Below are 53,488 nucleotides of genomic sequence, written 5' to 3' on the forward strand. Positions count from 1 at the left end.
ATGCGGTGCCGACCAACAGTCGGGCGCTCAGCGCCTTCCGCTTCTTCGTCATCGAACTCTGGAGACGCACGCTCCGGCGCCGCAGCCAGACCGATGGCATGAGGTGGGAGACGATCAGTCGCCTCGCCTGTGACTGCCTCCCCAGGCCCAACATCCGTCATCCTTGGCCGCGAGCACGCTTCGCCGTCACTCACCCGAGGTGGGAGCCGTATGCGGGAAAGCCGCACGTACGGATCTGTGCGGGGGGCGCTCAGCAATGAGCGTCCCTACCGCGACCGCTACGCTCGCAATGACGGAGGAGGGGCTGAGCGAACTTCTTTCCTCCTATCTTTGCGAGTGCAGCCACCGCGTTGACGCTGCACCTTCTCCACACGTGGAGAAGGACGAAGTCACCGCCGCTCCTTCTTCTCCTTCGGAGCGGTCGTCGGCCTTCGTGGTGTCGCAGGCCGTTGCGTGGCGGGCAGGCGCTGCTGCAATCCGCCCGGGCGCTGCATGCCTGGCTGTTGAGCTGCAGGCGGCTGGCCGGGTTGCATGCCGGTGCGCGGCAGTTGCGGCTGCGGATTGGTCCTGCCAGGCTGTGGCGGCACAGCGCCTGCGGGCTGCGTCGGAGTCTGTCCACCACGTTGCGGCTGGACTTGCGGCGTACCGTTGCGCTGCGCGCCGGTGCGCGGTGCACCTGCCGGGCGTCCCGCGCCTTGCCGTTGGTCCTGTTGGCCTCGCTGCTGCTGACCTTGACCTGCACGCGGCGCGCCCGGCTGCACCGCGCCGCCCTGGCGTTGCTGCGGCTGGGCACCTTGGCGACCCGGCGCGCTCGGCTGCTGACCTGGACGGTTGTTCTGTCCCGGCTGGCCGTTCGGCCGCTGCGGCTGTTGTCCGGGCACAGTCGTCGGCCGCAATTGTTGCTGTTGCGGTGGCTGGGCCGGCCGCGGAATGCGGCTGCTTGCGGTAGGATTGGCGCGGCGGAAGTCGCGCTGTTCGGTGACGATCTGGCGACCCGTGGTCTGGGCAAGATGCACCTGGCTGACGAAGCCGCGGTCACGCGCGATCTGCTGCGGCGGAATCGTGATTGGCACCGCGGCAAAGCGCATGCCGCCGGCGCCGCCCGCGCTCGCGCGAATCGCAAAGCCGCTCGCGCCTTGCGTCAGCGCGCCGAGACGCGTGCCGCTGCTGCGGTCGTCGACGTCGATGTGCCCGACCCGGCCGTCGGCGTCCGGATAGAGCTTGATGTTGACGTTGGCGGCGCTGCTGGCGGCCGCGCCCACGGGCACGTTGACGACGCCGGTAGTGCCGCGGATGCCGAGGGTCGCCGTCGGCGTGGTGATCTTCATGTCGCCGGTCTTCGCCACGGCTGCGGCGACGAAGGCGACCGTGCCCTTGCCGATGTCGACGATCGCCGAATTCTGCTTGCCGCCGTCCTCATAGACATAATTGTCGATGGTGATCTTGGCGCCGGCGGAGAGGTTGAACGTGGTCGCGTCGTTGAAGGTGATGCCGAGCGAGGAGTTCGACGAGGTTTGCACGATGTCGTTGAGATAGATGTCGTCGCGGACTCGCAGCGGATAGGAATTCCTGTCGCGGATCACGGTCGCGATGCCCGTCACGGCCGCGACGTTGCCGATCGGCTCGACGGTGGCGGGCTGCGCCTCCGCCGCCGGTGCCGGCGAGGCCGCCGGCGCCGGGGAGGGGGCAGGTACCGGCTGGGCTTGCGGCTGTGCCTGCGCAAGCTCGATTGCATCCGATGCAGATGCCACGCTGGCGCCGGCCAGCGGCAGCGCCAGCAGCGAAAGCGCGAACACGAAGCGGCGCCAGGCCACGATAAAAGCCACGAGGATGTCCCGGTGAGAAACGCGAGGCGAGAGTGCGCAGTTTCAACCGGGGCCGGCTGAACGGCGGATGAACATCTGTTGCTTGGGGGTGATGAACGTTCAAACGGCGCGTCTGAGCGACGACAAGACGATCTGGAACACTGGCATCTTGACATCATCATGGCCGGGCATAGCCGTCCGAAGGACGGCGTCGCTTCCGCTCGCCTATGTCCCAGCCATCCACGTCTTGATGCGCGGTGCGGAGAACGTGGATGCCCGGGACAAGCCCCGGGCATGACGAACCATCGTATGCGTCGCTATGTGACGCCCCTTGTGTCAGCTCACGCGCGTCCAGGTCTGGCCGCCGCAGAACATGCCGCCGAAGGCGCAGCCCTGCACGCGCATCACATTCGGGCCCTTCATCGCGATGGTGGAGTCGTAATTGCGGCCGGAGTCGGGATCGTGGATGCGGCCGCTCCACTTCGAGCCCTCGGGCTTCATGTTGATCAGGATGCGCGCGTTGGTCTTCTCGGCGTAGCCGCAGAGATTGGCGCCGCACTGTTCGACGCGGACATTGCCCTTGTTCTCTTCGGTTGCCCACACGCCGAGCGGCGTGGTCGCGGCCGGGCTAGGCGCGGCCGCAACGGGAGCAGGAGCGGGCACATAAGCAGGAGCTGGTGCAGTCGCGACCGGCGCGGGCGCGGCAACGGGCGCGGGCTGCGTCGTCGTATCAACGGACGGCGCGGCGGCAACCGTCGCCGCCGGGGCAACGGGAGCAACCGCAGGCGCGGCCGGCACGGTCGCCTGGACTGGCGCCTGCTGCACGGGCTGCTGCTGCACCGGAGCCGGCGCAGGTTGCGCGGTCGTCGCCAGAGCCGGCGTGCTGTCTACGTCATCGTCCTTGGAGCCGCCAAGGCCGCTGAGATTGATGCTGTTCAGCTTGATCGGCTTGTTCGACAGGCCCGGCGCGACGATGGTGACGCAGTCGAGCGAGGCGCAGTTGCGCGGCGTCTCAATGCGAATGTGCTGGCCTTCGATCTGGAACGAGATCGCGTTGCCGGCATGTGCGACGGCGGTCGAAGCGAGGAAGAGTGCGGTGGTGGCGATGTAGAGCTTGTTCATGACAATCTCCAAAATTGCGTGGTCCCGATGACCTGAGGTCGGTGAACGACTGAGCGTGGTTCGACCTTACGCTGGGTGGGGCTGGTGTTATGTGATGAACATCACAACGGGTCCGCCTTGCCGCGGCTGCTCTCTTCGCTCCGCTCAGGCAAGCACTGGACCTGCGTTGATCAATGGTGCGCGCAGCCGATCACGGCCTCGGCGAAGTGGAGCAAGGTCGTCGCATGCATCGTTCAGATCATGCCGAGCACGATGGCGCCGACGAAGGCCATGGCGAGATACGCGGCGATAACGCTCAGTCTTCCGACGAACGTCATGACGTTGCTCCCTGGGATCGCTCCCCGCTATCGCGCTGCTTTGCGGGCGACGACCATGGTTAACAGAAAGTCTCCTCCCAAAAAAGTCAGCCCCGCTGCCGTTCAGCGGCGACCCCCGGCATGGTTAAGGAAGGCTGAAATCAACACGTTGAAGAGTCTTTAAGTAAATTCACCGAACGTGCGCCCATGACGCGCGGAGTTCGTTTGTATCTCGTCGGCTCCATCGTCCTTGTTTCGCTTGCGGGTTGCGGACGCGGCTTCTTCCAGGCCGAACGTGAACCGTGGCGGGCCGAGGCGGAAGCCGCATGCCTGAAGTCGGGCGCGGTGAAGGAGAGCGCGGACATCGTCCGCATCGAGCCGATCTCCGGCCCCGGCATGTGCGGCGCCGAATTCCCGCTGAAGGTCGCCGCCATCGGCGAAGGCACCTCGAGCTACGGCTTCGCCGACGAGGATTTGCGTCCGCCCGGAAGCATCGGCAACCAGCCGCGCTGGCCGGTGACGCAGCCGCGATCCGGCTACCCGCAACGTCAAAACTATCCCGAGAGCGCCGTGCGCCAGCCGTCCGGCTATGGCGCATCATCCGGCCCGGTCTCGCTCAACGCTCCCGGCGTGGCGCCGCAGGAGGACGAGATCGACCTGCCACCCGAAGGCACCGATGCCGCGGGTGCGGCGCGCTACATGAATGCGCCGAGCTATCCGGCAAGACCGCCGGGGCCGGCGCCTTATTCGCAAGCCCCCGCGCAACAACCGCCGCCACGTCTCGGTCCTGCGCAGGGCAATGCGATCACCGCCGTCGGCCCGGTCGCGGTGAAACCGGTCGCGACGCTGGCGTGTCCGATCGTATCCGAGCTCGACCGCTGGTTCGCCGACACCGTGCAGCCGTCGGCGATGCGCTGGTTCGGCACCCGCGTCGTCGAGATCAAGCAGATCTCCGCCTATTCCTGCCGCGGCATGAACGGCAATTCGCATGCCCACATCTCAGAGCACGCCTTCGGAAACGCGCTCGATATCGCAGCCTTCGTGCTCGCCGACGGCCGCCGCGTCACCGTGAAGGACGGCTGGCGCGGCATGCCGGAAGAGCAGGGCTTTTTGCGCGACGTGCAGTCCGGGGCGTGCGCGCATTTCACCACCGTGCTGGCGCCGGGCTCCAACGTCTATCACTACGACCACATCCACGTGGATCTGATGCGCCGCGCCAGCCGCCGCCTGATCTGCCAGCCGGCCGCCGTCTCCGGCGATGAGGTCGCCGGGCGGGCGCAGCAGCGCAATCCTTACGCGAATACACGCGATCCCTATGTCACGGGATCACTCGGCCGCAAGAGCAGCAAGCGCGAGAAGATCAATGAGGAAGACGAGTTCGCGGACGATTAGGCGTCGCGCGCGACACGCTGCATCTTCGGCACAAGGTATTTCGGGCGCAAAAATTTGCGCGGCCGCGATTTCCGATCCAAGCCATTGACCTGTAATCATTAATCGCCCCGCGACCAGGTCCGTCGGCGGTTGGCACAGTCGCTGCAAGACAGCTGCTGCAACGAAGCGGCGCCAGCGGCGCTGGAAGCCAATGGACCCCGTCAATGCAGCTGTCTGTGATCCCGCCCTGCTCCGAACTCGAAGATCGCGTGCTATCGCGCATTACGGAGGAGCGCTGGCTTGAACTGGCGTCCGAGTTGATCCGCACCGGCCAGCCGCGCTCCGGCAATCCGCTCGATCCCGACCTGCCGCCCGCGGAGGAGGAGGCGATCTCCATGCTGGTCGCCGGCAAGCTCGAAGCCCTGGGCATGGAGGTCACCAAGCACAGCGCGCAACCGCACCGGCCGAACGTGCTCGGTGTGTTGAAGGGACGAGAGGGCGCGCCCTCGCTGATCCTCAACGATCATCTCGACACCTATCCCGTCGTCGAGCCCGAAAAGTGGCACATGACGGATTTCGATCCGTTCAAGGCCACCCGCCACGGTGACCTGCTCTACGCCCGCGGCACATCCGACACACGCGGCAATCTCGCGGCCTCGCTGCTCGCGGTGCAGGCGCTGGTCGAAGAAGGCGTGAAGATCGATGGCACCCTGATGTGCTGCTACACGGTCGACGAGGAGCGCAACGGCACCGAGGGCTCCATCTACATGCTGAACAAGGTCGGCCTCACCGCCGACTACGAGATCACCGCCGAGCCGACCGCGTGGGGCGACGCCTCGAAGGACTGGGGAATGAATCTCTCGGTGGCCAATTCGGGCCACTGCCTGATCGAAGTCACGGTCGAGGGCATCAAGTCGCATATCTGGCGCCCGGACATCAGCGTCAATGCCATCATGGAAGCAGCGAAGTTGTTGCCGAAGTTGAAAGAGTTGGCGTTTACGCACCTGCCGAGCAAGTTCATGGGACACACGCCGCCCTGCTGCTCGGTGGTGCGCATCCGCGGCGGCTTGCCGGGCGAGATGCAGTTCTCTCCCGACGCCTGCACCATCACGCTCGCGGTGGTCGGCATCGTGCCCGGCATGACGCTCGGAAGCGTGATCTCCGACATCGAACGCCTCGGGCGCGAGACATTCGCCGGCGTCAATGACGTCAAAGTCGGGATTCGCCAGGTGCCCGGCTCGCTGTTCGTCAACGCGACCGAACCGGTGCCGGTCGAGGAGGAGCCCTGCCGTTCCCTGCGCGCCGTCTACAAGCGCCTGATGGGCCGCGAGCCCGGCGTCAACCGCAAGAATGCCTTCAACGATACGATTCGCTTTCGCGAGGCCGGCATCAACGCGGTGACCTTCGGCCCCGGCGAGGACGGCTGGGCCGTCGACAACGAGAACATCTCGATCACAAAGTCAGTGATGGCGACAAGGATCTATGCGTTGACCATCATGCAGATCCTGGGAGTGCGCAGTTGAGCGTCGAGGCAAGTCCGATGGATGTTCCGATGCCCGCCGATCGCACGCAGCGAGGCCATCTGAAGCTGAGGCTTCCGAGGATTTCGCGCTCTTTCCTGCTGTCGTCGCTCACCGTCGCGCTTCTCCTGGCAACCTGGGCGGTGGTCACGGGCATGGGCTGGGCCAACGAGCTTTTCCTGCCCAAGCCACAGGCCGTGTGGGGCGCGTTCATCAAGACCATGACCAAGGGCTATCAGGGCGCGACACTGCTCCAGCATCTCGGCGCAAGCCTCTATCGCATCCTCACGGCTTTCACGCTGGCCTGCCTCGTCGGCATTCCGCTCGGCGTCCTCATGGGCGTGTCGCGCAACGCGCGCGCGTTGCTCAATCCGCTGATCGAGTTCTACCGGCCGCTGCCGCCGCTCGGTCTATATACGCTGCTCGTGATGTGGCTCGGCATCGGCGAGAGCTCGAAGTTGTCGCTGCTGTTCCTTGCCGGCCTGCCGGGCATCGTCATCTCGACGATCCAGGCCGTTACCAGCGTCGATCCCGTCTATGTGCGCGCTGCGCAGTCGCTCGGGGCGACCCGGCGCCATCTGCTGTTTCACATCTATCTGCCGGCGGCGGGACCGCTGATCCTCGCCGGCATGCGCATCTCGCTCGGCTTCACCTACACCGTTCTTGTCGCCGCCGAGATCGTCGCCGCATCCGCCGGAATCGGCTGGATGATCTGGGACGCCGCGAAGTTCCTGCTGTCCGACGTCGTGATCATGGGCCTCATCGTACTCGGCCTTACCGGGATCGTGCTCGACCTGATTATGCGCGGAATCGCCAAACTGTTGATGCCGTGGGCCTGAATCCAATCCTGATCGAGGGGAGATCGATATGATGAAGAGACTCGTTGCCACGCTCGCACTTGCCACGCTGGCGCTGACGGCCACTGCGCGTGCCGAGGACAAACCGACGAAAGTGACCGTCGGCTATTTGAACCTGGTGAACGCGCAGCTCGTCACAAAGCATCTTGGCCTGCTCGCGAAGGAGATGCCTGGCGTCGATATCAAATACGTCAAGGTCGGCGGCGGCGGTGACATGCTGCGTGCGATCGCAGGCAACGACGTCGACTTCGGCGGTCTCGGCAATCCACCGTCCGCGATCGGCGCGACACGTGCCCTGCCGATGAAGGGCATTCTGGTGATCAATTTGCTAGACTACGTCGAGGCAATGGTGGTCCGCTCCGACAAGAACATCACCTCCCTCAAGGACCTCAAGGGCAAGACGGTCGCGGCTCCGTTCGGCTCGACCACGCATTACCTGCTGCTCCAGGCGCTGAAAGACGAGGGCGTGGATCCCACCTCGCTGAAGATCCTGGACCTCGCACCATCGGACATCGCGGCGGCTTGGCTTCGTGGCGACATCGACGCCGCCTGGTTCTGGGAGCCGAACCTCGATAAAGCCGTGAAGAACGGTGGAAAGATCCTCATCACCTCGGGCGAGATGACCAAGCGCGGTTACCCGACCTGGGACATCGGAGTGGTGATGAATGCGTTTGCGGAGAAGTATCCGTCCTACGTCGAGAAGTTCGTCAAGGCCGAATGCGAGGGAATCGATTTCTGGCTGAAGAATCCGGAGAAGGCCGCTGAGATCATTGCTGAAGAGCTGTCGCTGCCGCTTGCGGATGCAACGCGGATGATGAACGGCACCGGCATGGTCGCGTGCAGCAGGCAGCTCACCGACGATTATCTCGGCACATTCGCCAAGAAGGGCAAGTTCGCGGACACGCTGCTGTCGACCGCCGATTTCCTGGTGAAGCAGGAGCGCCTGCCGAAGCTGTTGCCGCGCGCCGATTTCGAGGCCTTCATCCAGCCCGCCTATCTCGAAAAGGTGGTCGGCCGCTGACGTCCGGTGCCGGCGGGCTTGCCTCGCGTGTGCTTGCCTCGCGCGTTGCATTCCGACCGGAGACCTCCTAGCCTTCGAGCTGTCACTCGAAGGGAGACGACATTGGGGCGCAGTCATGCGCATGAGCTGGCCGATCCAACTGAGCCCTGCGCCGAGGCGCGAAAGGCCGGGACCGGACGTTTTGTGCTGAAGGCGCTGGACAAGCCCGATCTGGACCTGGTGATGCGGACGGGTCGCCTCGCGACTTATCAGAACCGCGAATACCTTCTCCGCGAAGGCGCGCCGGCGGACGGCATTCACATCATCCTGAGCGGAATCGTCGAGAGCACCCATGCCGGCACGCATGGGCGCGAACTGATGCTGTCGACCTGGGAAGCCGGTGACTTCGTCGGCGCACCTTACGTTCTCGGCGATCATCGCCATAGCTGGTCGGCCCGTGCGCTCGGCCGGGTCGAGGCGCTGCATCTCGATCAGGAAGCTGTCCGCCGGCTGATCTCACAGTCGCCTTCGTTCGCGATCGCACTGATCGAATGCCTCGGCTTCAAGGGCAAGACCTATTCGATGCTGGCGCAAACGCTCGCGGGTCAGAAGGCGGCCGAGCGGCTGGTGCTGCTCCTGGTCAAGCTTTGCGAGAACGCCGCCCAGGACAAGCACGGCCCGATCTCGCTCGGCCGCATCACGCAAGCCAATCTCGCGCGCATGATCGGCGCAACCCGTCAGTCGATCAGCCTGATTCTCAACCGGCTCCAGGACGACGGTATCATCTCGACCGGTCCCACCAAGATGATCGTCAACGATCTCGCTGCGTTGAGGAGGCAAACCGCGGAGTAGGCAGCAACGAGCTCACCCCGCCCGATAAGCCGCCAGAAACATCCGCGTCGCGCTGTCGATGACTTCGGCCATGCGTTCCTCCGACGGCGCCGGTGCGGCCTGGAAGACGAAGGGCAAGAACAGTGAGGCCTTGCACAGCTCCATAAACTGCGAGGCCGCAAGGTTGCAATCGTCGATCTTCAGATCGCCGGAGGCGATATGGGCTTTGAGATATTCGGAGAGCCGGTTGATGGTCTTGTCGAGCACGCGCAGATAATAGCGCCGGCCGACGTCGGGCATGCGCTCGGCGATCGCCATCACGGTGCGGATCGCCGATCCGCCGCCGGGCCGGCAGAGCAGGTGGATGTAGGCCTGGCCGAAATCCCTCAGCGTGGTCTCGACATCGCGCGCGGGATCGAAATTGAACGCGACCTGACCGTGCTGGAGCGCCTCCTGCTCGAGGATGGCTTCGAACAGCGCGGATTTGTCCGCGAAGTAGACGTAGAGTGTGCCCTTGGAGACCGCGGCCGCGCGGGCGATCTCGCCCATGCTGGCGCCGTCAAAGCCGAGATCCATGAACACCTTGCGGGCACCGTCCAGGATCTGGCGGCGCTTCGAGCTGTCCTCTTCGGAGACGACGTGCAGATGTTCGTGCTCGGCTGCAACCATTGGTTTAGGGTCTCGAAAGGTTTTGCCGCAGGGTTTGGATCCTGAAACCCAAATAGAGGATTCGGGCCGGTAAGGTTCTGCCGGACAGAATATGTATATTGACCGAACCGTTCGGTCAATGGTATTTGGGGATAGGCGACAGGAACGGGCCGCACGACGGCCCGCCCGGGGTCGCGCTTTTTTGTTGGGGAGGCCTTTATGGCCGCATCGAGAGACCAGGCTGCGCGCGTCCTTCGCGAGGAAGCGGTAGAGACGACCCCCGCGAACGCTGAAGCTGCGACCGAGACATCCGCAGCGATCGCCGGGCAGTTGCGCTCCCACGTGACCGAAGAGACCAAGCGCCGCACCAGCGAGGCCCTGGAGAAGCCGGTGACCGACGAGCCGGCTCCGAATGCAACCGCTGCGGCCGCGCCGAAATCCGGTAAACGCAAATTCGTCCTGATAGGCGTCGGCCTCATGCTGGCGCTCGCGGCCGCGAGCTATGCCGGCTACTACACGCTGGTCGGCCGCTTCTACGTCACCACCGATGACGCCTATGTTCGCGCCAACAACACCATGCTCGGCGCGCGCGTCGCCGGTCACATCTCCTCGATCCTCGCCGGCGACAACACGCTGGTGCGCGCCGGCGATATCGTCCTGCGCATCGACGACGGCGACTACAAGATCGCGGTCGATGCCGCCGCGACCCGGATCGCGACCCAGCAGGCCACCATCGATCGCATCGGACGCCAGGTTGCTGCTCTCGACAGCCAGGTCGCGCAAGCCAAGGCGCAGCTCGTCTCCGCGGAAGCGGGTCTCAAGCGCGCCGATCTTGACTACGAGCGGCAGCAGGCGCTGAACAGCAAGGGCTTTGCCTCGCGTGCCACCTTTGAAACCTCGGAAGCCGGGCGTGACCAGGGCGCCGCGGCGGTCAAGGCCGCGCAGGCCGCCTATGACGTCGCCGTCAGCAATGTCGACGTCGCCAAGGCGCAGCAGGCCGAAGCGCAGGCGCAGCTCGCCGAGCTCAAGACCACCCTCGCCAAGGCCGAGCGTGATCTCAGTTTCACCGCGGTGCGCGCGCCGGTCGACGGAACGTTCTCGAACCGCCTCGTCAGCGCCGGCGACTTCGTCGCGGTCGGCCAGCGTCTCGGCAACGTCGTGCCGCTCGACAGCGTCTATATCGACGCCAACTTCAAGGAAACCCAGCTCAAGCGCATCCGCCCCGGCCAGCCGGTGACGATCAAGGTCGATGCCTACGGCATGCGCAAGTTCGCCGGCGTCGTCGACAGCATCGCAGCGGGCGCGGGCTCAGTGTTCACGCTGCTGCCGCCGGACAACGCCACCGGCAACTTCACCAAGATCGTGCAGCGCGTGCCGGTCCGCATCCGCGTGCCGAAGGCTGTCGCCAAGCAGAACCTGCTCCGCGCCGGCATGTCGGTCTATGCGACCGTCGACACCAACAAGGGTGCGGCCGACGCCGACAGCGAGATCGATCTCGACGATCCCACCACGATTCACCCACAGTAGAATTGGCTGCGATGATGCGCAGCTGCGCCATAGCCCCGAGCGACGCTGCGCTCCCTCTCCCGCTTGCGGGAGAGGGCAGGGGAGAGGGTGTCTCCGCTAAGGAAACTCCCCTAGAGGATAGAGCCCTCACCCGCCGCGCTCTTCGAGCGCGTCGACCTCTCCCGCAAGCGGGAGAGGTAAGACGAACCTGCGGCTTGAGTGAGAGCTGACGCCATGGCGAACGCCACGACTGCTTCACCTGCCATGATGGCGGCCCCGGCTTCGGAGCGCATCGCGCCGAAGCGGCTGATCGCCTTCATCATCATGGTGTTCGGGATGTTCATGTCGATCCTGGACATCCAGATCGTCTCGGCGTCCTTGAGCGAAATCCAGGCCGGCCTGTCGGCCAGCTCCAGCGAAGTCTCCTGGGTCCAGACCGCCTATCTGATTGCCGAAGTCATCGCGATCCCGCTGTCGGGCTTCCTGTCGCGCGCTTTCGGCACGCGGTTGCTGTTCGCGATCTCGGCGGCCGGCTTCACCATTTCCAGTTTGCTCTGCGGCTTTGCCACCACGATCGAGGAGATGATCCTGTGGCGCGCGCTCCAGGGTTTTCTCGGCGCCGGCATGATCCCGACGGTGTTCGCCTCCGCCTATACCGTGTTCCCGCGCTCGAAATTCCACATCGTCGGTCCCATCATCGGCCTCGTCGCGACCTTGGCCCCGACCATCGGGCCGACGGTGGGCGGCTACATCACCGATCTGATGACGTGGAACTGGCTGTTCTTCATCAACGTCGTGCCCGGCATCGGCATCACGATTGGCGTGCTGGCGCTGGTCGATTTCGACGAGCCGCATTTCGAATTGCTCGACCGTTTCGACTGGTGGGGCCTGATCTTCATGGCCGGCTTCCTCGGGACGCTGGAATACGTGCTGGAGGAAGGCCCGCAATATGAATGGATGCAGGATCCTTCGGTCGCGATCTGCGCCTGGATCTGCGCCATCGCGGCGATCGCCTTCTTCTGGCGCGTCTTCACGGCGGCCGAGCCGATCGTCAACCTGCGCACTTTCTCCGACCGCAATTTCGCGATCGGCTGCCTGCTCCAGTTCTGCATCGGCATCGGCCTCTACGGACTGACCTACATCTATCCGCGCTATCTCGCCGAAGTGCGCGGTTACAGCGCGCTGATGATCGGCGAGACCATGTTCGTCTCCGGCATCACCATGTTCCTGGTCGCGCCGCTGGTCGGCCGGCTGATGGCGAAGTACGACATGCGCTACATGATTGCGTTCGGGCTGATCGTGTTCGCACTCGGCTCCTACCAGATGACCTGGATCACGCGCGACTACGACTTCTATGAGCTGCTCATGCCGCAGATCCTGCGCGGCATCGGCATGATGTTCGCGATGGTGCCGACCAACAACATTGCGCTCGGCACGCTGGCGCCGGACCGGGTCAAGAACGCTTCGGGCCTGTTCAACCTGATGCGCAATCTCGGCGGCGCGGTCGGGCTGGCCGTGATCAACACCGTGCTCAACGACCGCACCGACCTCCACATCACACGTCTCCAGGAGCGCGTGACCTGGGGCAATGCGACCGCGACTGAAACCCTGAACATGTTCATGCAGAAGTTTCAGGGGCTCGGCGACGCCACGCTGATGGCGATGAAGCAGCTCAGCCAGATCGTACACCGCCAGGCCGTGGTGATGAGCTTTGGTGATGCCTTCTTCATGCTGACACTGTTCTATCTCGCCCTCAGTCTCACCGTCATGCTGCTGAAAAAGCCGGCTTCGCCGTTCGGCGCCAGCGGCGACGCGCATTAAGCGCCACAGATTCGGTGTCATCGTCCGGCTTGACCGCACGATCCAGTATTCCAGAGATGACAGTGGTTTACGGAGGAGCCTCGGCGTACTGGATGCCCCGGTCAAGCCGGAGCATGACAGTGGAGCTTGAGGCGACGAAGCGAACGAAATTGCAACACTCGCGCGTGATCTCGCGCGAGCCGTGTTGCAAATCGCAAACGATACATCTATAAAGCGCACCTCATTGAATCGAACCGGGGAGGATTTGCATGATTTCGTCGCATTCGCAGATCGCACGCCCGCGCTCGATGATGTTCTGGCTCGGTATGTGCTCGGCCTTCTAGAGGTCATTTCCGCCAGCTTCGATTGGGCCAAAGTTTCGGCCAAGCGTCCCGATCGCTCCGCTTCCCAGATCCTGACTTCCAAAGTCTCAGTCAAATGTAAGTGACGCCGTCTCGGCCCTCGCGGCCGGCCTGCGTCCATCGATGGAGCCGGCCCGCGCGAGATGCGGCCGGGTGATGCCATGACCGTTCTGTCAAAAAAGCCCGCGGCAATACGCGTGGTGCTGCCCTTCGTATTCCGGCACTGGCTGAAGCAGCCGGGGCGCACGTTCATCGTGGCCGGCGGCCTACTGGGGGCGACCATCGCCGATCTGTTCATGCCGGTGTTCTCGGGGCATCTGGTCGACGCGCTGACGCGCGGCCCGTCCGATCCGGATGCGCGCCACGCGGCGCGGGTGGCGCTGGGCGGAATCGTGGCGCTGGGCGCAGCCTCCATGGTGCTGCGGCTGACCGGCCTCCAGGCGATCGTGCCGTTCACGCTGAAGATCATGTCCGAGGTCGCCGAAGGCGCTTTCATGCGCGTGCAGCGATTCTCGACCGACTGGCACGCCAATTCCTTCGCGGGATCGACGGTGCGCAAGGTCACCCGCGGCATGTGGGCGCTCGACCTGTTGAACGACACCATATTGATGGCGCTGGCGCCCTCGCTGCTGGTGCTGATCGGGTCGATGATCCTGCTCGGCGTGCACTGGGCCTCGCTTGGCGCGGTGATCGCGCTGGGCGCCTTGGTCTATGTCACGATGACGGTGCTGTTCTCCACGCGCTACATCGCGCCGGCCGCGCGGGTTTCCAACGCCTGGGACACCAAGGTCGGCGGCACGCTGGCTGACGCACTGACATGCAACGCGGTGGTGAAATCGTTCGGGGCCGAAGCGCGCGAGGATGCGCGGCTTGGCCGTGTCATCAGCCGCTGGCGTGTGCGCGTGCGGCGGACCTGGCTGCGCTACAACTACACCAATCTGGCGCAGCTCGCGGTGCTGCTGGCCTTACGCGCCTCCGTGATCGGCGGCTCGGTGCTGCTGTGGATGTTGGGGCACGCTTCGCCAGGCGACGTCACCTATGTGCTGACCAGCTACTACGTCATCCACGCCTACCTGCGTGATGTCGGCATGCACATCAACAATCTGCAGCGCTCGGTCAACGACACGGAGGAGCTGGTGGCGATCCATGACGAGCCGATCGGGATTGCCGATGCGCCCGGCGCACAGCCGATCGCGATCGACGGGGGCGAGATCGTGTTCGACGACGTCACGTTCCACTATAGCGGCCATCGCGCGCCGCTGTACGACGGCCTGTCGGTAACGATCCGCGCCGGCGAACGGGTCGGCCTCGTCGGCCGCTCCGGCTCGGGCAAGACCACCTTCGTCAAGCTGGTGCAGCGGCTCTACGACGTCTCGGGCGGTCGCATCCTGATCGACGGGCAGGACATCGCGAAGGCCGCGCAGCAATCGTTGCGCAGCCAGATCGCGATCGTGCAGCAGGATCCGATCCTGTTTCACCGCTCGCTCGCCGAGAACATCGCGTACGGCCGGCCCGGCGCCAGCTTGGAGGCGATCGAGCAGGCGGCGCGGCTCGCCAATGCGCACGACTTCATTCTGCGCCTGCCGAAGGGCTACGGCACCCTCGTCGGCGAGCGCGGCGTAAAACTGTCGGGCGGCGAGCGGCAGCGCGTGGCGCTGGCGCGCGCCTTCCTGGCCGATGCGCCGGTGTTGATCCTGGACGAGGCGACCTCGAGCCTGGATTCGGAATCGGAGGCGCTGATCCAGCAGGCGATGGAGCGGCTGATGAAGGGCCGCACCTCGATCGTGATCGCGCACCGGTTGTCCACGGTGCGCAGCCTCGATCGCATCCTGGTGTTCGACCGCGGCGAGATCGTCGAGCAAGGCACCCATGCCGCGCTCGCGGGCAAGCTAGGGGGCATCTACCGCGGCCTGTTCGAGCGCCAGGTGGTGGAGCTCGGGCACGTCGCAGCAGCGGAATGAGGAACGGCCGCGCTGCCGTGGAATGGGACTGGCATGAAGGACCTGACGAACGGCTCCATCGCGAAGCACATCCTGGCCATGGCGCCGCCGATCATGGTCGGCATGGTCACGATCATGATCTGCCAGCTGGTCGATCTGTACTTCGTTTCGGGATTGGGCGATGCCGCAGTCGCGGGCGTGGCGGCGGCCGGCAACGCCGGCTTTCTCGTCAACGCGCTCATGCAGGTGCTCGGCGTCGGCACGGTGGCGCTGATCGCGCATGCGGTGGGACGCAAGGATCGGCTGGATGCCAACCTGATCTTCAACCAGGCGATCGTGCTATCCGTGCTGTTCGGCCTTTTCACCCTGGTCGCGGGCGCCGCGCTGTCGCGCCTTTATATGCGTTCGATTGCCGCAGATCACGCCACGATCGAGGCGGGGACCATTTATCTGTTGTGGTTCATACCGGCGCTCGCGCTGCAATTCGCCACCCAGGTGATGGGATCCGCGCTGCGCGCCACCGGCATCGTGCGCCCCACCATGTTGGTGCAGGCGCTTGCCGTCGTCATCAACATCGCGCTGGCGCCGGTGCTGATCCTGGGCTGGGGCACGGGCTATGCGCTCGGCGTCGCCGGAGCGGGACTGGCAAGCTCGATCGCGGTGGTGATCGGCGCCGTGATGCTGCTGGCCTATTTCCGCAAGGTCGAGCGCTATGTCGCCTTCAACCCGACGCAGTGGCGTCCGCAAGCGCGCCATCTGAAGCGCATCCTCAATGTCGGTCTGCCTGCCGGCGGCGAGTTCGCGATGATGTTCATCTTCATGGCGGTGGTCTATTTCGTGCTGCGCGATTTCGGCGCGGCGGCGCAGGCGGGTTTCGGGATCGGACAGCGCGTTCTCGGACTGATACAGATGCCGGCGCTTGCGGTTGCGCTCGCCGCCGGGCCGATCGCCGGCCAGAACGTGGGCGCTGGAAACGGCGAACGCGTGCGGGAAACCTTCGTCAAGGCGGCGCTGATCACCAGCGTCGTGATGATCGGCTTCATGTGTCTTGCGCAGTTGAAGCCGGAGCTCTTGCTCGCGGGATTCTCGAACGACCGGGAGACCATGGCGATCGCCTTCCTGTTCCTGCGGATCATCTCGCTCAACATGGTCGCGCAGGGCCTGATCTTCACCTGCTCGAGCATGTTCCAGGGTCTCGGCAACACCAAGCCGGTGCTGTTGAGCTCGGCAACGCGCGTATTCACCTATTCGCTGCCGGCGATCTGGCTGTCGACACGGCCGGGCTTCCGGATGGAGCACATCTGGTACCTGTCGATCGCAGCGACCACGCTGCAGGCCGCCCTGAGCCTGTGGTTGCTACGCCGCGAATTTGGGAAGCGCCTGGTGGTGCTCCGGCAGGAGGCTCCGGAGCAGGCCGGGCCTGAGCCCGTCGCGCCTCCCGTGCGGGCGCCTGCGTAGCGACAGCTTGTCGTCTTAGTGCGCACCAAAACTGTTCCAGACGAGGCCGACGCCCGACAGGAACAACAGGCCGAGCACGACATCGCCAAAATGCTTGTCGCTCAGGGCGTGATAGACGCGCGCACCGGCCCAGGCGCCGATCAGCGTGCCTGGAAACGCGACCAGCGCAAGCCAGACCACCTTCAGCTCGACCAGGCCTGACGCGGTCTGCAACACCAGCGCGGTAGCAAGCACCGTGAAATTGAAGAGCTGGAAGATGCCGCGCCGCTCGTGCTTGTTCCAGCCGCGAATGTTGGCCCACAGGATCGGCAGCGGCCCCGACAATCCGGCAAGCCCTCCCAAAATGCCGCCGGCAAAGCCGATCGCGCCGTCGGCGACCCGGCCGCCGAATTTGAAAGCGAGCGGCTTCTTGTTCAGGTAGAGCGCGCTCGAAAACATCAGGAGCAGCACGCCGACGCTCAGCTTGAATACTCTTGGATCGGCGGAGGCGACCAGCATCGTTCCCAGCGGCACTCCGATCAGTCCCCCGATCAGGAACGGCCAGACCAACGAGAGATCAAAACTCTTCCACATCGACGGCAGCGTCGAGGTCTGCGCGATTACCGAGCAGATCAGCACCAAGGGCACCGCGAGCGAGGGCGGCAGCACGTAGAGCCAGATGCCGAGCGCCATCAGCGCCGTGCCGAACCCGGCGAGGCCCGAGACGAAGCCGCCGGCCAGCGCGCCGAACAGCAGCAGCGCGTAGTTGGACGCTTCCACCAATGATTCCCTGTCGCTTCCCGCGATCCCGAAGCGGTGATCTCCGCTTGGCGCATAGCACAGATGCGGCCGGAGCGGTCAATTTCAAAACCGTACGCAAGCGTGATGTCCCGAGGCGGGCGTTCGGATCATGCTCTAGACGATCTGCCTGGCGTCGGTGGGCTTGTGCAACGCGCCGACGAGTATGCGTAGCGCTTGCGCCAATTCCGCTCTGTTCCGCGCCGCGCCGAGCGAAACACGCGCCGCATGCGGCGGTGTGCCATTGACGGCAAAGTCATCGGCGGCCACGACTGCGAGCCCATTGCGCAACAGATGCCCGGCGACGTCGGGGCGACCTTCGGGCAGCCGCAGCCACAGATGATGCGCGGCCGGCTTGGCCAGGAACTGAAAGCCCTTCAGCGCGCGCTGCGCGAGTTGCTGGCGGCCGACGGCTTCGTTGCGGATGGCGGTGATGATGCGATCGGCGATGCCGCTCTCGAGCCAATGCGTCACCAGCGCGACCATCAGCGGTGCCGGCATCTGCACGGTGGCCTGCAGATAGCTCTGCATCTCCTGCTGCGCGCCGCTGTCGGGCGTCACAAGATAAGCGACGCGCAGCGCCGGCGCGATGCATTTTGACAGCGTCGTCGCCAGATACGTCCGCTCCGGAATGAGGTTGGCGATCGGCGACGCCGAGCGATCAAGCAGCCCGTAGGCATCGTCCTCGATCAGCGTGGTGCCGGCATCGTGGATGATCTGTGCGATCGCGCTACGCCGCTCAGGGAGAAGCGTGGCGGTGGTCGGATTGTGCAGCGTCGGGATGAGGTAGACGGCTTTTGGCTTAAGCGCGCGGCAAGCCTTTGCCAGCGCGTCGGGCAGGATACCGCCATCATCCATCGTGACCCCGGCAAGCTTGACGCCGAGCCGCGCCGCGGCCGCCTTGATGCCCGGGAAGGTGAGCGCCTCCGTCAGCACGACGTCGCCGGGCCGCGCGAGGCAGGCGAGCAGGTTGAACAGGATCGTCTGCGCGCCCGGATAGATCACGAGCCGGTCGGCATGCGCATGCGGAACGCGTGCACGCATCCACCTTGCCGCGACCTCGCGCTCATGCGCGCTGCCGCCGGGCGGCTGGTAGTTGAGGTGTGCGGTCAATCCCGATTGCGCGCGGATGGCCTCGAGCCCCGCTATGATGCGCTCGTCGAGCTGCGCTTCGAGAGGATGCGGCGGCACGTTCATCGAGAGGTCGATCGCGACGGGATGCGGCACGTCGACCGCGCGGCGCGCGCTGGTCTCCGACACGAACGAACCCTGCCCGACCCGGGCCTCCAGGATCCCGCGACGCCGCGCCTCGGTGTACGCGCGCGTCACCGTGGTCAGGTCGACGTCGAGCGCTTTTGCCAGCGCGCGCTGCGTCGGCAATTGCTGGCCGCGCACCAGCCGGCCGGCCGCGATATCGGCCTCCATGGCATCGACGATGCGCTGGTAGCGCGGCCCGCTTAGCTCCAAGATTGTAGGGATCCAGTCCATGCAAATATGGCCCATACCCTTTGAATGTATGGAAGCAAGATATTATTGTATGGATCGTTAGAAAGGAAAGGGGTGGGTCATGGCGACCAGTTCAGTCTCTCTTGCAAAGGCGATGTGGCGCGGTTTTCGCAGCAAGTGTCCGAACTGCGGGGAAGGGCACATGTTCAGCCGCTTCCTGAAGGTCGCCGATAGTTGCGACCACTGCGGCGAGGAGCTGTCTCACCAGCGCGCCGACGACTTTCCCGCCTATCTCGTGATGGTCGTGGTCGGCCATCTCGTGGTGCCCGCGATCCTCGCGGTCGAGACCGCCTATGCGCCGCCGGTCTGGCTGCAACTGGCGGTGTGGCTGCCGGTGACGCTGTTCGCCTCGCTCGCATTGCTGCAGCCGACCAAGGGCGCCATCGTCGGACTGCAATGGCAGCTCGGCATGCACGGGTTTGAGGCGGGCAAACTGCGGCGCGGGGCAGGGCAGCTCTCGCCGGTTCTGGTGGAAGCTGCGCGGCACTGATCGACGCCGTCATTCCGGGGCGTGCGTGCGCAGCACGAGCCCGGAATCCATTTTTCAACGAACTCTGCGGGCCAATGGATTCTCTGATGCGCAATTGCGCATCATAGTTCTCGCTTCGCGAGCCCCGGAATGATGAGCTCCCAAAGTGGTGAGGGGCCCGATGCGGTCAGCATCGAACCCCTCGTTGCAAGATATCAGCCGGCCTGTAAGCCGGGTTCTGTAGGGCACCGCCTGCTTGCGCCGGCGATACGTGACGGCCATTCCTCTGGGACCATGTTTGCACATGGCCTCGAGCAACCTACCCGGACGGCGGGCCTGACATCGCCCCGCGGCGTTATCGCTTGCGCGAACAGCCCGCTTAAGCCGTCCCTATTCGGTTTTGCTCCCGGTGGGGTTTACCATGCCGGCCCCGTTGCCGGAGCCGCGGTGCGCTCTTACCGCACCTTTTCACCCTTACCCGCCTATGCAGCTTGCGCTGCTTCGGCGTGGCGAGCCCGAGGGCTTGTCACGCCATAGCCCCGTTAGGGGCGACGGCGGGCGGTTCGTTCTCTGTGGCACTTTCCCTGAGGTTACCCTCGCCGGACGTTATCCGGCACCGCATGTCAAGGGAGCCCGGACTTTCCTCCCCGGCGGCCTTTCGGCACTTGCAAGGGCGGCCGTCCGGCCGACTGACGGGTTACGCATGGGCATTTGTGACGGTTCCGTCAAGCAGAGATCGCCGCGCACACGGCCTGCAAATAATTTATCCTGAAGATGTCGTTTGGCGTGTGCCCCGTTCGACTGGATGTCGGCAACCCAGCCGAACCACAGGAGTGAGCAATGCAGTACCTACTGCTGATCTACCGGAACGAAGCGAAATTGGTCAACATGTCCCCCGCGGACCGTCAGGCAGTGACGGCGGAATACGGTGCGTATACCCAGTCCATCGTCCAGAGCGGTCATTTCAAGGCTGGCGACGGACTTCAGCCGACCACGACGGCAACCACCGTGCGCGTGCGCGAGGGCAAGACCCTGACAACCGACGGCCCGTTCGCGGAAACGCGTGAGCAACTCGGCGGCTATTATCTGGTCGAGGCCAAGGATCTCGACACCGCCATTGCGCTAGCGGCGCGAATTCCCGAGGCCAGGGAAGGGTCGATCGAGGTCAGGCCGGTGATGATCTACAACAAGTGATCTCTCCTACCGACATCGAGACGATCTTTCGCGACGAGGCGGGGCGGGCGCTGGCCACCCTGATCCGCCTCGTCGGCGATTTCGATCTCGCCGAGGACGCGCTCCAGGATGCCTTTGCGGTCGCGGTGGAGCGTTGGTCTACGTGCGAGGTGCCCGACAATCCGCGCGCCTGGCTGGTCAATATCGGCCGCAACAAGGCGATCGACCGCATTCGCCGCCGGGCTATTTTTCGCGCCAAGCAGCAGGCGCTGGTGCAGGAGCTCGAGCTCAATGTGCACGCGCCCGACGAGCCGCCGGCAATGCTCGACGACGACATGCTGCGGCTGATCTTCACCTGCTGCCATCCCGCATTTGCGCCCGAGGTCCAGGTCGCGCTGACGTTGCGCACCATCTGCGGCCTCTCCACCGCGCAGGTCGCCCGCGCCTTTCTGGTCAGCGAAGAGGCGATGTCGCAGCGGCTCGTCCGCGCCAAGCAGAAGATCAGGCTCGCCGGCATACCCTACGAGGTGCCGGAGCGCGACGCGCTGGCGCCGCGGCTCGACGGCGTGCTCGCCGTGATCTATCTCGTCTTCACCGAAGGCTATGTGGCGACTTCGGGCACGGACCTGATGCGGCCCGACCTCGCGGTCGAAGCCATTCGGCTCGGCCGCTTGCTCGATCGGCTGATGCCCGATCGCGCCGGGATCAAAGGCCTGCTCGCTCTGATGCTGCTGCATGACGCGCGGCGCGCCGGGCGCGAGACCGCAGCCGGCGACATCGTGCTGCTGGAAGAACAGGACCGCACGCTGTGGGATCGCGCGCAGATCGAGGCGGGATTGCTGCTGGTGGACGACGCGCTTCGCGCGCCCGGCCGGCCGCACCCTTATGCGGTGCAGGCCGCGATTGCCGCGCTCCACGCCCGCGCGCCGAGCTACGCGCAAACCGACTGGCCGCAGATCGCCGGGCTTTATGAGGTGTTGCTGCGAATCAACCCATCTGCGGTGATCGAGCTCAATCATGCCGCGGCCGTGTCGATGGTTGACGGGCCGGGACGCGCGCTCGATCTCGTCGACGCTATCGCCGCGCGCGGCGGGCTTGACGGCTATGAGATGTTGCCCGCGGTGCGGGCGGATTTGTTGCGGAGGCTTGGACGGAAGGACGAGGCGCGCGCTGCGTATGTTGCGGCGACGGAGGCGACACAGCTGGAGCCGTTGCGGAGATTGTATGCGCGGCGGATGAACGAACTTGGCTAGCCGCCAAAACCTCCGTCATTGCGAGCGCAGCAATCCAGTCTGCCTCCGCTGAGACAGTCTGGATTGCTTCGTCGCAAGAGCTCTCGCAATGACGAGCATGTGGTTAGCATCGTCACTTCGCCGCCACCGCCGTCCCTTCCGCCGGAAGGCTCGCCAGCAGCGCTTGCAATGTCGACAGCGTCGAATGATCCGCGACGCCATCGAGGCGCGCCGGGCGGAAATGGCGCTGGAAGGCGGTGACGACCTCCATCGTCGCAGCGTCGTATTTGCCGGTCAGCGGCACGCCGTAGCCGTATCTGGCGAGCGCCTGCTGCAGGCTCAGCACCTCGTCGCTGATGGTGCCGAGCATCAGGCTTTCGCCGCGCACGACAGGTGCGGGCGTGACCCAGTGGCCGACGCCTGAGTTGGCCAGCGAATGCCACGGAAATTTTTCGCCGGGGTCCTTTTTGCGCGCCGGCGCGACGTCGGAATGGCCGAGCACCCGGTGTGCCGGCACCTTGCGGCGGAGCATGATGCCGCGACACAGCGCGATCACGGCTGCGATCTGGCGCAGCGGAAATTCCGGATAGCCCCAGTCATGGCCGCGATTGACGATCTCGATGCCGATCGAGCAGGAGTTGATGTCGTCCTCGCCGGCCCAGGACGACATGCCGGCGTGCCAGGCGCGCTTGGCCTCCTGCACGCATTGCACGATGCGACCGTCCTCGAGCACGACATAGTGCGCCGAGACCTCGGTGCCGGCGGAGCAGAGCCGCGCCAATGCGCCCTCGACGTCGGGCATGCCGGTATAGTGCAGCACGATCATATCGGGCTGCCGTCCCTTGTCGCGGTCGCCGTGGTTCGGCGAGGGGATGATGTCCGACACGATCGAGGAATCCGGGTCGAACGTCCGCATGATCGCCGCAGTCTTGGGAACCGGGAGAACGCGTTGACGCTTCGAGTCGGGTCCAGGTGGCGCGGGCGAACCGGGCGGCATAGGCAGCTCAAATCGAACGGGGGAACCATAGGCCGTTAAGGCCCTCACTTTACTATTCCTTTACCCTCCCGCCGGCGCAATCGCGCGGGGCGGTTAACGGATGCATTTTGCGCCTTGTGTGTGGATGAAGCATCACCGGCTCGCGACCTTTTCCACTTGTAAGGAAACGATCAACGCTTTCTTAACGCTAAGGGCCGTTACTGAGAGGTGAAGAGCCGACCCGCGTCCGGAGGCGGCCAAGGCGTTTTTGGCTCGAAATTCCATGGCTGCCCGACAAATTCCACTGGGAACACCGGGTTTGCTGCCCGGGGCGACCGGGTTCGGCAGCCATGTTGCACAGGGGTTGGGTCGTGGAACCGCCGCGACGCGGAACAATTCGAGGCGCAATGGGCTTGCTCGCCCCCAATTTGGTATGGATGTTCGTTCGAACGTCCCATTGGGCGCTCGGCAGGCGTGCCGCATGAGCTCGGTTCCGCATATCCCCGTCCTTGGCCGCGAGGCCATCGACCATCTCGCACCGCGCGAGGGCGGCATCTATGTCGATTCCACTTTTGGCGGCGGCGGCTACAGCCGCGCCATCCTCGACGTGCCGGGAACCCGTCTGATCGCGATCGATCGCGACCGCACCGCGATCGCTGATGGTGCCGAGCTGGTCGAGCGCTCCGCGGGCCGGCTGACGCTGGTCGAGGATCGCTTTTCGAACCTTGATGAGGTCTGCGCGGCGCAAGGTTTTGATGCCGTCGACGGCGTCGTGATGGACGTCGGCGTTTCCTCGATGCAGCTCGACCAGGCCGGTCGGGGCTTCTCGTTCCGCCTCGACGGTCCGCTCGACATGCGGATGGGGCAGTCGGGGCCGACCGCGGCCGACGTTGTCGCGCGCGCCTCGGAAGCCGATCTCGCCGACATCATTTATCTCTTCGGCGAGGAGCGGCATTCGCGCCGCGTCGCCCGCGCCATCGTGGCGGACCGACAAGAGACGCCGTTCACGACCACGCGCGCGCTCGCCGATCTCGTCGCCAGGGTGGTTCGTTCAAAGCCCGGGGACATCCACCCCGCGACGCGGACGTTCCAGGCCCTGCGCATCTTCGTCAACGAAGAGCTCGAGGAACTCCAGACTGCGCTGGCGGCAGCCGAACGCGTGCTGCGGCCCGGCGGCCGGCTCGTGGTGGTCTCGTTCCACTCGCTGGAAGACCGCATCGTCAAGAATTTCCTGTCCGAGCGATCCAGGACCGGCGGCGGCTCGCGTCATCTGCCGGAAATGGCGCAGACGGCACCGAGTTTCCAGCTTCTGACGCGGCGGCCCGTGATCGCAGGCGAAGAGGAAGTTGCGCGCAATCCGCGTGCCCGTTCCGCCAAGCTTCGTGCCGCCGAGCGTACGGCGGCGCCCGCGCATGACGACGGCGAGCCGTCGTCATGGCCAAGACTCTCCGACGTGATGAGGGGTGGCTAGCGCATGCGCATCATCCACCTCCTCGTCATCGGCGCGCTGATCTTCGCGGCCGCCTATGTCTACCGGATCAAGATGGATTCCACGGCCCGCACCGAGAAGGTGTTGCGGCTGCATGCGGAGATCCGCGAGCAGCGCGACGCCATCGCGGCGCTGCGGTCCGAATGGGCCAAGCTCGATGCACCGCTGCGCCTGCAAGGCCTCGCCGAGCGGCATCTGCCGCTGAAGCCGGTCAATGCGACGCAATATGACTCATTGAAGAATCTGCCGGAGCGTCCGCCGCGGATGTTCAGGCCAGGCGAGCCCGATCCGATCGGGTCCATGATCACCACCATCGAAGCTGCGAGCGATCCGGATACGGTGACGGGCTCGGTGCCTCAGCCCGAGGACAAGCAATGAGTGCTGCAACTCCGGCCAAGCCTGTTGAGAAATCAAATGAGCCTTGGCGGCAGCGGCTGATCCGCAGCCTGCTCTACGGGCGCAATGTCGACCGTGCCGCGAAGGCGCGGGCGCGTGTCGGGCTGGCGATCCTCGCCTTCGCCGGGGTCTATGCGTTGATCGGCGGCCGGCTCGTGATGTTTGCGATCGGCGCCGACGCCCACGGCGCGCGGCGCGCCGCGGCGCAGGAGGTGGTCGCGACCGCGCGGCCCGACATCGTCGACCGCAACGGCGCGATCCTCGCAACCGACGTCAAGGCGTCGAGCCTGTTCGGCGAGCCGCGCCGCATCATCGACAAGGACGAGGCCATCGAGCTGCTCACCGCGACCGTGCCCGACCTCGACGAGGCCGAGGTGCGCGAGCGCCTGAAGACGCGCAAGGGCTTTGTCTGGCTCAAGCGCGAGATCACGCCGAAGCAGCAGCAGGACATCCACAAGCTCGGCATTCCCGGCATCGGATTCCTGCGCGAGAACAAGCGCGTCTATCCGACCGGCAACGAGGTCGCTCACCTCATCGGTCTGGTCAACATCGATAACCAGGGCATCGCCGGCATGGAGAAGTGGCTCGACAATCAAGGGCTCGCTGATCTCCACCGCGCCGGCTTTGCCACCGACCGGCTGCAAAAGCCTGTCGAACTCTCGGTGGACCTGCGCGTCGAGCACGCGCTACGCGACGAGCTCTCGAAGGCCAAGGAAAAGTTCCACGCCAAGGCGGCGTCCGGCATCATCTCCAACGTCAAGACCGGCGAGATCGTCGCGCTGGTTTCGCTGCCGGATTTCGATCCCAACAATCCCAAGGAAGCCCACGACCCCGATCGCATCAACCGCCTGACCACCGGCGTCTACGAAATGGGATCGACGTTCAAGGCGTTCACGCTGGCGATGGCGCTCGATTCCGGAAAGATCAACCTGAACTCGTCGTGGGACGCGCGCGGAAACCTGCACTATGGCAAGTTCACCATCCATGACAGCCATCCGCTCGGTCGGTTCATCAACACCAAGGAAGTGTTCACCTACTCGTCGAATATCGGCGCCGCGCGGATCGCGCTCGGCCAGGGCGTCGAGGCGCACAAGGCGTTCCTCGCCAAGATGGGCCAGTTGACGCGGCTGCGCACCGAGTTGCCCGAGAGTGCGGCTCCGCTGGTGCCGCGCCGCTGGAGTGAGCTGAACACGGTTACCGTCGCGTTCGGTCAGGGCCTGTCCGTGGCGCCCCTCCAGGCAGTGATGGGCATCAACGCCCTGGTGAACGGCGGCTACCTCATTCCGCCGACATTCATGAAGCGCAGCGAAGCGGAAGCGGCGGCGCTGGCCAAGCGCGTGATCAAGCAGGAGACCAGCGACAAGATGCGGTTTCTGATGCGGCTGAATGCCGAGATCGGCACCGCCAAGACCGCCGACATCAAAGGCTATTACGTCGGCGGCAAGACCGGCACGTCCGAGAAGGTCATCAATGGCCGCTATGCCAAGAAGCGGGTGCTCAACTCCTTTACGGCGATCATGCCCTGCGACGATCCGAAGTATCAGATCCTCGTGATGCTGGACGAGCCGCAGGCGCTGCCGGAGACCCACGGCTTCATCACCTCGGGCTGGAATGCGGTGCCGACGGGCGGCAAGGTGATCGAGCGGATTGCGCCGCTTCTGGGCGTCGAACCTCGCTTCGATCTGCCGCCGTCCGAGCGCCTTATTCTTGCAGCATCCAGAGCAACCCAGTAATCAACGGGTAGCCCGTCGCCGGTGCTGAGTCGGTACTTTACGGCGATTCGGCGTTCCGGCACGGCATGTCGACTGGAAGACCATGAAACTGCGCGATCTCCTTGGCCAAGATGTCCTTGGTAATGATGCCGCGATCGAGCCCGCCGCTGCCGCGCTCGATGTGACGGGGCTTGCGCTCGACAGTCGCGCGGTCAAGCGCGGCGATGTTTTCTTCGCACTCGCAGGCAGCAAGACCGACGGCGCGCGCTTCATCGATGCGGCCGTTGCCGCAGGCGCGGTCGCCATTGTCGGCGACCATCCGCCGGCGGGCTGCGAGGTGCCGTTCATCAGCGTCGCCAATCCGCGCCGCGCGCTGGCGCTGGCCGCGGCGAGCTTCTTCCCCTTGCAGCCGGCGACCATAGCCGTGGTGACCGGCACCAGCGGCAAGACCTCGGTCGCGGCGTTCACGCGGCAGATCTGGGAGCGGCTCGCGCATGTCTCCGCCAGCATCGGCACCATCGGCCTAGTGTCGCCGAAGCGCACGGTCTATGGCTCGCTGACGACGCCCGATCCGATCGCGCTACACCGGCAATTGGATGAGATCGCGCGCGACGGCGTCACGCATCTCGCCTTCGAGGCGTCTTCGCACGGGCTTGATCAGTATCGTCTCGACGGCGTGCGCGTCTCCGCCGGCGGCTTCACCAACCTCTCGCGCGACCACATGGATTACCATCCGACCGTCGCGCATTACCTGGCCGCAAAACTCAGGCTGTTTCGCGAACTGGTTCCGCCGGGCGGCGCCGCGGTGATCTCGGCCGATCACGACTGCTCGGCTGAAGTTGTTGAGGCGGCGAAAACGCGCGGCCTGCGCGTGATGCCGGTCGGTCGTAACGGCGATGGCGCAGGCGAGGGCATTCGTCTCGTCGATGCCGTGGTCGAAGGCTTCTCGCAAGTGCTTGCGCTCGAACACCGCGGCAAGCGGCATTCGATCCGGCTGCCGCTGGTCGGCGAATTCCAGATCGAGAACGCGCTGGTGTCGGCCGGCCTTGCGATCGGCACCGGCAGCGATGCGGCGAATGTGTTTGCGAGCCTCGAACATCTCGAAGGCGCAAAGGGCCGGCTGGAGCGCGTCGGCGAGCGCAACGGCGCGCCGATTTTCGTCGATTACGCGCACAAGCCCGATGCGCTGGCGAAGGCGTTGCAGGCGCTGCGCCCTTATGCCAGGCGAAGGCTGATCGTCGTGTTCGGCGCCGGCGGCGATCGCGATGCCGGTAAGCGGCCGATCATGGGTGCGATCGCGGCGGAGAACGCCGACGGCGTCATCATCACCGATGACAATCCGCGCAGCGAGCAGCCGGAAGCCATTCGCGCCGCAATCCTCGCGACCGCAAAGGGCGCGCGCGAAATCGGCGACCGCGCCGCGGCGATCCGCACCGCGATCGAGGACCTGCAAGAAGGCGATGCGCTACTCATTGCCGGCAAGGGCCACGAGACCGGGCAGATTGTCGGCGGCCAGGTGCTGCCCTTCAGTGATCACGAGGCGGTCGCCGCCGCATTAGCGTCGAGGGTTGCATGAGTGGGCCACTATGGACAGTTGCCGAAGTGGCGCGTGCGCTGGGTGTTGCCGGAACATTCCCGGACACGCCAATCGATCTCGTCACCCAGGACAGCCGGCTGGTGAAGCCGGGCAGCCTGTTCGTTGCGCTCAGCGGCACGCCGAGCGGCGGCTTCGTCTCGGCCTTCGCCAGTGCGCGTGACGGATGGGATTTCGCGGGCAAGGCCGAAGCTTCCGGTGCGGCCGCAATGATCGTGCCGCATGAGATCGCCGGCATCCGCATCCCGCAAATCATCGTGAAGGACACGCTGATCGACGGTCTCTGGGGTCTCGCACGCGCCGCACGCGCGCGCTTCAACGGGCCGGTGATCGGGCTGACCGGCAGCGCCGGCAAGACCAGCACCAAGGAATTTCTCGCGGCCTATCCGAACGCCTATGCGAGCCCGTCGAGCTTCAACAATTTCTGGGGCGTACCGCTGACGTTGTGCAACGCTAGGCCCGATGCGAGCCTCTGGGTGGTCGAGATGGGCATGAACCAGCGTGGTGAGATCGCGCGGCTCAGCGAATTGACGCGGCCGACCGTCGCCCTCGTCGTCAACGTCCAGCCGGTGCATCTGGAAAAGCTCGGCTCGCTCGAAGCGATCCGCCGCGAGAAGGTGTCGATCGCACTCGGTTTGCCCCCGGACGGCGTGCTGGTGCTGCCGGCCGGGATCAAGGCGCCCGAATGGAAGGGCAAGGTCGTACGTTTCGGCGAGAATGCCGAGGTGCACGAGATCACGCACGCCCCGCATGGCGAGAGTTGGCAGGTGGTCGCCGGGATCGGCAAGAAGGAGCTCGCATTCAGCCTGACGCCGGGTGCGCCGCACCGGGTGCAGAATGCGCTTGCGGCACTCACCGCGATCCGTGCGGCGAGCCTCGATGCGGCGACGCTCGCGATCAAGCTCGACCGGGTCGGCATCATGACCGGCCGCGGCGTCGAGCAGGTCGTCGGCGGCGTTACCGTGATCGACGATAGTTTTAACGGCAATCCAGCCAGCGTGGCTGCTGCGCTACAAAGCCTTCAGGCGCGTCACGTGAACGGCGGTCGCCGCATTGCGGTGCTCGGCGACATGCTGGAATTGGGCGATGACGCACCGAGCTATCACACCGGCCTCGCCGGGCATCTCGCAGGGATCGACGGCGTCTATTGCGTCGGGCCGCTGATGCGCCACCTCCACGACGTGCTGCCGGCCGGCAAAGCCCTCGGCTGGCATGACGATCCCGCCACGCTGCAGCCCAATGCCGTCGCAGGCCTGCTGAAGGCAGGCGATGTCGTGGTTGTCAAGGGCAGCAAGAAGATGTTCTGGGTCAACAAGTTTGTGCCGGCCCTGGTGGCCGCCTTGCAGGCAAAGGCGTAAACTGCTTGGAAGGCGCTGTTCCAGATCCCACCCTTTGCGGCGCGAAGTCGTCCGGTTTCTTAGAGGTCGCCCGACCATGACCAAGACCAGCGAAACCAAGACCAGCGAATGCGCGTGAGGCACTGAGGCCGGTCAAGGCCAAGCTCGCGTGCAAGGCGCCATAGGACCTTCTGAATGTTTTACTGGCTGATCGAGCTCTCCAACACATTTCCGGGCTTCGGTGCGGTTCGCACCTTCCTCAACGTCTTCCGTTATATCACCTTCCGCACCGGTGGCGCCGTCGTCACCGGGGCGCTGTTCGTGTTCCTGTTCGGGCCCTGGATCATCGATCACTTGCGCATCCGCCAAGGCAAGGGTCAGCCGATCCGGGCCGATGGCCCGCAATCGCATCTCAGCAAGAAGGGCACGCCCACCATGGGCGGGCTGATGATCCTGTCCGGCCTCACGGTCGGCACGGTGCTGTGGGCTAATCCGCTCAACCCCTACGTCTGGATCGTGCTCGCGGTGACCCTCGGCTTTGGCTTCGTCGGTTTCTATGACGATTATCTCAAGGTGACCAAGCAGACCACGACCGGGTTCGGCGGCAAGCTTCGCCTGCTGATCGAGGCGGTGATCGCGCTGGCCGCCTGCTATGCGCTGGTGCGGCTCAATCGCGATCCCGCGTCGACCGCGCTGACGATTCCTTTCCTCAAGGATACGGTGCTGCATTTCGGCTGGTTCTTCATCGTCTTTGGCGCCTTCGTCATTGTCGGCGCCGGCAATGCGGTGAATCTCACCGACGGTCTCGATGGCCTCGCCATCGTGCCCGTGATGATCGCGACCGCGAGTTTTGCGATGATCGCCTATCTCGCCGGCAACGCCGTATTCGCAGACTATCTGCAGATCAAATACGTCGCCGGCACCGGCGAGCTCGCGGTGCTCTGCGGCGCGCTGCTGGGGGCGGGGCTCGGCTTCCTCTGGTTCAACGCGCCGCCCGCCTCGATCTTCATGGGCGACACCGGCTCGCTCGCGCTCGGCGGCATGCTGGGTGCGATCGCGGTGGCGGTGAAGCACGAGATCGTGCTCGCGGTGATCGGCGGCCTGTTCGTGCTGGAGGCGGTCTCCGTCATCGTCCAGGTGGTGTCGTTCAAGCTCACCGGAAAACGCATCTTCCGCATGGCGCCGATCCATCACCATTTCGAGCAGCTGGGCTGGACCGAGCCGCAGATCGTGATCCGCTTCTGGATCATTTCGGTGATGCTGGCGCTCGCCGGCCTGTCGACGCTGAAGCTGCGGTGAGCGATCGATGATCCCGGTTACGTCCTTCGCCGGCAAGACCGTCGCCGTGTTCGGGCTCGGCGGCTCGGGGCTCGCCTCCTGCCACGCCCTGCAGGCCGGCGGCGCCGAGGTGATCGCCGGCGACGACAGTGCCGAGAATGTCGCCAAGGCGGCGCAAGCCGGCTTCATCACCGCGGACTTGCGCAACGTCTCCTGGACGAATTTCGCGGCTCTTGTGCTCGCACCTGGCGTGCCGCTGACGCATCCGGTGCCGCACTGGACTGTGCTGAAGGCGCGCGAGGCGGGCGTCGAAGTGATCGGCGACATCGAGCTGTTCTGCCGCGAGCGACGGCGGCATGCGCCGGACGCGCCGTTCGTCGCCATCACCGGCACCAACGGCAAGTCGACCACGACGGCGCTGATCGCGCACCTGACCAAGGTGGCCGGCTACGACACCCAGATGGGCGGCAACATCGGCACCGCGATCCTGTCGCTGGAGCCGCAGCGCATGGGCCGCGTCCATGTGATCGAGATGTCGTCCTACCAGATCGATCTCACGCCCTCGCTCGATCCCTCCGTCGGCATTCTGCTCAATGTCAGCGAGGATCACATCGACCGTCACGGCACGATCGCGCATTACGCCGCGGTGAAGGAGCGCCTCGTCGCCGGCGTTCAGGGGAGCGGCACCTCGATCGTCGGCGTCGACGACGGCTTTTGCCGCGACATCGCCGACCGGCTCGACCGCGCCGGAAAGACCGTCGTGCGCATCTCAGTTAAGAATCCGGTCGCCTCCGGCATCTATGTCGAGCACGGCACGATCGTGCGCGCCTCGGGCGGCGCCCGCAGCGAGGTCGCCGCGCTCGGCGGCATCGGTTCGCTGCGTGGGCAGCACAATGCACAGAACGCGGCCTGCGCCGCGGCTGCCGCGCTCGCGATGGGCATCAGCCAGGATGTGCTTCAGAACGGCCTGCGCAGCTTTCCCGGCCTGGCGCACCGCATGGAGCAGGTCGGCCGCCGCGGCAACGTGCTGTTCGTCAACGACTCCAAGGGCACCAACGCGGATGCCACCGCGCATGCGTTGTCGTCCTTTGCCGACATCTTCTGGATTGCTGGCGGCAAGCCGAAGGCGGGCGGCATCACTGGCCTGACCGGCTTTTTTCCGCGCATCCGCAAGGCCTATCTGATCGGCGAGGCGGCGCAGGAGTTTTCGGGAACGCTGGGTACACAGGTGCCGCATGAGATCAGCCAAACGCTCGATATTGCCGTCGAGCACGCCGCGCGCGATGCGGAAGCATCGGGCTTACAGGATCCCGTCGTGCTGTTGTCGCCCGCCTGCGCCTCCTTCGACCAGTACCGCAATTTCGAGATCCGCGGCGCAAAGTTCCGCGAGCTGGTGCAGGCGCTGCCGGGTGTGAAGCCGGTGGTGTGAGGGTACGCTGTGTTCTCATTTCTCGCTGTCGTCACCCGCGAAGGCGGGTGACCCAGTATTCCAGAGGCGGTGCTTGAGCCGTGAAACCGCGGCGTACTGGATACCCCGCCTTCGCGGGGTATGACGCGCATTTGTGGTGGGCGACGCAAGCTACCTCTAAAGATCCTTATCTCATTAACCACCCGTAAACCAACCTCGGCGACCAATGGACCGACCTCCGTCCGAAAGCGGCCGCCCATGCTCTCCCGTGAAGAACGCACCCCCTTTTCCGAGTGGTGGTGGACCGTCGACAAGCCGCTGATGGGCGCCATCCTGGCGCTGATGCTGTGCGGCGTCATCCTGTCGCTCGCGGCCAGCCCGCCGGTTGCGACCCGCATCGGGCTTGATCCCTTCCACTTCTTCAGCCGCCACGTGATGTTCCTGGCGCCGTCCTTTATGGTGCTGGTCGGCGTCTCCTTCCTGTCGCCGCGCGCGATCCGCCGCTCGGCGCTGATCATCTTCGCGGCCAGCATCGTCCTGATCGTGCTGACGCTCGCGATCGGCCCGGAGGTGAAGGGCTCGCGGCGCTGGATCACGCTGCTCGGCGTCAACATCCAGGCCTCTGAGATCGCCAAACCTTCGTTTGTCGTCGTTGCGGCCTGGCTGTTCGCAGAATCGACCAGGCGGCCCGAAATGCCGGCAACCTCGATGGCACTGGTGCTGCTGCTGATGCTGGTCTCGCTGCTCGTGATGGAGCCGGATTTCGGCCAGACCATGCTGGTCCTGATGGTGTGGGGTTCGCTGTTCTTCATCGCGGGCATGCGCATGATCTGGGTGTTCGGCCTTGCGGGCGCTGCCGCCGCCGGCCTGTTCAGCGCCTATCTGTTCGTTCCGCACGTCGCAGGCCGCATCAAGCGCTTCATGAATCCGGCTTCAGGCGACACCTTCCAGGTCGATACCGCGATGGAGGCCTTCTACAACGGCGGCTGGTTCGGGCTCGGACCGGGCGAGGGCATTGCCAAGCGTAGCCTGCCGGACAGCCACACCGATTTCGTGTTCGCGGTCGCGGCCGAAGAGTTCGGCATCATCCTGTGCCTCGCCATGCTGACGCTGTTCGCCTTCGTCGTCATCCGCACGCTGTCGCGCGCCTATGCCAATGAGGACATGTTCTCGCGCTTTGCAGCCTCGGGCCTGGCGATCCTGTTCGGCGTTCAAGCTGCGATCAACATGTCGGTCAACCTCCAGCTCATCCCCGCCAAGGGCATGACGTTGCCCTTCATCTCCTATGGCGGCTCCTCGATCGTGTCGCTCGCCTATGGCGTCGGCATGATGCTGGCGCTGACCCGGCTGCGCCCACGCACCGAGGTCGAGGCAAGCGGCCACGCCGAGGCGATGCGCAGCTACGCTTAGTTTTTGTCATTGCGAGGAGCGAAGCGACGAAGCAATCCAGGCTGTCTCCGCAGAGGCAGTCTGGATTGCTTCGCTTCGCTCGCAATGACGAGAAGGACCTAGTAAAAGGCGTTTCCATGGACACGTCCCCCCTGATTCTTCTCGCCGCGGGCGGCACCGGCGGCCATCTGTTTCCGGCCGAGGCGCTCGGCGTCGAATTGATCCGGCGCGGCTTTCGCGTTCGCCTCGTCACGGACGAGCGCGCGCTGCGCTACGGCGGGCTGTTCAGCAAGGACATGATCGACGTCGTTGCAAGCGAGACTGCGCGCGGGCGCAACCCGCTTCAGCTCGCCTATGCCGGCCTCACGCTCGCTGCCGGAACGCTGTCTGCTTTCGGCCTGATCAAGCGTCTCAAACCGGTCGCCGTCGTCGGCTTCGGCGGCTATCCGACGCTGCCGCCGCTGGTCGCGGCGAAATTCGCCGGCGTGCCCGGCATCATTCACGACGCCAACGCGGTGCTCGGCCGCGCCAACCGCTTCCTCGCAAGTCGCGTCCGCGCCATCGCGACGTCCTTGCCCGGCGTGCTCGACCGCGATCCGGCGCTGGCCGGCAAGACCACGACGGTCGGCACGCCGATGCGGCCAGCGATCCTCGCGGCCGCCGCCGTGAAATATTCTGCGCCCGAAGCGAACGGCCCGCTGCGACTGCTCGTCGTCGGCGGCAGCCAGGGCGCCCGCATCATGGCCGACATCGTGCCCGGTGCGATCGAGCGGCTCGAGCCCGCGCTGTGGAGCCGGCTCGTCCTCACCCAGCAGGTCCGCGACGAGGATATGGCGCGCGTACGCGCGGTCTACGACCAGCTCAAGATCAAGGCCGAGCTTGCGCCGTTCTTTACGGATTTGCCGGCGCGGCTCGCCTCCAACCATCTGGTGGTTTCGCGCTCCGGCGCCGGCACCGTCGCCGAACTCGCCGCGATCGGCCGGCCCTCGATCCTGGTGCCGCTGCCCGGCTCGATCGATCAGGACCAGTTCGCCAATGCCGGCGTGCTGGTCAAGGTCGACGGCGCGATTCGTATCCCGCAGACGGACTTTACCTCGGACCGGCTGGCCACGGAGATTTCCGGCTTTGCCGCAGAGCCCGAGCGCCTTGCGGCGATGGCTGTAGCGGCGAAGGGGGCGGGGCGGCTCGATGCTGCCGAGAGGCTCGCCGATCTCGTGGTCAAAGTTGCGGGAATCTGACGCGAAAAAGCTCTTGTCATCGCCTTCCAAAGCGGGGCATCCAATACGAAGGCGCGCGGCTGATTTGAGCCGTCACCTTCGCCAAATGCCGCCTTCGCAGGCGGCAAGGTCAGGGAACAGAGCATGAGACTGCCGCGCGAGATCGGACCCATCCACTTCGTCGGGATCGGCGGGATCGGCATGAGCGGCATCGCCGAGGTGCTGGTCAATCTCGGCTATGCCGTGCAGGGCTCGGACGCCTCTGACAATTACAATCTCGACCGTCTGCGCAAGAAGGGCGCTAAGGTCTCGGTCGGCCACGCGGCCAAGAACGTCGACGGCGCCGACGTCGTCGTGGTGTCCTCGGCGATCAAGCGCGACAATCCGGAATTGATGGCGGCGCGCGCGCAGCGCATTCCCGTGGTGCGCCGCGCCGAGATGCTGGCCGAGCTGATGCGGCTGAAGAGCTGCGTCGCCATCGCCGGCACCCATGGCAAGACCACCACGACGACGATGGTTGCGACGCTGCTCGATGCCGGCGGCCTCGATCCGACCGTCATCAACGGCGGCATCATCAACGCCTACGGCTCCAATGCGCGCCTCGGCGCCGGCGACTGGATGGTGGTGGAAGCCGACGAGAGCGACGGTACGTTCCTGAAGCTGCCGACCGAAGTCGCGATCGTTACCAATGTCGACCCCGAGCATCTCGACCACTTCAAGACGTTCGAGGCCGTGCAGGACGCATTCCGCAGCTTCGTCGAGAACCTGCCGTTCTACGGCTTTGCCGTGATGTGCATCGATCATCCAATCGTGCAGAGCCTCGTCGGCAAGATCGAGGATCGGCGCATCATCACCTATGGCGAGAATCCGCAGGCGGATGCGCGGTTGCTCGACCTGACTGCCGGTGGCGGCGGCTCGAAGTTCAAGGTCGTGATCCGCGACCGCAAGGCCGGCACAACGCATGAGATCGGCGACCTCGCGCTGCCGATGCCCGGCCGGCACAACGCATCGAATGCGACCGCGGCGATTGCGGTGGCACATGCTCTCGGCATCTCCGACGACAAGATCCGCAGCGCCATCGCAAATTTCGGCGGCGTCAAGCGCCGCTTCACCAACACCGGCGAATGGAACGGAATCACCGTCATCGACGATTACGGCCATCACCCCGTCGAGATCGCGGCGGTCCTGAAGGCCGCGCGCGACTCCTACAGCGGAAAGGTGATCGCAGTGGTGCAGCCGCACCGCTACACCCGCCTGCAATCGCTGTTCGAGGAATTCTGCACCTGCTTCAACGATGCCGATGCCGTGATTGTCGCCGATGTCTATGCTGCAGGCGAGGCGCCGATCGAAGGCATTGACCGCGACCATTTCGTCGCCGGCCTTCGCGCGCATGGGCACCGCGAGGTGATCCCGCTGCCGGCAGTGACGGATCTCGCGCGTATCGTCAAAGGTCTCGCGACATCGGGCGATCTCGTCGTCTGCCTCGGCGCCGGCAACATCACGCAATGGGCCTACGCACTGCCCGGCGAATTGAAGGCGCTGGGGTGAGGGTGGTGATTTTGCTCTCGCTATTCGCCATGCGGTACGCTGCGCTCCCTCCCCCCTTGTGGGGGAGGGCGGGGGAGAGGGGTAGCCCCGGGCGAGGTCTGAGTTCGTGGCTACCTCCCTCCCTGACCCTCCCCCACAAGGGGGGAGGGAACGGAAAGATTGTGGCTGCCTTACATGAGATGAACTCTTGCTGGGGCGGTGTCCACGCATGACCTTCCCCGACATCACGCCCGATCTCAAGGCCGCGATGCCCGAGCTTCGCGGCCGGCTGCTCGCCAACCAATCGCTCGCCGAGCTCACCTGGTTTCGCGTCGGCGGGCCGGCGCAGGTGCTGTTCACGCCGGCGGATGAGGGCGATCTCGCCTATTTCCTGGCACATCTGCCGAACGACATTCCGGTCTACGTCGTCGGTGTCGGCTCCAACCTGATCGTGCGCGACGGCGGCATTGGGGGTGTGGTGATCCGGCTCGGGCCGCGCGGCTTCGGCGACGTCAGCGTGAGCGGCAACGTCGTCACGGCTGGTGCTGCCGCGCTCGACAAGCGCGTGGCGGAAGTCGCGGCCAGCGCCAATATTGGCGAGCTGGAATTCTACTTCGGCATTCCCGGCACGATCGGCGGCGCGCTACGCATGAACGCGGGCGCCAATGGCGATGAGACCAGGGACGCGCTGATCGAGGCGACCGGCATCGGCCGCGACGGCACAAAGCACGTCTTCTCCAACGCCGACATGCAGTTCGTCTACCGCAGCAGCGGCGTCGATCCCTCTATCATCTTCACCTCCGCGCGTTTTCGTGGCGAGCTCAGGGATGCGGAAGGTATCCGCGCGCGCATGGCGGAAGTGCAGAGTCATCGCGAGACCGCGCAGCCGATCCGGGAAAAGACCGGCGGTTCGACCTTCAAGAATCCGCCCGGCCACTCCGCCTGGAAGCTGGTCGACGCCGCCGGTTGCCGCGGTCTGCGCGTCGGCGGCGCGCAGGTCTCGGAGATGCACTGCAATTTCCTGATCAACATGGGCGAGGCCACCGCGCACGACATCGAAACGCTCGGCGAGACCGTGCGCGAACGGGTGAAGGCAAATTCCGGAATTGAGCTACACTGGGAAATCAAGCGGGTTGGAATTCCATGATCACCGTCATCCCGGGGCTCGCGAAGCGAGAGCCCGGAATCCATCGGGCCGCAGAGACGGTGGAAAAATGGATCCTCCGATGCGCAATTGCGCATCATAGCTCGCGACGTCGTCGTGCCCCGGAATGATAAGTTGGAGAGATCGCGGACTATGAAAATCACCATCCTCTTCGGCGGCTCCAACCGGGAGCGTCTGGTTTCGGTCGCTTCAGCCCAGGCACTGCATCAGGCGCTGCCCGAGGCCGATCTCTGGTTCTGGGACATCCAGGACAAGGTGCACGTCGTCCAATCGAAGCAGCTGCTCGAACATGCTCGTCCGTTTGAGGACGAATTCCAGCCTGGCACGCGCGGCATTCCGCTGGAGCAGGCGCTCGACCAGGCCAAAGCCGAGGATCGCGTGCTCGTGCTCGGCCTGCACGGCGGGCGCGCCGAGAACGGCGAATTGCAGGTGACGTGCGAGGCGCGCGGCGTGGCCTTCACCGGATCGGGGTCGGCCTCCTCGCATCTCGCCTTCGACAAGGCCGCGGCCAAGCGGTTTGCCGCGCTCGGCGGTGTGACCCCGCCGGCCAACATTGCGCTCGAGACGATCGACGATGCTTTTGCCGAATACGGCAGGCTGATCGCAAAGCCTGCGCGGGACGGCTCGAGCTATGGCCTGATCTTCGTCAACGCCAGGCAGGACCTCGTCGCCGTCCGCAATGCGGCGGAGCACGAGGAGTACGTCATCGAGCCCTATATTGCCGGCGTCGAGGCAACCTGCGGCGTGCTGGAGCGGCCGGACGGTTCGATCATTGCGCTGCCGCCGATCGAGATCATTCCGGCCGAGGGTAATTTCGACTACGCGGCGAAATATCTTTTGAAGTCGACCCAGGAGATCTGCCCGGGCCGCTTCACGGCCGAGGTCACCGCCGCGCTGAAAGAGCAGGCGATGCTGGCGCATCGTGCTATGTCGTGCACCGGCTATTCGCGCTCGGACTTCATCGTCTCGGACAAGGGTCTGGTCTATCTCGAAACCAACACGCTGCCCGGGCTGACAAAGTCTTCGCTCTACCCCAAGTCGCTGAAGGCCGAAGGCATCGCGTTCGCTGACTTCCTGCGCGGCCTGATCGAGCTCGGCGAACGGCGGGTGCGGAAATAATTAGGACTGGTTAACGGCGAAACGGACGAAACCGCCCGGTTTGGCGGCCAAAACCGGTAAAATGCCGGATATCGCGGCATAAATGCCTCACAGCGCGGGGCAAAAAGCTTTCCGCGTTAACGAACTTTACCTTTTGTTTACCAGGAAGGCCGAAGGTTAACGCTGGCGGCGCATATGGCGCTTTGGCTGCCGGCGCGTGAGCTGTTGCGGGTGATCTCACCTCCAGCGAACGCTTTGAAGGGGAAAGGCTTCTTCTGCTGAAGACCAGCACCCGGCCGGCAAGTCCGAGACGTCCATGTTCGCCAGGACCCGCGTGATGTCGCGGGCAAACTGTTGACGAGCTCGTGCAATGGATGGTGCAGGAAGCCTCACCCGGTCGCTTTTCAGATCGCTGAGGCCCCAAGCTGACCTGAAGGCGGCCGCTGTCGGAGCGGTCGTGCTTCTGCGCGAGTGGGTGGAGCAGAAACGCAACGAGAGGCGCGCTGCCGCCAGCGACAAGATCAGGAACAAGACCAGGGCCAAACCCATCATCGAGCGCGAGCCGCCGCCGCGCATGGTGGCACTGGTCGAGCGCTATCTGCCGCGCCGGGTCGGGATCAGCATGACCGTGCTGCTGCTGATCGGAAGCTGCGGCTTCGGCATCGTCAAGGGTGGGCATCTCCAGGATTTCGTCACCGCCGTCGGCGACGCCCGCAACGCGCTGGCCAATTCGGCCGGCTTCCGCATCACCTCCGTCGTGATCAACGGCCGCAAGCAGCTCAGCCAGGACGAGATCCTCGCGATCGGCGGCGTCAGCGGCCGCTCCTCGCTGCTGTTCCTCGACGCCGACGGCGTCCGCGACAAGCTCAAGGGCAATCCCTGGATCGCGGATGCGACCGTGCTGAAGCTCTATCCGGGCCAGCTCATGATCGAGATCACCGAGCGCAAGGCGTTTGCGCTGTGGCAGCAAGCCGGCCGACTATCGGTGATCGCCGATGACGGTGCCGTGCTCGAGCCCTACGTGTCCCGCCGCTTCCTGTCGCTGCCGCTCGTGGTGGGCAAGGGTGCCGATACGCAGGCTCGCGACTTCCTGGCCCTGCTTGCGCGCTATCCGCAGGTGAATTCGGTGACGAAAGCCGCGATCTACGTCGGTGAGCGGCGCTGGAACCTGAGGCTGAAGGACGGTCTCGATATCCGCCTGCCCGAGCAGGACGTCGGCAACGCGCTTGCGACGCTTTCCAGGCTCGACAAGGACGACAAGCTGTTCTCCCGTGACATCCTCGCCGTCGACATGCGCCTGCCCGATCGCCTGGTGGTGCAGCTGTCCGACGACGCCGCCAAATCGCGCGAGGACTTGTTCAAGGACAAAAAGAAGAAGAAGGCCGGAGACTCCGCATGACCGGCCTCGACCGCACCCAGACCCCCAAGACCCGGCCGATGCCGCACAAGCGCGGTGGCCTCGTCGCCTGCCTCGACATCGGCACCAGCAAGATCGCCTGCATGATCGCGCGGCTGAAGCCGTCCGCGCCGAGCGAGGCCCTGCGCGGACGTACCCATGCGATCGAACTGATCGGTTACAGCCAGATCCAGTCGCGCGGCATGAAGGCCGGCGCGGTGGTCGATCTCGCCGAATGCGAGCAGGCGGTGCGCCAGGCCGTCGGGCTTGCAGAGAAGATGGCCAAGGTGCGGGTCGAGTCCGTGCTGCTGTCAGTCTCCGGCGGCAGGCTCTCCGGCCAATTGGTTGAAGCTGCCGCCGATATCCGCGGCGGAGCGGTGACGCCCGCCGACGTCAGCCGTGTGACTTCGACCGGCATGCGCCATGCCACCGGCGAGGGCCGCACTGTGCTGCATGCGCTGCCCGTCGGCTATACGCTCGATGGCGCCAAGGGCATCCGAGATCCCCGCGGCATGGTTGCGCACCAGTTCGGCGTCGACATGAACGTCGTCACCTGCGACGCCACGGTGGCGCGGAACCTGATGCTGGCGGTGGAGCGCTGCCACCTCAATGTCGAAGCCATGGCGGCGAGCCCTTACGTGGCCGGTCTGTCGGTGCTGACCGACGACGAAGCCGATCTTGGCGCGGCCGTCGTCGAGATGGGCGCGGGCACCACCACGATCGCGGTCTATGCCGGCGGTCGCTTCGTGCATGCGGCCGGCTTTGCGGTCGGCGGGCAACACATCACGATGGATCTTGCACGCGGACTCTCGGCGACCATTGCCGATGCCGAGCGAATCAAGACGTTATACGGGACCGTCCTCACCGGCGGATCGGACTCGCGTGAGCTGATGTCTGTACCGACGGCCGGTGACGAGCAGGATCTGCCGCAGATCGTCTCCCGCGCCACCATCGCCAACATCGTCAAGCACCGTGCCGAGGAAATCTTCGAAATGGTTCGGGACAGACTGAAGGATTCGCCCTTCGCGGCAGAGCCCAACGGGCGCGTCGTGCTCAGTGGCGGCGCCTCGCAGCTCACCGGCCTCGTCGAACTCGGGACGCAGATTCTCGGCCGGCCCGTGCGGGTCGGACGTCCGCTCGGTTTTGGCCGGCTGCCCAACGAGGCGAAGAACGCCGCCTTCGCGGTGCCCGCAGGGCTGCTGGTCTACCCGCAATATGTCCACCAAGAACATGTCGAACCGCGGCATACGCGGCAGCAGGTCAAGACAGGGACCGGCGGTTATTTCGGAAAGGTCGGGCGATGGCTACGCGAAGGCTTCTGATGACTCTATTCCGCAATTCCCGACTTTCATCAACTCCCGCGGCCGCCGGCCGGGGCGAACCCACGCGCGCGTGATCGAGAGGCAAACATGACCATCAATATCAATGTTCCTGATATTCACGAACTGAAGCCGCGGATCACCGTGTTCGGCGTCGGCGGCGCCGGCGGCAATGCCGTCAACAATATGATCACGGCCGGCCTCCAGGGCGTCGACTTCGTGGTCGCCAACACCGATGCGCAGGCGCTGACGATGTCGAAGGCGCAGCGCATCGTGCAGATGGGCACGGCGGTCACGCAGGGCCTGGGTGCAGGCTCACAGCCGAATGTCGGCGCCGCCGCCGCGGAAGAGGTGATCGACGAGCTGCGCGACCATCTCTCCGGCGCCAACATGGTGTTCGTCACCGCCGGCATGGGCGGCGGTACTGGCACCGGTGCCGCTCCCGTCATCGCCAAGACCGCACGCGACATGGGCATTCTCACCGTCGGCGTCGTGACCAAGCCGTTCCACTTCGAGGGTGCCCGCCGCATGCGCACCGCCGAAGCCGGCATCAACGAGCTGCACAAGGTGGTCGATACCCTTCTGATCATCCCGAACCAGAACCTGTTCCGGGTCGCCAACGAGAAGACCACCTTCGCCGACGCCTTCGCGATGGCCGACCAGGTGCTCTACTCCGGCGTTGCCTGCATCACCGACCTGATGGTCAAGGAAGGCCTGATCAACCTCGACTTCGCCGACGTGAGAGCGGTGATGAAGGAAATGGGCAAGGCGATGATGGGCACTGGCGAGGCCTCCGGCGACAAGCGCGCGCTGACCGCCGCCGAGGCCGCGATCGCCAACCCGCTGATCGACGACAGCTCGATGAAGGGCGCCAAGGGCCTGCTGATCTCGATCACCGGCGGCAAGGACCTCACTCTGTTCGAGGTCGACGAAGCCGCGACCCGTATCCGCGAGGAGGTCGACCAGGACGCCAACATCATCGTCGGCGCGACCTTCGACGAAGCGCTCGATGGCCTGATCCGCGTCTCCGTCGTCGCCACCGGCATCGAGCAGGCCGCGATCGCCCGCAACACCCAAGCCACCAGCGCCCCGGTTGCGAACCCGGCGCCCCAGGGCCAGCAGACTCCGGCTCCGGCCGCGGTGGCCGAGACCCGTCTCGCCGACCTTACCGCACGGCTGCGCGCCGACAATCAGCGCATGGCCGAGCGTGCCCAGAAGCTGGAAGGCCAGATCCCGGCCGCTGCGTCGGGCTCGGGCGCTCCCATGGCTCCACGTCCCAACGTCGAGCGTGCGGCGCTCGCGGCCATCGCCGCCGCCGTTGCCGAAGTCCCGCAGGCGCCTGCGCCAACGCAGACCTATGGCGACGTCACCGTGCGCCCGATCGCGCAAAAGCCGTCCCTGTTCCCGGAGCCCGAGCAGGCGCCGCTCTCTATGCAGGAGCCGATGACGCCGGAAAACTTCATCCCGCCGCAGGCCGAGCGGCCGCCCGTGCGCGCGCCGCGGATGCCGCGCCTCGATGAACTGCCGATGCCCGCCCAGGCCGAGATTCGCCAGGCCCGCGGCGAGGTCGAGGACGAGACTCCGCAAAAGACCCGCCTGTCGCTGCTGCAGCGCCTCGCCAATGTCGGCCTCGGCCGTCGCGACGAGGAGAGCGAGCCGCCGATCGCGGCGCGCAGCGCTGGTCCGGCGATGGCGCCGTTGCCCGATCGCAAGCCGCAGCGGTCCGTTGCACAGCAGATCGCTTCGAACGAGCCGGTATCGGAGTATGCTCGCCGGCCCGCGCCGCAAGGCCTCGACATGCATGGCCGCCCCGCACCTGTTGCGCCGGCGCCACAGGGAGACGACCATCTTGATATCCCGGCGTTCCTGCGGCGTCAGGCGACCTGAGGATTGTTACAATAAGGCAGACGAAAAAAGGTCCCGGCGGGAAGCTTGCCGGGACCTTTCCTTTGGCCCCGCAAATGCCCGGACTGCACACCCAAGCAACTGATTTTAAATCATTAATTATGCATTGGGTGGTTCAGTAAACGTGCCGATATCAACTCCAAAGCTCGGCGTAATTTGGTTAAGCCTTGGCGCGAATACGGCGGGTTTGGGGTAACAATCGGTAAAAAAGCGTGAGTTGGCGCTGTTTCGGGCAGTGACTATGGTTTGCCGTGACTTGGGGATACGGATTCGGACGGGCGGCCATACGGCCAGTCAGTCGGGTATGTATAAGTCGCAGTGGTCGTAGTGGGGCGGTTCCTGATGAAATTTAGCCGGCAAACAACGCTTCGTGCGCAAGCCTCCGTGGCCGGCGTTGGCGTTCATTCCGGTCTTCCCGTCACCCTCACCCTTGGACCTGCGCCTGTCGACGCAGGTCTTATTTTTGTCCGCACCGGCCTTGAGGGAAGTGACCGCGAGTTTCAGGCAACCGCCGAGCAGGTGATCGCGACCGACTTTGCGACTGTTCTCGGTGATCGCGACGGCCCGCTGGTCTCGACCGCCGAGCACGTGCTTGCTGCACTGCGGGGAATGGGTGTCGACAACGCCACCATCGAAATCGACGGTCCGGAAGTGCCGATCATGGACGGCAGCGCCGCGGCCTTCGTTGCTGCGATCGACCAGGCCGGAATCGTCACCCAGCCGGCGCAACGGCGCTTCATCCAGGTTTTGAAGCCGGTCTCGGTCAAGATCGGTGGCTCCTTCGGCGAGATCCGGCCTAACGCCACCGGGTTCCGCGCCGAGGTCGAGATCGATTTCACCAATCCCGTCATCGGCCAGCAGAGCTTTGCCTTTGACCTCAGTCCGGAACGCTTCCGCCGCGAAGTCGGCCGTGCCCGGACCTTCGGCCTGATGTGCGATGTCGCCCGGCTCTGGAGCGCGGGCTACGCACTCGGTGCCTCCTTCGACAACACCGTCGTGTTCGACGACGAGCGGCTGCTCAACACCGAAGGCCTGCGCTACGCCGACGAATGCGTTCGCCACAAGGTTCTGGACGTCATCGGCGACCTCGCGCTGGCCGGTCTGCCGCTGCTTGGTGCCTATCGCTCGGTTCGTGGCGGCCACAAGCTCAACCACGCCGTCCTGACTGCGCTGCTCGCTGATCGTACCGCCTGGCGGGTGGTCGAGGGCGAGGCGGCCCGTCGCACCACGCGTTCCGTCGTCGAGGTCGGCAGCGGCATGGTTGGCGGGCGGATCGCCGCGGCCTACGGGCCGGACGTGTCCTGACCGACCTGCTGTCGCAGGCGTCTGGCTGCGGCTTTCCCCCCGGGAAACTCCTGGTAACGTTGATCCGCTAGGATTGCGGCAAGTTCGCCTTAATCCGGGCGGAATGCCTGCCTATCCGGTTCGTTGAAGATCGTTTTTCGGTTACACCGGCGTGGTCTCATGGCAGGCACCACGGTCACATTTCGCGCCCATGACGGGTTCATGGGCTGGCGGGCACCGCATCACAGGCGTCAGGTCTTAAATTCATGTCGGCACAGCGTATGACGCGCGGACATCTCTCGGTTTCGCCAAAGGCTTGGACCGGGGCTCGTGGGTTGCTCCGCGCTGCCACCTTCTTCTTGCTCTTCTTGCTCGCGTTGCCGCTGGCCGGCTGCGGCACCGGCGCGCTGTGGGACAAGTTCACGGCCAAGGACGACACCTTCGTCGAGGAGCCCGCCGATAAGATCTACAATGAGGGCCTGTACCTCATGAACGAGAAGAAGGACATGAAGGCGGCGAACAAGAAGTTCGAAGAGGTCGACCGCCAGCATCCCTATTCCGACTGGGCGCGGAAATCGCTGCTGATGTCGGCCTATGCGTCCTATCAGGGCGGCGACTTCGACGGCTGCATCGGCGCCGCCACCCGCTACGTCACGCTGCATCCCGGCAGCCCGGACGCGGCCTATGCGCAGTACCTGATCGCCGCCTCGCATTACGACCAGATCCCGGACATCAGCCGCGACCAGACCCGTACCGAGAAGGCAATCGCCTCGCTGGAAGAGGTGGTGCGCAAATATCCCAACTCGGAATATGCGACCTCCGCCAAGGCCAAGATCGAGGGCGCGCGTGACCAGCTCGCCGGCAAGGAAATGAACGTCGGCCGCTACTATATGCAAAAGCGCGACTACACGGCGGCGATCAACCGCTACAAGGCCGTGGTGACGCAGTACCAGACCACCCGCCACGTCGAGGAGGCGCTGTACCGCCTGACCGAGGCCTATATGGCCATCGGCATCGTCGGCGAGGCGCAGACCGCCGCCGCGGTGCTTGGGCACAATTTTCCTGACAGCCGCTGGTACAAGGACGCATATAATCTTGTAAAATCCGGCGGTCTCGAGCCGAGCGAGAATCAGGGGTCATGGATCAGCAAGACCTTCAAGAAAATGGGTCTCGGCTAGGAAATAGGGTTCCATGCTGGCGCGTCTGTCGATCCGTGACATCGTCCTGATCGAACGGCTCGATATCGAATTCGCCACCGGACTCGCGGTTTTGACCGGCGAAACCGGTGCGGGCAAATCCATCCTGCTCGATGCCTTTGCGTTGGCGCTCGGCGGCCGCGGCGACGCCGGCCTCGTGCGCCATGGCGCAGAGCAGGGGCAGGTTACGGCCGTATTCGATGTCCCGAAGAGTCACCCCGCGGCGAAAATCCTCGCCGAAAACGGTCTGGATGATACCGGCGAGATGATTCTCCGCCGGGTGCAGCTCGCCGACGGCCGTACCCGCGCCTTCATCAACGACCAGTCGATCAGCGTGCAGACTCTGAAAGCGGTCGGCGCTGCGCTGGTCGAGATCCATGGCCAGCATGACGAGCGCGCGCTGGTCGATGCCGCCACCCACCGCCGCCTCCTCGACGCCTTCGCCGGCCTTGAAAAGGAGGTCACGGCCGTGGAGGCGCTCTGGGATGCGCGCCGCGGTGCGAATGCCGCGCTGGAGGAGCATCGTGCTGGTATGGAGCGCGCCGCGCGCGAGGCCGACTATCTGCGCCACGCGTCCGACGAGCTCAAGCAACTCGCGCCCAAGGAGGGCGAGGAGACCGCGCTCGCCTCGCGCCGCACCGCCATGATGCAGGGCGAGAAGATCGCCTCGGATCTGCGTGAGGCGCAGGAAGCCGTCGGGGGCAATCATTCGCCGGTTTCGGCTCTCTCGGCCGCCGTGCGCCGGCTGGAGCGCCGCGGAGTCAATTCGCCGGCGCTGGTCGAGCCGGCGGTGAGGGCGATCGACATCGCCATCAACGCGCTGGAGGAGGCCGACCAACATCTCCAGGCCGCCCTGGCCGCGACCGATTTCGACCCCGGCGAGCTTGAACGCATCGAGGAGCGGCTGTTCGCTCTGCGTGCCGCCTCGCGCAAATATTCGACGCCGGTCGATGGGCTTGCCGCGCTCGCCGCCAAATATGCCGCCGATGTGGTGCTGATCGATGCCGGCGCCTCGCTATTGAAGAAGCTGGAGCAGGCGGCGATCGAGGCCGACGCCCGCTATGCCGCTGCCGCCAAGAAACTGTCGATGGCGCGGCAGAAATCGGCGGACAAGCTCAACAAGGCCGTCAATGCCGAGCTCGCGCCGCTCAAGCTCGAGCGCGCAAAGTTCATGACCCAGGTCGAAACCGACGAGAGTTCGCCCGGGCCGCAAGGCTTCGATCGCGTCGAGTTCTGGGTGCAGACCAACCCGGGCACCAAGCCGGGACCGTTGATGAAGGTCGCCTCCGGCGGCGAGCTGTCGCGTTTCCTGCTGGCGCTCAAGGTCGTGCTGTCCGATCGCGGCTCGGCGCCGACGCTGGTGTTCGACGAAATCGACACCGGCGTGGGCGGCGCGGTGGCGGATGCCATCGGGGCGCGGCTCGCACGCCTCGCCGGCAAGGTGCAGGTGATGGCCGTGACCCACGCCCCGCAGGTCGCCGCCCGTGCCGACCAGCATCTGCTGATCTCCAAGGACGCCCTCGACAAGGGCAAGCGCGTCGCTACCCGTGTCAACGCCCTGGCTGCCGACCACCGTCGCGAGGAGATCGCGCGGATGCTCGCAGGCGCCGAAATCACGGCCGAGGCGAGGGCGGCGGCGGAGAGGCTGCTGAGGGCGGCGACGGCTTGATTCTCGTGTCCCGGACGCGCGTAGCGCGAGCCGGGACCCAGAAGGCCGCGTCACGGCCCCCGGCTCTGCAACGCACCGCTGAAGAGCGCCGCGCTGCGTCCGTGGTACGAAACTTAAGCGTCTTTACCCCTTCACCCGCTCCGTCGTATCCAACCACCATGGCAAGAGCAGCAAAATCCAAGGCAAGGCCGCTTCCCGACGTCGCCAGCCTGACCAAGGCGCAGGCCAAAGTCGAGCACATGCGGCTCGCCCTCGAACTCGAGGGCCACGACAAGCGCTACTATCAGGACGACGCGCCCTCGGTCACCGATGCCGAATACGACGCGCTGCGGCAGCGCCTCAACGCGATCGAGCAGCGCTTTCCCGAATTCGTCAGCGCAGAGTCGCCGTCGCAGAAGGTTGGCGCGGCGCCGTCCGGCCGCTTCAAGAAGGTCCGGCATGCCGTTCCCATGCTGTCGCTCGACAACGCCTTCGCCGAGGAAGACGTGCGCGACTTCGTCGGCCGCATCGTGCGCTTCCTCAAGCTCGCCGATGACAAGGTCGGCTTCTCCGCCGAGCCGAAGATCGACGGCCTCTCGATGTCGCTGCGCTACGAGGGCGGCGAGCTCGTCACGGCGGCGACGCGCGGCGACGGCGCGGTGGGCGAGGACGTCACCGCGAACATCCGCACGCTCGAGGACGTCCCGCAGAAGCTGAAGGGCCGCAACGTCCCCGATGTCTGCGAAGTGCGCGGCGAGGTCTACATGACCAAGCATGCCTTCCTCGCGCTCAACGAGCGACAGAAGGCGGCGGGCGATACCGTCTTCGCCAATCCGCGCAATTCGGCCGCAGGCTCGCTCCGGCAGAAAGACCCGACCATCACCGCCTCGCGCCCGCTCGGCTTCTTCGCCTATGCCTGGGGCGAGATGAGTGCGATGCCCGAGGGCACGCAGAGCGGCATGATTCACTGGTTCGAGCGCTGCGGCTTCAAGACCAATCCGCTGACCAAGTTGTGCCATTCGGTCGAGGAACTGCTCACCTTCCATCATGCGATCGAGCAGCAGCGCGCCGAGCTCGACTACGACATCGACGGCGTCGTCTACAAGGTCGACCGCATCGACTGGCAGGAGCGGCTCGGGTTCGTCTCGCGCACGCCGCGCTGGGGCATCGCGCACAAATTCCCGGCTGAGCAGGCCGTGACGGTACTGCGCGACATCGAAATCCAGGTTGGCCGCACCGGCTCGTTCACGCCGGTCGGCAAGCTGGAGCCGGTCGGCGTCGGCGGCGTGATCGTGCAGAACGTCACGCTGCACAACGAGGATTACATCAAGGGCATCGGCAACAAGGGCGAAGTGTTGCGTGAGGGCCGCGACATCCGAATCGGCGACACCGTCGTGATCCAGCGCGCCGGCGACGTTATCCCGCAGGTCGTCGACGTCGTCATCGACAAGCGGCCGAACAACGCCAAGGAGTTTCACTTCCCGAAGAAGTGCCCGTGCCCGCTGCACACCGACGTCACGCGCGAGGAGACGGCGGCGGGCGAGGAGGGTTCGCGTGCCCGCTGCACCGGCGAGTTCGCCTGCCCCTATCAGAAGATCGAGCACCTCAAGCTGTTCGTGTCGCGCCGCGCCTTCGACATCGACGGTCTCGGCGAGAAGCAGCTCCAGTATTTCTTCGACGAGGGTTTCGTGAAGGAGCCCGCCGAAATCTTTACGCTGGAAAAGCGCAACTCAAAGCTCAAGCTGGAAGAGATCGAGGGTTACGGCGAGACCTCGGTGCGCAATCTGTTCGGTGCGATCGAAAGCCGGCGCAGAATCGCGCTGGAGCGCTTCATCTATGCGCTCGGCATGCGCCATGTCGGCGAGACCACGGCATTGGCGCTGGCGCGCGGCTATGGCTCGTGGGATGCTTTCCACGATGCCAGCCTCAGGGTTGCCAAAGGCGACGAGGAAGCGATCGCCGACATGGACGCGCTCGACCAGATCGGCGACACGGTGATCAAGAGCATCGCAGACTATTTTGGCGAGAGCCACAATCGCGGCATCGTCGAGCGGCTGACCAGGGAAGTCGAGATCGTCGACGCCGAGAAACCGAAGAGCAACTCGGCCGTTGCCGGCAAGACCGTGGTGTTCACGGGCTCGCTGGAGAAGATGACGCGGGATGAAGCAAAGGCCACCGCGGAGCGGCTCGGCGCAAAAGTGTCGGGCTCGGTATCGAAGAAGACCGACCTTGTGGTCGCCGGCCCCGGCGCAGGCTCGAAGCTTGCCGAGGCCAACAAGCACGGCGTCAAGGTGCTGACCGAAGACGAGTGGCTGACGCTGATCGGGGAGTGAGGTTCTCTTCCGTCATTGCGAGCGAAGCGAAGCAATCCAGAATCTTTCCGCGGTGGCAGTCTGGATTGCTTCGCTGCGCTCGCAATGACGAGGCCAGGGCGTCTCAGCGCCCCTCACATCATCCCGCTCTCTTCCTCCTCCGCCCGATTTGCGTCTCGCTTATTACCGCCTGGCGGCGGGGCACGACGAAGATCATCATGCAGGCGCAGAGCAGCGAGATCGCGAGGACCGCAGAGGTGAGCGGCAACGTGGTGGCGGAATGGCCGCCGAGATAGGCGCCGAATTGCGACATCAGCGCGCCGATGCCTTGCTGCAGGAAGCCCATCGCGCCGGAGGCGGTGCCAGCGGCTTCAGGGCGGATGCTGATGGCGCCGGCGGCCGAATTCGCCATCACGAAGGCGTTGCCGGCCATCACGACCATCTGCGTGCCGAACAGCCACGCCGGCGCCTCGTTCCAGCCGAAGATGCTCCAGAGCAGGTTCAAAAGACTGCCGCAGAGTTGCAGGCCAAGCCCGAACCAGATCAGTCTTTCCAGCGAGTGACGCGGTGCGAAGCGCACGCAGAGCAGATTGCCGACCAGATAAGCAAAGCCGGTGGTCGCGAACCACGCGCCGTATTCGGCGCTGCTGCGGCCCATCTGCGTCACCACGATGTAGGGCCCACCGCCGGCAAAGGTGAAGATGATCTGCGAAGCCAGCACTTGGCACATCACATAGCCGATGAAGGCGCGGTTTCTGATCAGCATGCCGACGTCGCCGCGAAAGCCGCTGCCGGCCGCGCGGCTGCGGCGCGTCTCGGGCAGCGCCAGCGCGATGCCGGCGGCGACCGCAATCGCGCCGATGGTGATGGCGTAGAAGATCGCGCGCCAGCCGAACGCGGTCTCGATCAGGCCGCCGGTCAGGGGCGAGAGCATCTGCCCGATCATCAGGGCGGCGATGACGAGGCTGATCATGGAGGCGACGCGTTCGCGCTCATAAATGTCGCGGATGATGGCGCGGCTCACCACCATGCCGGCCGCACCGCCCAGCGCCTGGAAGAAGCGGGCCGCGATCAGTTGCGGCAGGTTCTGCGCGAACATGCAGGCGATGCTGGCGGCGACCATCAACGCAAGGCCGGTGATCAGAACCGGGCGCCGCCCGAACTTGTCCGACAGTGGGCCCATGATGAGCTGCGACAGCGCGATGCCAACCATGTAGAGCGACACCGTCATCTGCGCGATCGAGATGTCGCTGCCGAAATTTGCCGCCAGCACCGGCAGCGCCGGAACCAGCATATAGAGGGAGATCGGCGCGATCCCGGTCATCATGACCAGCAACAGCAGCACCACGCGCGAGGTCGCGAGGTTCCTGTTCGCTGCCGTTTCCGGCGGCTTGCTGATCATGCCGTGCATGCGTGTCCGTCTCGTAGAAATTCGAATCGGACTGTAGCGTGCTCGCGCAGGACGGATATCGGCGTTTCGGAATGCGGCTATACGGATTTTGGGACGGTTACGAAGACGGCGTGAGGGAGCCGGAGATTTCCCGGAGTGTTGCGCGATGTAGGTGCCGCACCATCGGTGTCATTCCCCGCGAAGGCGGGGAATCCAGTACGCCGCGGCTTTTCCGCATGCGTTTGCTGCCTCGGGAATACTGGATGCCCCGCCTGCGCGGGGCATGACCTTTCTCGTGGGACGAGTGTTGCGCAAACCGCGTAGCGTTATGTCAGCTCCGCCGTCGCCTGATCCAGCCACGCTTTTGTCGCTTCATCCAGCGCTGGCCGAACTTCGGCCCTCACGCGCGCGTGGTACGCATTCAGCCAATTGAGCTCGTCCCGGCTTAGCATCGCAACGTCGATCAGCCGGCGGTCGATCGGCGCCAGGGTCAGCGTCTCGAATGCGTTCATCGCTTTCTCGGCGCCCTTGATGTCGGCTTCGATCACCAGCTCGAGGTTCTCGATGCGAATGCCGAAGCCGTCGGTCTTGTAGTAGCCGGGCTCGTTGGACAGGATCATGCCGCGCTTGAGCGGCGTGGTGCCGAGTTTTGAAATCCGCGCCGGCCCTTCGTGGACGCTGAGATAGCTGCCGACGCCGTGGCCGGTGCCGTGCTCGAAATCGAGGCCGGCGGTCCAGAGATATTGCCGTGCCAGCGTATCGAGCTGCGCACCGGTGGTGCCGTCGGGAAACACGGCGCGTGCGATCGCGATGTGGCCGCGCAAGACGCGCGTATAGTGGTCGCGCATCTCATCCGTAGGCTCGCCCACGGCAATCGTGCGGGTGACGTCGGTGGTCCCGTCTTCATATTGCGCGCCGGAATCGATCAGCAGCAGGTCGCTGGGTGCGATCCGCCGGTTGCTCTTGCGGGTGACGCGGTAGTGCACGATGGCGCCGTTCGGGCCGGTGCCGGAGATGGTCGGGAACGACACGTCCTTCAGCGCGCCGGTGTCGCGACGGAATGTCTCCAGCGCCTCGACCGCGTCGATCTCGGTGAGCTTGCCGCTTGGCGCCTCGCGGTCGACGAAGGCGAGGAAGCGCGCCAGCGCCACGGCGTCGCGCCGGTGCGCCGTCTTGGTGCCCGCGATCTCGGTCGTGTTCTTGACCGCCTTGAGCAACGCAACCGGATCGTTGCCGCGCACCGGCTTGCCGCCGCCGCTCGCGATCAATCGGCTGAGCGCGTCAGCCGCGGTGGCATTGTCGAGCGCAATCGCGGCGCCGCTTTTGGCGAGCGCCATCAGCGTCGGGGCCATCGCATCCGGCTCGCGCACGTCGGCCGATTGCTCGAGATGGTCGCGCGTCAGGTTGGAGAGCTTGCGGTGGTCGATGAATATCGTCGGCCGGCCGTCCTTAGGCACCAGCGCGTAGGACAAAGGCAGCGGCGTGTGTGCGACATCGGCACCGCGGATGTTGAAGGTCCATGCCACGGCATGGCTGTCGGAGAGCACCAGCGCGTCGGCGCAGAGCTTGACGATTTCGGACTGGATCTGCTTCAGCTTCTCGGCCTCGCCGACGCCGGCATGCTGCATTCCGTGCACGGCGACCGGGGCGAGCGGCGGCTGCGGCCGGTCCTGCCAGATCGCATCGACCGGATTGCTGTCGACGGCGACCAGCTCCGCGCCGGCCTTGGCGCAGGCGGCGGCCAAGCGCTCTGCTGCCGCAAAAGTGTGCAGCCATGGATCAAATCCCAGGCGGTCGCCGGACTTCAGATGTGCAGACAGCCAGGTCTCCGGGGGCGGATCGGTCAGCGACTCCACCGCCCAAGCCTTCGCGTCGACCTGCTTGGCGGCCTGGAGTGTGTAGCGGCCGTCGACGAACACCGCGGCCTCCTGGGCCAGAACGACGGCAAGTCCCGCCGAGCCCGTAAAACCGGTCAGCCAGGCAAGCCGCTCCTCCGACGGCGGCACATATTCATTCTGCTGCTGATCGGCGCGTGGGATCACGAATCCGGTCAGCTTGCGGCGGGCGAGCTCTTCGCGGAGTGCCGCAAGCCGCGCCGTCAATGCGACTCCGGCCTCCGGCTCCTCGAATGTCTGGAAGTGTGCTTCGAACATGGTGGATCACTTTAGGATCATGGGGATGAGTCCGCAATCTGGACGCATTTGCATCGCATCTGGCATGGACTGTGCTTGAAAAAGTTCCGCTTGAGTCGAGTGGAGTAAACGGATGCAGCCTCTGAGCTTCGTCCGGACAGGGAAATTCGAGCAAGTGTTTCTACTCAACGGCGAGGGGATACACGATGCCTGCGTTCACGTTTGAGAAGATTTCGCCGCCGGCTCGTCGTACCCCGGCCGCAACCACACCGAAGAAGCCGCGCGGCCTCATCAGCCAGATGATCGACCGTTTCGCCGAGCGCCGCGCGAGGCGCACGCTGCAGGGCGAACGCGCGGTGCGCCGGGACGAGAAGCCGGCGGAGTAGCAGCGAACGCTGGGGTTCACCTCGCCCCGCTTGCGGCAGGGCAATCGCATATGGATTTCACGAGGATTGTCCGCGGGCTTGCTCCGCCTCCCCCGCTTGCGGGAGAGGCCGACGCGCTCGCAGAGCGCGGCGGGTGAGGGCTCTCGCCACGGCGGGATATCCTCCCCAATCTCAACAACCCCGACCCGGAGACACCCCCACCCCAACCCTCCCCCGCAAGCGGGAGAGGGAGCCCACTGCCGATGTCGCCGCATCGTGACT

Annotated in this window: 39 protein-coding genes, 1 other RNA gene and 1 pseudogene; 32 read left to right on the top strand and 9 right to left on the bottom strand. The window is 65.2% G+C overall.

The features are described 5' to 3' along the window. Positions 1 to 389: 389 nt before the first annotated feature. Positions 390 to 1,817 (bottom strand): FecR domain-containing protein, encoded by a 1,428-nt coding sequence (locus IVA82_RS41720; protein WP_247382583.1) that lies wholly within the window; start codon positions 1,815 to 1,817, stop codon positions 390 to 392. Positions 1,818 to 2,141: 324 nt separating this feature from the next. Then, the gene (locus tag IVA82_RS41725) at positions 2,142 to 2,927 is read right to left on the bottom strand and encodes a DUF2147 domain-containing protein (RefSeq protein ID WP_247382581.1); all 786 of its coding nucleotides are present in this window, start codon (positions 2,925 to 2,927) and stop codon (positions 2,142 to 2,144) included. A gap of 503 nt (positions 2,928 to 3,430) precedes the next feature. Here IVA82_RS41725 and IVA82_RS41730 point away from each other — a divergent pair. The 5 genes from IVA82_RS41730 (at position 3,431) to IVA82_RS41750 (ending at position 8,823) form a co-directional block, all read left to right on the top strand. After that, on the top strand, positions 3,431 to 4,615 hold the full coding sequence (locus tag IVA82_RS41730) for an extensin family protein (RefSeq protein ID WP_247382580.1): 1,185 nt from the start codon (positions 3,431 to 3,433) through the stop codon (positions 4,613 to 4,615). Positions 4,616 to 4,818: 203 nt separating this feature from the next. Continuing rightward, positions 4,819 to 6,117, top strand: coding sequence for a M20 family metallopeptidase (locus IVA82_RS41735; RefSeq protein WP_247382579.1), 1,299 nt, complete (start codon positions 4,819 to 4,821; stop codon positions 6,115 to 6,117). A gap of 29 nt (positions 6,118 to 6,146) precedes the next feature. After that, entirely contained in the window at positions 6,147 to 6,953 is an 807-nt protein-coding gene (locus IVA82_RS41740) for an ABC transporter permease subunit (protein WP_247382578.1), read from the top strand. Positions 6,954 to 6,981: 28 nt separating this feature from the next. Beyond that, positions 6,982 to 7,992, top strand: a complete 1,011-nt coding sequence (locus IVA82_RS41745) for an ABC transporter substrate-binding protein (protein ID WP_247382577.1) — start codon at positions 6,982 to 6,984, stop codon at positions 7,990 to 7,992. A 102-nt stretch (positions 7,993 to 8,094) separates the two neighbouring features. After that, complete coding sequence (locus IVA82_RS41750) at positions 8,095 to 8,823, top strand: Crp/Fnr family transcriptional regulator (protein ID WP_247382576.1); 729 nt, start codon at positions 8,095 to 8,097, stop codon at positions 8,821 to 8,823. A 12-nt stretch (positions 8,824 to 8,835) separates the two neighbouring features. Here the strand turns inward: IVA82_RS41750 and IVA82_RS41755 are convergent, their stop codons facing one another. Continuing rightward, positions 8,836 to 9,471 carry a TetR/AcrR family transcriptional regulator gene (locus tag IVA82_RS41755; RefSeq protein WP_247382575.1) on the bottom strand — a complete coding sequence of 212 codons (636 nt, stop codon included), beginning with the start codon at positions 9,469 to 9,471 and terminating at the stop codon, positions 8,836 to 8,838. Between the two features lie 198 nt (positions 9,472 to 9,669). Between IVA82_RS41755 and IVA82_RS41760 the strand changes: the two genes are divergently transcribed. From IVA82_RS41760 to IVA82_RS41775, 4 genes are all read left to right on the top strand, one after another. Continuing rightward, positions 9,670 to 10,977 (top strand): HlyD family secretion protein, encoded by a 1,308-nt coding sequence (locus IVA82_RS41760; protein ID WP_247382574.1) that lies wholly within the window; start codon positions 9,670 to 9,672, stop codon positions 10,975 to 10,977. A gap of 213 nt (positions 10,978 to 11,190) precedes the next feature. Beyond that, positions 11,191 to 12,777, top strand: a complete 1,587-nt coding sequence (locus IVA82_RS41765) for a DHA2 family efflux MFS transporter permease subunit (protein ID WP_247382573.1) — start codon at positions 11,191 to 11,193, stop codon at positions 12,775 to 12,777. A gap of 502 nt (positions 12,778 to 13,279) precedes the next feature. Further along, on the top strand, positions 13,280 to 15,079 hold the full coding sequence (locus IVA82_RS41770; protein ID WP_247382572.1) for an ABC transporter ATP-binding protein: 1,800 nt from the start codon (positions 13,280 to 13,282) through the stop codon (positions 15,077 to 15,079). A 33-nt stretch (positions 15,080 to 15,112) separates the two neighbouring features. Then, complete coding sequence (locus IVA82_RS41775) at positions 15,113 to 16,516, top strand: MATE family efflux transporter (protein WP_247382571.1); 1,404 nt, start codon at positions 15,113 to 15,115, stop codon at positions 16,514 to 16,516. A gap of 15 nt (positions 16,517 to 16,531) precedes the next feature. On the opposite strand, the gene IVA82_RS41780 is transcribed toward IVA82_RS41775, so the two are convergent. Then, positions 16,532 to 17,275, bottom strand: coding sequence for a sulfite exporter TauE/SafE family protein (locus IVA82_RS41780; RefSeq protein WP_247382570.1), 744 nt, complete (start codon positions 17,273 to 17,275; stop codon positions 16,532 to 16,534). A gap of 135 nt (positions 17,276 to 17,410) precedes the next feature. Beyond that, positions 17,411 to 18,781 (bottom strand): PLP-dependent aminotransferase family protein, encoded by a 1,371-nt coding sequence (locus IVA82_RS41785; RefSeq protein ID WP_346658681.1) that lies wholly within the window; start codon positions 18,779 to 18,781, stop codon positions 17,411 to 17,413. Positions 18,782 to 18,860: 79 nt separating this feature from the next. Here IVA82_RS41785 and IVA82_RS41790 point away from each other — a divergent pair, with 79 nt between their 5' ends. Then, on the top strand, positions 18,861 to 19,289 hold the full coding sequence (locus IVA82_RS41790; RefSeq protein WP_247382568.1) for a DUF983 domain-containing protein: 429 nt from the start codon (positions 18,861 to 18,863) through the stop codon (positions 19,287 to 19,289). Positions 19,290 to 19,479: 190 nt separating this feature from the next. Here the strand turns inward: IVA82_RS41790 and rnpB are convergent. Next, positions 19,480 to 19,961, bottom strand: an RNA gene (gene rnpB / locus IVA82_RS41795) — RNase P RNA component class A. Between the two features lie 147 nt (positions 19,962 to 20,108). Between rnpB and IVA82_RS41800 the strand changes: the two genes are divergently transcribed. Next, a complete protein-coding gene (locus IVA82_RS41800; protein WP_219683419.1) occupies positions 20,109 to 20,462 on the top strand; it encodes a YciI family protein in 354 nt (117 codons plus the stop codon). Further along, a complete protein-coding gene (locus IVA82_RS41805; protein WP_247382582.1) occupies positions 20,462 to 21,694 on the top strand; it encodes a sigma-70 family RNA polymerase sigma factor in 1,233 nt (410 codons plus the stop codon). The genes IVA82_RS41800 and IVA82_RS41805 overlap by 1 nt, the downstream gene beginning before the upstream one ends. 112 nt (positions 21,695 to 21,806) lie before the next feature. Here IVA82_RS41805 and IVA82_RS41810 read toward each other — a convergent pair whose 3' ends face one another. Continuing rightward, positions 21,807 to 22,589: an N-acetylmuramoyl-L-alanine amidase gene (locus IVA82_RS41810; RefSeq protein ID WP_247382567.1), complete on the bottom strand. Its 783-nt coding sequence runs from the start codon at positions 22,587 to 22,589 to the stop codon at positions 21,807 to 21,809. A gap of 541 nt (positions 22,590 to 23,130) precedes the next feature. On the opposite strand from IVA82_RS41810, the gene rsmH reads away from it, so the two are divergent. The 19 genes from rsmH (at position 23,131) to ligA (ending at position 49,340) form a co-directional block, all read left to right on the top strand. Then, on the top strand, positions 23,131 to 24,120 hold the full coding sequence (gene rsmH / locus IVA82_RS41815) for a 16S rRNA (cytosine(1402)-N(4))-methyltransferase RsmH (RefSeq protein WP_247382566.1): 990 nt from the start codon (positions 23,131 to 23,133) through the stop codon (positions 24,118 to 24,120). Between the two features lie 3 nt (positions 24,121 to 24,123). Continuing rightward, on the top strand, positions 24,124 to 24,516 hold the full coding sequence (locus tag IVA82_RS41820) for a hypothetical protein (RefSeq protein ID WP_247382565.1): 393 nt from the start codon (positions 24,124 to 24,126) through the stop codon (positions 24,514 to 24,516). Beyond that, on the top strand, positions 24,513 to 26,267 hold the full coding sequence (locus IVA82_RS41825; RefSeq protein WP_247382564.1) for a penicillin-binding protein 2: 1,755 nt from the start codon (positions 24,513 to 24,515) through the stop codon (positions 26,265 to 26,267). Before IVA82_RS41820 ends, IVA82_RS41825 begins: the two co-directional genes overlap by 4 nt. An 82-nt stretch (positions 26,268 to 26,349) precedes the next feature. Then, positions 26,350 to 27,822: a UDP-N-acetylmuramoyl-L-alanyl-D-glutamate--2,6-diaminopimelate ligase gene (locus IVA82_RS41830; protein ID WP_247382563.1), complete on the top strand. Its 1,473-nt coding sequence runs from the start codon at positions 26,350 to 26,352 to the stop codon at positions 27,820 to 27,822. Then, positions 27,819 to 29,198 carry a UDP-N-acetylmuramoyl-tripeptide--D-alanyl-D-alanine ligase gene (gene murF / locus IVA82_RS41835; RefSeq protein WP_247382562.1) on the top strand — a complete coding sequence of 460 codons (1,380 nt, stop codon included), beginning with the start codon at positions 27,819 to 27,821 and terminating at the stop codon, positions 29,196 to 29,198. Before IVA82_RS41830 ends, murF begins: the two co-directional genes overlap by 4 nt. Positions 29,199 to 29,372: 174 nt before the next feature. Continuing rightward, positions 29,373 to 30,476 (top strand): phospho-N-acetylmuramoyl-pentapeptide-transferase, encoded by a 1,104-nt coding sequence (gene mraY, locus IVA82_RS41840; RefSeq protein WP_247382561.1) that lies wholly within the window; start codon positions 29,373 to 29,375, stop codon positions 30,474 to 30,476. A 7-nt stretch (positions 30,477 to 30,483) separates the two neighbouring features. Continuing rightward, positions 30,484 to 31,884: a UDP-N-acetylmuramoyl-L-alanine--D-glutamate ligase gene (gene murD / locus IVA82_RS41845; RefSeq protein WP_247382560.1), complete on the top strand. Its 1,401-nt coding sequence runs from the start codon at positions 30,484 to 30,486 to the stop codon at positions 31,882 to 31,884. 237 nt (positions 31,885 to 32,121) lie between these two features. Next, on the top strand, positions 32,122 to 33,273 hold the full coding sequence (ftsW, locus tag IVA82_RS41850; RefSeq protein WP_247382559.1) for a putative lipid II flippase FtsW: 1,152 nt from the start codon (positions 32,122 to 32,124) through the stop codon (positions 33,271 to 33,273). A 116-nt stretch (positions 33,274 to 33,389) separates the two neighbouring features. Then, the gene (murG, locus tag IVA82_RS41855; protein ID WP_247382558.1) at positions 33,390 to 34,490 is read left to right on the top strand and encodes an undecaprenyldiphospho-muramoylpentapeptide beta-N-acetylglucosaminyltransferase; all 1,101 of its coding nucleotides are present in this window, start codon (positions 33,390 to 33,392) and stop codon (positions 34,488 to 34,490) included. Positions 34,491 to 34,613: 123 nt separating this feature from the next. Beyond that, a complete protein-coding gene (gene murC, locus IVA82_RS41860; RefSeq protein WP_247382557.1) occupies positions 34,614 to 36,017 on the top strand; it encodes a UDP-N-acetylmuramate--L-alanine ligase in 1,404 nt (467 codons plus the stop codon). 208 nt (positions 36,018 to 36,225) lie between these two features. Next, positions 36,226 to 37,143: a UDP-N-acetylmuramate dehydrogenase gene (murB, locus tag IVA82_RS41865; RefSeq protein ID WP_247382556.1), complete on the top strand. Its 918-nt coding sequence runs from the start codon at positions 36,226 to 36,228 to the stop codon at positions 37,141 to 37,143. 150 nt (positions 37,144 to 37,293) lie between these two features. Continuing rightward, the gene (locus IVA82_RS41870; protein WP_247382555.1) at positions 37,294 to 38,280 is read left to right on the top strand and encodes a D-alanine--D-alanine ligase; all 987 of its coding nucleotides are present in this window, start codon (positions 37,294 to 37,296) and stop codon (positions 38,278 to 38,280) included. A gap of 349 nt (positions 38,281 to 38,629) precedes the next feature. Beyond that, complete coding sequence (locus IVA82_RS41875) at positions 38,630 to 39,658, top strand: cell division protein FtsQ/DivIB (RefSeq protein ID WP_247382554.1); 1,029 nt, start codon at positions 38,630 to 38,632, stop codon at positions 39,656 to 39,658. Beyond that, positions 39,655 to 40,977, top strand: a complete 1,323-nt coding sequence (ftsA, locus tag IVA82_RS41880; RefSeq protein ID WP_247382553.1) for a cell division protein FtsA — start codon at positions 39,655 to 39,657, stop codon at positions 40,975 to 40,977. The genes IVA82_RS41875 and ftsA overlap by 4 nt, the downstream gene beginning before the upstream one ends. 87 nt (positions 40,978 to 41,064) lie before the next feature. Further along, positions 41,065 to 42,861 carry a cell division protein FtsZ gene (ftsZ, locus tag IVA82_RS41885; protein WP_247382552.1) on the top strand — a complete coding sequence of 599 codons (1,797 nt, stop codon included), beginning with the start codon at positions 41,065 to 41,067 and terminating at the stop codon, positions 42,859 to 42,861. Between the two features lie 360 nt (positions 42,862 to 43,221). Next, on the top strand, positions 43,222 to 44,184 hold the full coding sequence (lpxC, locus tag IVA82_RS41890; RefSeq protein WP_247382551.1) for a UDP-3-O-acyl-N-acetylglucosamine deacetylase: 963 nt from the start codon (positions 43,222 to 43,224) through the stop codon (positions 44,182 to 44,184). 245 nt (positions 44,185 to 44,429) lie between these two features. Then, positions 44,430 to 45,341: an outer membrane protein assembly factor BamD gene (locus tag IVA82_RS41895; RefSeq protein WP_247382550.1), complete on the top strand. Its 912-nt coding sequence runs from the start codon at positions 44,430 to 44,432 to the stop codon at positions 45,339 to 45,341. 13 nt (positions 45,342 to 45,354) lie between these two features. Continuing rightward, positions 45,355 to 47,028 (top strand): DNA repair protein RecN, encoded by a 1,674-nt coding sequence (recN, locus tag IVA82_RS41900; protein ID WP_247382549.1) that lies wholly within the window; start codon positions 45,355 to 45,357, stop codon positions 47,026 to 47,028. 158 nt (positions 47,029 to 47,186) lie between these two features. Continuing rightward, positions 47,187 to 49,340: an NAD-dependent DNA ligase LigA gene (gene ligA, locus IVA82_RS41905; RefSeq protein ID WP_247382548.1), complete on the top strand. Its 2,154-nt coding sequence runs from the start codon at positions 47,187 to 47,189 to the stop codon at positions 49,338 to 49,340. A 113-nt stretch (positions 49,341 to 49,453) separates the two neighbouring features. Here ligA and IVA82_RS41910 read toward each other — a convergent pair. Beyond that, positions 49,454 to 50,730: pseudogene (locus IVA82_RS41910) on the bottom strand (multidrug effflux MFS transporter). Positions 50,731 to 51,035: 305 nt separating this feature from the next. After that, positions 51,036 to 52,862 carry an aminopeptidase P family protein gene (locus IVA82_RS41915; protein WP_247493883.1) on the bottom strand — a complete coding sequence of 609 codons (1,827 nt, stop codon included), beginning with the start codon at positions 52,860 to 52,862 and terminating at the stop codon, positions 51,036 to 51,038. Positions 52,863 to 53,047: 185 nt separating this feature from the next. Here IVA82_RS41915 and IVA82_RS41920 point away from each other — a divergent pair, with 185 nt between their 5' ends. Continuing rightward, positions 53,048 to 53,227: a hypothetical protein gene (locus IVA82_RS41920; protein WP_247382546.1), complete on the top strand. Its 180-nt coding sequence runs from the start codon at positions 53,048 to 53,050 to the stop codon at positions 53,225 to 53,227. The last annotated feature ends 261 nt before the right edge of the window (positions 53,228 to 53,488 follow it).

It is taken from the genome of Bradyrhizobium sp. 142 (genome assembly GCF_023074015.1).
Taxonomy (GTDB): domain Bacteria; phylum Pseudomonadota; class Alphaproteobacteria; order Rhizobiales; family Xanthobacteraceae; genus Bradyrhizobium.

What these genes read in the sequence shown, in the direction of transcription:
- IVA82_RS41755 (WP_247382575.1), bottom strand. Translation starts at nt 9,471, where the DNA reads ATGGTTGCAGCCGAGCACGAACATCTGCACGTCGTCTCCGAAGAGGAC.
- IVA82_RS41765 (WP_247382573.1), top strand. Translation starts at nt 11,191, where the DNA reads ATGGCGAACGCCACGACTGCTTCACCTGCCATGATGGCGGCCCCGGCT.
- mraY (WP_247382561.1), top strand. Translation starts at nt 29,373, where the DNA reads ATGTTTTACTGGCTGATCGAGCTCTCCAACACATTTCCGGGCTTCGGT.
- IVA82_RS41920 (WP_247382546.1), top strand. Translation starts at nt 53,048, where the DNA reads ATGCCTGCGTTCACGTTTGAGAAGATTTCGCCGCCGGCTCGTCGTACC.
- IVA82_RS41870 (WP_247382555.1), top strand. Translation starts at nt 37,294, where the DNA reads ATGAAAATCACCATCCTCTTCGGCGGCTCCAACCGGGAGCGTCTGGTT.
- IVA82_RS41830 (WP_247382563.1), top strand. Translation starts at nt 26,350, where the DNA reads ATGAAACTGCGCGATCTCCTTGGCCAAGATGTCCTTGGTAATGATGCC.
- IVA82_RS41810 (WP_247382567.1), bottom strand. Translation starts at nt 22,589, where the DNA reads ATGCGGACGTTCGACCCGGATTCCTCGATCGTGTCGGACATCATCCCC.
- IVA82_RS41820 (WP_247382565.1), top strand. Translation starts at nt 24,124, where the DNA reads ATGCGCATCATCCACCTCCTCGTCATCGGCGCGCTGATCTTCGCGGCC.
- IVA82_RS41775 (WP_247382571.1), top strand. Translation starts at nt 15,113, where the DNA reads ATGAAGGACCTGACGAACGGCTCCATCGCGAAGCACATCCTGGCCATG.
- recN (WP_247382549.1), top strand. Translation starts at nt 45,355, where the DNA reads ATGCTGGCGCGTCTGTCGATCCGTGACATCGTCCTGATCGAACGGCTC.
- IVA82_RS41790 (WP_247382568.1), top strand. Translation starts at nt 18,861, where the DNA reads ATGGCGACCAGTTCAGTCTCTCTTGCAAAGGCGATGTGGCGCGGTTTT.
- murG (WP_247382558.1), top strand. Translation starts at nt 33,390, where the DNA reads ATGGACACGTCCCCCCTGATTCTTCTCGCCGCGGGCGGCACCGGCGGC.
- IVA82_RS41740 (WP_247382578.1), top strand. Translation starts at nt 6,147, where the DNA reads ATGCCCGCCGATCGCACGCAGCGAGGCCATCTGAAGCTGAGGCTTCCG.
- lpxC (WP_247382551.1), top strand. Translation starts at nt 43,222, where the DNA reads ATGAAATTTAGCCGGCAAACAACGCTTCGTGCGCAAGCCTCCGTGGCC.
- murD (WP_247382560.1), top strand. Translation starts at nt 30,484, where the DNA reads ATGATCCCGGTTACGTCCTTCGCCGGCAAGACCGTCGCCGTGTTCGGG.
- IVA82_RS41895 (WP_247382550.1), top strand. Translation starts at nt 44,430, where the DNA reads ATGTCGGCACAGCGTATGACGCGCGGACATCTCTCGGTTTCGCCAAAG.
- murB (WP_247382556.1), top strand. Translation starts at nt 36,226, where the DNA reads ATGACCTTCCCCGACATCACGCCCGATCTCAAGGCCGCGATGCCCGAG.
- IVA82_RS41785 (WP_346658681.1), bottom strand. Translation starts at nt 18,781, where the DNA reads ATGGACTGGATCCCTACAATCTTGGAGCTAAGCGGGCCGCGCTACCAG.
- IVA82_RS41745 (WP_247382577.1), top strand. Translation starts at nt 6,982, where the DNA reads ATGATGAAGAGACTCGTTGCCACGCTCGCACTTGCCACGCTGGCGCTG.
- IVA82_RS41735 (WP_247382579.1), top strand. Translation starts at nt 4,819, where the DNA reads ATGCAGCTGTCTGTGATCCCGCCCTGCTCCGAACTCGAAGATCGCGTG.
- ftsA (WP_247382553.1), top strand. Translation starts at nt 39,655, where the DNA reads ATGACCGGCCTCGACCGCACCCAGACCCCCAAGACCCGGCCGATGCCG.
- IVA82_RS41915 (WP_247493883.1), bottom strand. Translation starts at nt 52,862, where the DNA reads ATGTTCGAAGCACACTTCCAGACATTCGAGGAGCCGGAGGCCGGAGTC.
- ligA (WP_247382548.1), top strand. Translation starts at nt 47,187, where the DNA reads ATGGCAAGAGCAGCAAAATCCAAGGCAAGGCCGCTTCCCGACGTCGCC.
- ftsW (WP_247382559.1), top strand. Translation starts at nt 32,122, where the DNA reads ATGCTCTCCCGTGAAGAACGCACCCCCTTTTCCGAGTGGTGGTGGACC.
- IVA82_RS41730 (WP_247382580.1), top strand. Translation starts at nt 3,431, where the DNA reads ATGACGCGCGGAGTTCGTTTGTATCTCGTCGGCTCCATCGTCCTTGTT.
- IVA82_RS41725 (WP_247382581.1), bottom strand. Translation starts at nt 2,927, where the DNA reads ATGAACAAGCTCTACATCGCCACCACCGCACTCTTCCTCGCTTCGACC.
- IVA82_RS41760 (WP_247382574.1), top strand. Translation starts at nt 9,670, where the DNA reads ATGGCCGCATCGAGAGACCAGGCTGCGCGCGTCCTTCGCGAGGAAGCG.
- IVA82_RS41825 (WP_247382564.1), top strand. Translation starts at nt 24,513, where the DNA reads ATGAGTGCTGCAACTCCGGCCAAGCCTGTTGAGAAATCAAATGAGCCT.
- IVA82_RS41875 (WP_247382554.1), top strand. Translation starts at nt 38,630, where the DNA reads ATGGATGGTGCAGGAAGCCTCACCCGGTCGCTTTTCAGATCGCTGAGG.
- murC (WP_247382557.1), top strand. Translation starts at nt 34,614, where the DNA reads ATGAGACTGCCGCGCGAGATCGGACCCATCCACTTCGTCGGGATCGGC.
- murF (WP_247382562.1), top strand. Translation starts at nt 27,819, where the DNA reads ATGAGTGGGCCACTATGGACAGTTGCCGAAGTGGCGCGTGCGCTGGGT.
- IVA82_RS41800 (WP_219683419.1), top strand. Translation starts at nt 20,109, where the DNA reads ATGCAGTACCTACTGCTGATCTACCGGAACGAAGCGAAATTGGTCAAC.
- rsmH (WP_247382566.1), top strand. Translation starts at nt 23,131, where the DNA reads ATGAGCTCGGTTCCGCATATCCCCGTCCTTGGCCGCGAGGCCATCGAC.
- ftsZ (WP_247382552.1), top strand. Translation starts at nt 41,065, where the DNA reads ATGACCATCAATATCAATGTTCCTGATATTCACGAACTGAAGCCGCGG.
- IVA82_RS41770 (WP_247382572.1), top strand. Translation starts at nt 13,280, where the DNA reads ATGACCGTTCTGTCAAAAAAGCCCGCGGCAATACGCGTGGTGCTGCCC.